Genomic DNA, 56,201 nt, shown 5'->3' with positions numbered 1-56,201 from the left:
CGTGATACCGCGGCATAATAGGTTTGCGTCGAGGTCGGGTGCCATTTCACCGACACGCGCGGGGTGAAGGCCGACCAGGATGCATCCCGCCCGACGGTGAAACCCGCGCCGGTCGGAGTATTATAGACTCGGGTGGTCGGAATGCCGCCCTTGGTGATCTTGAAGTCCTTGTCGTCGTGGCTCCAGCGCAGACCGGCGGTGATGTCGATCGTGCTGACCGGATGGTAGGTCGCCTCGGCGAAGGCCGAGAAGGTCTTCACCGTCTGGTCCATGTCGCCGGTCTCGCCGCCGACGAAGTTGTTCAGATCGGGGAAGATGAAGCGGGTGCTATCGAACAGCTTGGCCTTCTCGAGCAGGCCGTAGACGCCTATCGTATATTCCAGCTTGTCGTCGAACGCCTTGTTGGCCAGGCGGAATTCCTGCGACCAGGCCCGCGACTTCTCATTCACGTCGTTGAAGAAGAGCAGGTCGGGGTTGGGCTTGGCGAGATCGGGCCGGGGCGGATTGGTCAGGCTGACATAGAAGCCCGACACGTTCTCCAGGTAGGAATAAGCGTTATAGCGATAGGCCGAGATCGAGGTCAGGTCGCCGATGCTCGATTCATAGTCCAGCCGCAGCGAGATGCCCGCATTGTCGGCGGTCTGCCGGCCATCGTCATTGCTCGCGCCGCGGCGCGGGTCGGGGCTGACGAAGGGGAGGTTGCGCGGAGTGACGGGCTGTTGGTGACGCCAGCCGCCGGTGGCGCGTCGACGGCCGAAGTCGCCGGTCAGCAGAACGCGGAGCGAACCTCCGTCGTCGGCCAGAATCGAGCCGCGGACGTTGAGGTTATTGTCGTTCTCCACGTCATGGCCGGTGAAGGTGTTGAACGCGTAGCCATTGCGGCCCTGTGCGGAGAAGGCGAGGCGGCCTGCAATGGTGTCGGTGAGCGGGGCGTTGATGAAGCCTGCCGCGCTCAGGAAGCGGTAATTGCCGACGTCGATCCGCAGCTGGGCATCTTCCTTCTGCGAAGGCTTGTTGGTGATGAAGTTGATCGCGCCGCCGATCGTGTTCTTGCCGTATAGCGCGCCGGCCGGCCCGCGGATGATCTCGACGCGCTCGAGGTCGAAGATGTTGGCGGCGACGCCGCTGCCGCGGGTGACATAGACATCGTCGATGAACGAGCCGACCGAATTGTCGGATCCGATGCTGCCGAAGTCGGAGCCGATGCCTCGGATGAAGATGTCGACGCGACCGACGCTGAACTGGTTGAAGCGGAAATTGGGCGTGACGGCGGAGAGTTCGCCGACATTGTCGACGCGTCCCTTCGTCAGGAAGTCCGAGCCGAAGGCGCTAACGGAAAGTGGAACGTCTTGCAGCCGCTCCGATTTCTTCTGGGCTGTGACGACGATGTCGTCGAGCCCTCCGGAGGAAGCGGGTGCTTCCTGGGCCTGGGCGGCCGAGGCGACCCAGGCAAGCGTTCCGGCCGACAGAAGCAACAGCGATTTCAATCCCCCGAAAGTCGACACGTCATTTCCCCTTTTTGTTGGTTTAGCGAATCACAGATGATCGACGCAGCTTGATATTCATCAAATCAGACAGTTTTGCAATCGATTGTTTAAAGTGCGCGGAAGAGATTGCGCTTGTCAGGATGAAGCGAAAAATAGGACGGCGATTTTTAGTTTCGGAAAATTGATATGATTTATCAGAAGTTTATATAAATCTCGCCGTTGCAGGCAGGCATGATGACACGTTTCGGTCAGGTCGTGATTGATATGCCGAATCTCAGGGAAGTCATTGAAATTATGCAATGGATTGTTTGAGGCGGAGAGCGATGGCGAGTCGCGAACGGCCGGAGGCGACTTCCGTCGCCAATCCCGAAGGGGAAGTCCGACTTAGCTTGGCAATGAGAAAAGGAGCAGCTTCGCGGTATCGCCTTTGCCAGTCGGCCAGAGCATGGCGCGCGATCCGGCTGCCACCGCGACATATTGGCGCTGTCCGACGGTGTAGGTGACGATGCCGCCGCCGACGGGATCGTCGCCGGCATGGTGCCACAGCTCAGCGCCGGATGCGGCGTCCCAGGCCTGGATCGTTCCGTTGAGATCGCCCGTCAGGACGATGCCGCCGGCGGTGACGAGCGTGGCGCCGACCATCGGCGTCGGCATGCGATGCTGCCAGCGGATCGCTCCGGTATCGGCGTCGATCGCGGTAAGGAAGCCACCCCACTCCCTGTCCTGCACGCCATATATCGGTCCGCCGGCGGGCTCGCCGGTCCAGGGGCGGCCGATCTTCGCGCTTTTCATGACTTCGTCCGCGGCGGCGACGCTGACGGTGGTGCACCAATCGACCGATCCGACGAAGATGCTGTTGAGCTTCGGTGAGAAGGCCGGACCATTCCATTCGACGCCGCCGCGCACGCCCGGGCAAAAGCGGGTGCCTGCCGCGACGATCGGCTGATCGGCATTTTCCACGTGCGTTACCGCCGTCCGGTAACGGATCGCGTTGCTGGCGCGATCGATGGCGTAGACATGGCCATCCTTGATCCCGGCGACGGTGAGCTCGGCACCCCTGGCCGTGGTGATCAGCGCGGGCGTCGCCGAGACGTCCCAATCATGCGTGTCGTTGGGGATGAGCTGCTTGTGATCGATATAGCGGCCGGTCATCGCATCGAGCACGACGATCGAATTGGCATAGAGATTGTCGCCCGGACGCAAGGGGGCGGTGAAGATGGGCGATGGATTGCCGGTCGGTATGTAGAGCCGGCCGCTACGCGGATCGAGGGTGAAGGAGGTCCAGCTCCCTGCGCCGCCGCGGGGCACGCCGGGCGCCTGCCAGCTCTTCTCGACTTCGGGCGGCCCTTCGCCGATGCCGGGAACCAGGCGGAACGTCCACACCGGCTTGCCGGTGCGCGCATCGAGCGCCGTCGCCGTGCCGCTGACGCCATACATGCCGCCGCCGGCGGTGCCTGTGAAGACCAGGCCGTTCCAGGTGATCGGGGCCGCCGGCGCGGTTTCGCCGCGCCGGGGATCCCCGATGGCGGTGTCCCACAGCATCTCCCCGGTGGCGGCGTCGAGGGCATAGACGTGGCCGTTGCCATTGCCACGAAATATCCGCCCGTCCGCATAGGCTGCGCCGCGTTGGCCGCGCATCGCCGAGGGGGCGGGGTAGTCGACGGTGCGGCGCCATTTCAACCGGCAGGTCGTCGCGTCGATCGCGAAGGTGGTGCTGTCGGTGGTGATGTAGGCGACACCGCCAATCACGATCGGGCCGGTCTCGAAGCTTGTCGTCTCGCCGGTATCATAGGCGCAGAGGCGTTTGAGGTTGCCGACGTTGTTGACGTCGATCTGATCGAGGGGCGAAAACCGTTCGGACGTCAGCGAGCCATTGTAGCTTGGCCAATCGGCCGTCGTCGTCGCCTTCTGTGGAGCGCCGCCATAGGATGGCGCATGGCCGGCCAGCAGGATGGCGGCGGCTAGGGCCGCGGTTGGGCGGATGTTCACGGCACGGCCTCCTATGCTCGGTCGGTCGCGCCGGTCGGCCGACGATCCGTTTCTGCTCCGCCACATCGGGGATGTCTTGGATAGCAATCGATTGCAGTTATTGAAAGAGGATGTCAATCAACTATTGCTCTATACGGGTTGCAAACGCTTGGTACGAATAAGGCACTTTACGATTGGGCGAGGAATGAACGGCAGAAGCAAGGCTGGCCCCGGATCCAACCTCACCCTCAAGCATGTGGCGCGCGAAGCAGGGGTCCATCCTTCGACCGTATCGCGCGCGCTGAACCCGGCGACCCGATCGCTGGTGGCTGACGATGTCGTCGCGCGCGTGCTGCAGGTGGCCCAGGATCTGGGTTATCGGCCGAATCTTCTGGCAGCGGCGCTGCGAACCGGGCGTTCGCGCCTGATCGGGGCGTTGATCCCGAACATCTCCAACACGCTGTTCTCCATGATCCTGAGCGGTGCGGCCGAGCGGCTGGCAAGCGCCGGCTATTCGCTGGTGATCGCCGACGTCGGCGACGAGCCGGCGCGCCAGCTCGAACTGACCCGGCAATTCGTCGCGCGGCGAATCGACGGGCTGATCCTTGCGACCGTCCGGCGCGATGACCCGCTGGTCGCCTTCTGCGTCGAGCAGGAACTGCCGGCCGTGCTCGTCAACCGTGCCGAGGAGAAGCGGCGTTTGTCGGCGGTGGTCTCCGATGACGGTCTCGCAATGCAGTTGGCCGTCGAGCATCTCGTCGAACTCGGCCACAAGCATATCGCCCATGTCGCGGGTCCGGAGACGACATCGACCGGCCATCTGCGCCGGCTGGGCTTCACCCAGGCGATCAACTCGCACAAGCTGGGCATCGAGCCGTCGATCGAACCCACGAAGTCATATTCCCGGGAAGAGGGGGCTCGGGCGGCTGAGAAACTGCTGGCGGGCAACGATCGGGTAACCGCGATCGTCGCCGCCAATGATCTGCTCGCGCTGGGGGTTTACGACATCCTTCGCGAGAAGGGTGTCAACTGCCCCCGCGATATCTCCGTGATCGGGCATAACGACATGCCGCTGGTCGACATGATCTCGCCCCCCCTCACCACCGTGCGGATCAGCCATCAGGAGATCGGCCGGCAGGCGGCCAGCCTGTTGCTGTCGCGCATCCAGGGCGATGAGACGGTCCAGCGCAACGTGGTGTTGACGCCGTCGCTGATCGTGCGGGAATCCACCGCGCCGCCGCGCAAGATCCGATAGTTTACCGCATCCCCGGGCCTGAGACGGCATGGCCGCCGTCGGCCAGGCTTCAGGTGGACGGCGGCGTCGCCATCACCAGCATGAGAACCGCGCGGTCCTCGGCATGGTTGTGCACGGCGCGGGTCTCGTGCGGGGCGATCCGGCAACTGTCCCAGAGTGACAGGATCATCGGGCCTTCGGCACCGCTGATCGTCACCTCCCCTTCCAGAACGACATAGGCCTTTTCGAGCGGCGACGCGCCCGGCAGGATCCGGCCGCCCGGTTCGATCACCGAGGCGGCCATCCAGAAATTGTCCATGGGCCCTGCGTCCATGCCCTGGAGGCGCAGGCAGCGCATCCCTTCATGTCCGACCGCCTGATAGGGGAGGGCGTCCGCGAAGCGCCTCAGATGCATGTCAGCGCGGCACCAGCACGACCCGATCGCGATCCGATCGCAGCACCTTGGCATAGGCTTCGGCAGCGTCCTCGAGCCCGAAGATCGCCCGATCGACCACCGGGAAGGGTTTGAGTAGCCCGGCCTCGAAATGCGGGGTCAGCGTGGCGAGCACCCCGATCGTCGTCCTGGTGTCGAGGGCCAGCGTGTCGATGCCGAAATAGCGGTGCTGGCCGCGGTAGAATTGCAGGATGTCGAAGGGTACCACCCGGTCGATCGTGCCGATCATCATCAGCCGGCCATGCTTCGCCAAGCATAGCGCGGCATCGGCGAAATAGGGACTGCCGACGGTATTGAAAACGATAGGAGCGCCGATGCCGCCGGTGAGTTCCTTCACCCGCTCTGGCACGTCCTCATTATCGGAATGGATCATCTCGATCGGGCTGTTGGCATGGCCAATATAGCCTTCATCGCCGCGCGCCACGCCGATGACACGGGCTCCCAGCATCGTTGCCATCTGGATGGCGGCCTGGCCGACCTTGCCGTTGGCACCGAACACCAGCACGGTCTCTCCCCTGGTCGGCAGGGTCATGCGCGACAGCGCTTCCCAGGCGGTGACGAAGGGCACACCCGCCGCTCCCGCCTCGATCAGCGAGACGGTGCTGGGTTTGAAGGCAACGCAGTCGCGGCGGAGACCGATATGCGTGGCATGGGTACCGTCGCAACGGATGCCGAGGTCGCCGCTCGATCCCCACACTTCGCGGCCAAGCAGGTCGCTTGGGCCATCGACGACGCGGCCCGCAAAATCGCGGCCCGGCGTGCGCGGCCAAACAGCATAGGGCATCATCCCGATAGCGGCCTTGGCGTCGCTGGGATTGACCCCCGCGCAGGCGACCTCGACGATCAGCTCGGGATCGCTCAGCCCCCCGATCCCACCTTCTTCCACCGTCAGGCGGACATCCTCGACCGTCGTTGCTCGCTCATGAATACGCAGCCTGCGTTGCGGCCCGTTGGAAGCCCCCATTAAATTTGTCCTTTTGAAGTCAGATCCAGTCTCTCCGGCCGCGTCACGAGACGTGCTCGGGAATCTTTTCGGATGAGCGGAAAGATATCGATCTCCACTCTTTGCAATCGTTTGTAATCTACGCTCGCGATTGTCAACTGCTTTCCGTCCGTCAATGGACCTGCACGGGCAGGATCAGCGCCGATGGATGGCTCTCGTCGTGAAAGACGACCTGTTGGGCCGGCATCATCCGTATGGAGCGGCCGATGGGATCGCCGCTGTTCGGATTGCGATCATAGGTCGGAAAGTTGCTGCTCGAAATCTCGACCCGAATGCGATGTCCCGCCTTGAAGAGGTGGGCAGTGGGGTTGAGCGTGATGCGATAGCGGTGCGCTGTGCCGGGTTGGACCGGCTCGGGATGCTCGAAGCCGTTGCGATAACGCGCACGGATGATCCCGTCGGACAGGTTGATCGCGCGTCCATCGGGTTCCACTGCGACCAGCTTGGCGGTGAAATCGGTGTCCGGCGCGCTGGTCGCCGCCCAGAGTTCGACCGTCACCGGGCCGGCGATCGCGAGCTCGGCGGGAAGCGCGTCGCTCGTATAGACGAGCACGTCCGAGCGGGATTCGACCGGGCGCTGGTCATAGGGGCCCATCGGCGATTCCGGGCCGTAGCAACAGCTATGGCCCCCGATGCTGGGCACCGGGGTGGCGGGATCATAGACGAATCTGTCGGGCTTGGATCGAGGTGCAGGTGGGGCGGTATCGAGCCGTCCGTCCCCGGCCAGGGAATTGGCCCGGCCGCCGCTTGCGAGATGATAGGGGACCGGCCGTGGCGGGCCGGGCGGCCAATTGGATGCGGTGCGCCAGCGATTCTCGCCCATCATGAAATAATGGATCGGTGCCTCGTCGGCCGGGCCGGCGTTGCCATGGTTCCGCAACCAGCGATCGAACCAGGCGGCGGTCATGTCGACGAAGGGGCTGACGGCCGCAGCGCCGAAATCGACGTCGCCGAGCCTTGTTCCCCAGTTGAGGTGCGCCCAGGGGCCGATGACGAGTGAGCTGTTGCGGCGCGCAACCCGACTGCCGCCGTGATCGCGCATCGCTTGGTAATTCTCGATCGTGCCGGCCAGGAAGACGTCGTACCATCCGGCGAAGTTTAGCACCGGCACGGAAATGCGGCCGTGACGACCGCGGAGGCTGAGCGCCTGCCAATAGTCGTCTCGTGTCGGGTGGTGCTTCAGCCAGTCGAAATAATAGCCGGTCAGCTCCGGGCGGTCCGGCAGCAGCGGCGGAAAATCGTCGAGCGGCAGGTGATCGTACCAATGATCACGCAGCGCCGCATAGTCGCGCGCCATGCCTGCCTGAATCGCCTTTCCGTCGGGCAGACGCGCCGCGGCGGAGGCCGCGACGTTATGGAGCAACCAGGTCTCGTTGAACGACAGGGCGAACGCGCCGCCCGGATAGACCCATTGCTCATAGAGATCGGCTGGGGCGACCTGTACCGCCATGGCGGCGAGATGCGGTGGCCGGCGGAGTGCCGCCTGCCATTGGCAGAAACCTGAATAGGAGGCGCCGAAGGTGCCGACCCGACCGTTGGACTGCGGCAGACGCGCCGCCCATTCGATGCTGTCATAGCCGTCGTCGCCTTCATGGACCCAGGGCAGGAAGCGGCCCTCGGAAGCGAACTGGCCGCGCATGTCCTGGATCACCGTCAGGAAGCCGCGCGCCGCGAAGATGCGACCCAATCCCGCGAACATGTCCTTGTTGTAGGGTGTGCGCTGGATCAGCGTGGGGAAGGGGCCCGGGCCTGCCGGCCGATAGAGGTCGGCGCGCAGCAGCGTGCCGTCGCGCATCGCGACCGACAGGTTGGTGGCGACGTCGATCTCCTCGGTCGCACCGACGCGGCTCGCGCCGAGCAGTGCCGCGCCGGCCGCGATACCGCCCAGCACGGACCGCCGGTCGAGCAGCGGCTGCATCGCTCGGTTCATCCGTGTTTGGCGCCGAGACCCAGCAGCTTCGCGGCGTTGCCGCTCAGGATTGCGCGAACCTTATCCGGCGACAGGCCCGATTTCTGCACGTAGCTCACCGCACGGGTGTATTTTTCATCTTGGAAATAGGGAAAATCGCTGCCCAGCAGCAGGCGGTCCGAACTGAAGGTCTGATCCATGCACAGCAGCGCCGGCACGTGGAAGTTGGCGGTGTCGAACCAGAATTTCCGCAACTCCGCCCAGGGGCTGCGCGGGAACGCCTTCCAGTCGGTGAAATTATCCTCGATCCGCTGCATCATGAAGGCAAGCGCCCCACCCAGATGGGCGACATGGAAGCGGATGTTCGGGAATTTGTGGGGGATATCGGCCTTCAACAGGTGGAGCGCGGCGAGGCTGTCCTCGATCGGAGCGCCGACCACCCATTCCAGGCGAAAGTCCTTCATCATCGAGCTGTTGGCGGCGCAGCCGGTGGGGTGGATGTAGACGATTGCCCCCAGCCGGTTCATCTCCTCGTAAAATGGGAGGAAAGCGGGGTCGGCGACGGAGATCCTCGTTGCCGTCAGCGTGTTGATCGCGACGCCCTTGAAGCCCAATTCGGTGATCGAGCGGCGCGCTTCCCTGATCGCCTCGTCGACATGTGGCAGCGGCACCGCGCCATAGGCCAGGAACCGGCCCGGATATTTGCGGATCAGGCCGGCATAGACGTCGTTGATCATTCGAGCGACCTTGGCCGCGTCGGCGGGGTCGCCCATCTGCGGCACTTGCGGCGTCGGTGACAGCAACTGGGTGCGCACACCGGCGGCATCCATATTGGCCAGCCGGTGCGCCAGATCGGCCTCGCTGTCGGTGGCGCGCATGTTGCGGGCGATGGCGGTGCTCTTGTCACCCAACCGTTCGAGCTCGTCGAGATATTCGGTCGGCCAGAGATGGGCATGGGTGTCGATCGCGGCGGCCCTGCCGGCCGGCGATGCCAGGGCGTGGCCGGCATGCTCTTCGGGTTTGGCGGCGGCCGCAGCGGAGCTGCCCGCGGCGATGGCGACGCCGGCGGCCGCGGCGACGGTCTGGAGGAAATCGCGACGCGGCGGGCAGGCACAGCTCATATTCGGTCTCCTGTCGGAAAAAGGGGGCGGCGCCGCGCGGTCAGGCGGCGGTCAGATCGATCTCGACCAGCATCCTGGGATTGGCGAGCCGCTTGATCTCGACCAGCGTGGAGGTCGGACGGGTGTCGCCGAAATAGCCGAACACGATGCCGATCGCCTCCTTCAGAAAGGCGTCCATATCCAGCGTGTAGATGCGCATCCGTATGACATTGGCCGGGGTCAATCCCACCGCCTTCAGCGAGATGTCGATATTCTCCATGACATTGCGGCACTGATCCGCAAGCCCGTCCGGAAGATTGCCGTCGGCATCATAGGCGAGCGTGCCGGCGATTTCGTAGCGTTTGGTGGCCTCGGTGACGATGATCTGGGAATAGAGGCCCTTCACCGGTTCGAACACGCCTTCTGGTTGGATGCGCTCATGCACGGCCATATATCTCCTACAATCGATTGCTATCCAGCTTAGTGTGGGCGCGGCCCATCGTACAGATGCAAAGGTAATTAATAGTGAAAAACGATATCATATTTATAATCATTCATTTGTTAAATAAATTGAGCAGGCTTAGCCTCCTGTCGCAATGGCCGCGGATCGGCACGCGGCGGCATGACGGGAGCATTACATGGGCGAGGTCTTGGAGCAGTTGATCGCGAAGGCGGCGGTCAGGGATCTCATCTATAGCTATCCGCGGGGGCTCGATCGGCTTGATCCCGATCTGTTGCGCTCGATCGCCCATCCCGGCGCGACGATGAAATTCCTCGGCATGTTCGACGGTAGCTGGGACGATTTCGTCGCCTGGCTGATGAAGGCGCACACCGACATGCTCTACAACCGCCACACGATCGGCAACGTCCTGATCGAGGTGAAGGGCGACAGGGCGGTGAGCGAGACGACTGCCACCGCGCATCTGATCGTGGGCCGGGCGGATGGCCAGGTCGAGGATCGCGACACCCATTCGCGCTATCTCGACAATTGGGAGCGTCGCGATGGCCGCTGGGGCCTGGTCAACCGTCTCACGTTGAAGGACCATCGCCGGATCAGGGTGATGGGCCGCGAGGAATTCGATGCCCAGGTCGAATATGTCCATGCCGCCGATGTGTTGCGCGACGATCCCTCCTACGCCCATTTCGCGAGCCTTGCATGAGCCGGACCCTCATCAGTGGCGGTGTCATCGTCAGCGTCGATTCCGCGATCGGCGTGTTGCCGAAGGGCGACGTCCTGATCGAGGGCGAGCGGATCGTGGCGGTTGGCCCCCATGTCGAGGCGGGGGATGCCGAGGTGGTCGATGCTCGGGGCATGATCGTGATGCCCGGTCTGATCAACGCGCATCTCCATAGCTGGCAGAGCGGGTTGCGGTCGATCGGGGGAGGTTGGACCGGCCCCGACTATCACCGGGTCATGCACGGCAACCTTGCCACCCGTTTCCAGCCGGAAGACAATTATATCGGTACGTTGTTCGGTGCGCTCGAACAGCTCAACGGCGGCGTGACGACTATCTTCGACTGGTGCCACGACATCACCAGTCTGGAGCATGCCGAACGTTCGGTCGATGCACTGGAGGAGGTCGGAATCCGCGCGGTATTCGGCCATGGTTCGGCCAAGCCGATGACGGGCGAGGATGGCATCCCCTTCACCCACAAGCCCCATCCGCGCGAGCGGCTGGAGGCGTTGCGCCGCGGGCGGTTCACCTCCGACGATCGGCTGGTGACGCTGGCCGCCGCGATCCTGGGGCCGCAATTCTCGGTGCCCGAGGTGGTCGAGCATGATTTCCGAATGGTCAAGGAGCTGGGGCTGATGTCCAGCTCGCATGCGGCGCGGCGGCTGAAGGATCGGCTATCGCCCGAGGGCTTCCGTATCCCGGCGCGGCTTGGTCTGCTCGATGCGACCCACAACGTCGTCCACGGCAATTATCTGGACGAGGAAGAGCTGAAGATCGTCGTCGATTCGGGGGCGTCGGTCACCGTCACGTCGATGATCGAACTGCATGTCCATGCCGCGGATCCGTTGACCGGCCGGCTGCGCACCTTGGGGGCGATGCCGTCGCTGGGCGTGGACAGCATCCCGATCGCCAATGGCGACATGTTCAGCGAAATGCGGCTGTCGATGCTGTTCCAGCGTGCAATGGAGCATCGGATCAACGAGGCGCAAGGCTTGCCACCGTTGACGAAGCTGCCGGTGCCGTCCGAGGATATCCTGCGCTATGCCACGATCGGCGGCGCGCGCGCGTTGTGCATGGAGCATCGGATCGGCAGTTTGACGCCCGGCAAGCAGGCTGACGTCATCCTGATCGACGCCAACGCGATGAACATGTTCCCGGTGCATGAGCCGGTGCAGTCAGTGGTGTGGCAATCCGCACCATCGAACGTCGATACGGTGTTCGTCGGCGGACAACTGCGCAAGCGCGGCGGCAGGCTGCTCTATTCGGAAACCACCCTCGCCCGGCGTCGGGAGCAACTGCTCCAGTCGATCGAGCGCATCCTTGCCGAGGCGGAATATACCCCGGCGATCGAAGCGAGGATCGCATGCTGCTGAGCGGTGAACATCCGCGTTTAACGCTGGCGTCAAAGGGCGCTAGGATTGGCTGCGATGAACGTGACGCTCAAGCAGATCCGGGCCTTCGTGGCGATCGTCGACACCGGCAGCTTCACCGCGGCCGCGACGGCGGTCAATTCGACCCAATCGTCGTTGTCGGTGCTGATGCGCGAGTTGGAGACCGCGGTGGGCGTCCGCCTGCTGGAGCGGACGACGCGGACCGTTCAGCTCACCGAGGCGGGCGAGGAGTTCATGGCGCACGCCCGTCGGATTCTCATCGAGGTGGAGAATGCGCTGACGAGCGCGGACGAACTGGTCGCGCGCAAGCGGGGACGTGTGACGGTCGCGGCGCCGCCGGTGGTGGCGGCACTGATGCTCCCGTCGGTGATCGCCCGCTTCCGCGCTACCTATCCGAACATCGTGGTGATGGTGGAGGACATCACGCCGCAGGAGATCGTCGCGCGGGTGGCATCGGGCCAGGCGGACTGCGGGCTCGGCACCTTCGCCGGCGAGCTGAAAGATGTCCACAGCAGGCGGCTGATCGACGAGGAACTGGTGCTGATCTGTCCGTCGACCCACCCGTTGGCGCAGCGCAGGGAGATACGGTCGCAGGACTTGCGCGACGTTTCGATCGTCGGACTGGCGGGATCGCCAGACGTGCGGCGGTCCCTGGACGTGCGGCTGCGGCTGGCCGGCGTCCATGTGCCGCCGGCTATCGAGGTGCGGCAGATGTTCACCTCGCTCGGCATGGTTGGCGCGGGGTTGGGGGTGGCTATCTGGCCATCCTGGGCGACGCGGATATTGCCGGCCTTCAACGTCGTGGCGCGCCCGTTGGTCGATCCACCCGCGCGCTTCACCATCTCGGTGATCACGCCGGCGCGGCGGACGCTGTCGCCCGCCACCCAGAGCTTCGTCGAGATGCTTTCCGAAACCGGCCGGGATTTCACCCTGGCCTGAAGCCGCGCCGGGCGGCGCAAGGATGATGATCATGGGGGATATCGTGGCGCGCGCCATCGTGGTGGGCGTGGTTGCCGTGCTGCTGTTCGACCTGTGGGGTTGGGCGCTGGAGCGGTTCTTCGGCGTCCGCGCACCCAACTGGGCGATCCTGGGCCGCTGGCTGACGCCGTTTGTCGAACGACCGGTGCCCGCTCAGCCGGGGCCGCCGACGTTCGGCACGGGTGAGCGGCTGCTGGGTACCACCGCGCATTATATCACCGGCATCGTCTTCGCGGGCGCGTTGCTGTTGATCATGGGGCGCGACTGGGCGGAGCGGCCGACTCCGCTGCCGGCGCTGACGATGGGGTTGAGCACCGTCGTCTTCGCCTGGTTCGTGATCATGCCTGCGCTGGGCCATGGCATAGCGGCGGCGAAAACGCCGTTTCCCGGTCGTATTCGAATCATGACGCTGATGGCGCATTTCGTCTTCGGATGCGGTTTCTTCCTGGGCGCGATCGTTGCCGCATGGCTGGTCCCACTTGCGTGAACGATCGTTTTTCGGAGAATCTGCAATCGATTGTTGGTTGTCGGCACTTTGAGGCGAGTAGGACGATGATCTTGGAAACCGATATAACGAAGGCCGTGCTCGCGACATTCGGTGGCGATGATGGGCGGCTGCGCGAGGTCATGACTTCGCTGGTGCGGCACCTGCATGATTTCGCACGCGACGTCCGGTTGACGCCCGAGGAAATGCATGTCGGAATCGAATTCCTGAACGCGGTCGTCGCGACCAACAGCGCGACGCATAACGAAACTGTCCTCCTCTCCGACGTGCTCGGCCTGTCGTCGCTGGTCTGCAGCGAAAGCCAATATGACGACGAGGCGCTGCTCGGTCCCTTCTGGCGGATGGGCGCGCCATTGTTGGCGAACGGCGCCACCATCGATCAGACGGGCACGGGTGGCGTACCGCTCTACGTCGAGGGCGAGGCCGTCGATCCCGACGGCGGGCCCATAGAAGGCGTCGAGGTGCATGTCTGGCAGGCCTCGCCCGTCGGACTCTACGAAAACCAGGACCCCGATCAGGCAGAGATGAACCTGCGCGGCCGCTTCATGACGGATGTCCAGGGCCGTTTCGCTTTTCACTCCATCATGCCGGCAGGCTATCCGGTGCCGACCCATGGGCCGGTAGGCGGACTGCTTCGGGCGCTCGGCCGCCACCCGATGCGGCCGGCGCATCTCCACATCATGCTGTACAAGCCCGGCAGGACGACGCTTATCACCCAGATGTTCGTCGATGACGACGAGTATCTGGCCAGTGACGCCGTGTTCGGCGTGAAACCTGCGCTGGTCGGCGGCTATCGCCCGATCGATCCGGATCATCCCGACGCCGGCTTCCGCCTCCATCGCCGTTTCGTCCTCGTTCCCGGCGAAGCGATCCTGCCGACCCCCCCCATCGAATGAAGGACCGGACATGACTCTCGAAGGCAAGGTCGCGATCGTCTTCGGCGCCACCGGCGCCATCGGCAGCGAAACCGCCAAGCAACTCGCCGCGCTCGGTGCCGATATCCATCTGGTCGATCGCGAACAGGCCCGCGAGCGGGGCGAGGCCCTGATCCGTAGCCTGCCCGGGCGGCATGGCTTCAGCGGGCTGGAGATCACCGACAGTGCCGCGCTCGAAGCGCTGCGCGACCGGCTGGCGGACGATCCGCGTGGGATCGCCGTCCTGATCAACGCCGCGGGTTTCACCCATTCCATCCCGCATGCCGATCTCGATGCCCTGACCGATGAGATCATCGACTCGATGATGCAGACCAACTGGCGTGCGCAGTTCTCGACGATCCGGACGATGGCGCCGTTGCTGCGCAAATCCGGCGACGCCGTGGTGGTATCGCTGTCCTCGATAGCCGCCTTCACGGGGATAGGGTCGAACATCGCCTATTGCGCCGCGAAAGCCGGCATAGATGTGATGACCAAGGCGCTTGCGCGCGTCCTGGCGCCCGAGGTGCGGGTGCTGGCGGTCTCGCCCGGCGTGGTGGATACCAGCTTCGTGCCCGGTCGCGGCGCGGATTTCTCGGCCAAGGTGGCAGCGAACACTCCACTGGGGCGGGTCGCGTCCGCCGAGGAGGTGGCGCGTGCGATCATTGCCTGCTGTACGCACCTGACCTATTCGACCGGGCACATCGTCCAGGTCGACGGCGGGCGGGCGCTATGAGCGGTCGATCCTTCGATATCCAGACGCCGGCGATCGTCACCTGTGCCGTCACCGGCAACCTGACCACGCCCGACCAGACGCCATATCTGCCGATCACGCCGAAGCAGATCGCCGAGTCCGCGCTGGAAGCGGCAAGCGCCGGCGCCGCCATCGTCCATCTCCATGTTCGCCATCCCGACACCGGCGCGCCATCGATGGAACTGGCTCATTATAGCGAGGCGGTCGACCGCATTCGCCAAGCCAATCCAGACCTGATCCTGAACGTCACCACCGGGCCCGGCGGGCGCTATGTCCCTTCGGAGGATGACCCGGCGCGTGCCGGGCCGGGGACGACATTGCTGCGGCCGGAACTACGGGTCGAGCATATCGGTGAACTCCGGCCCGAGATCTGCACGCTGGATCTCAATACGATGAACTCCGGCAGGGCAGTGGTGATCAACACCCCCGCCAACATCAGGCGGATGGCTAGGGTAATCCGGGAAGCCGGCGTCAAACCCGAGATCGAGCTGTTCGATTCCGGCGATATCGCGCTGCTGGCGGATCTGGTGGCCGACGGAACGCTGGAGCCGGCGCCGCTCTGTTCCTTCGTGATGGGGGTGAAGTACGGCTTCCAGCCGAGCCCGGAAACCATTCTCTACGCGCGGGGGCTGCTACCGGCCGGGAGTGCGTTCACGGCGTTCGGCATCGGCCGCGCGGCCTATCCGGCCGTGGCGCAGTCCTTGCTGGCGGGCGGGCATGTGCGTGTCGGTCTTGAGGACTCGGTCTATCTGGATCGTGGCGTGCTGGCCCCCTCCAACGCCGCCCTGGTCGAAAGGGCACGAATCATCGTCGAAGCGCTGGGCAGCCGTGTCGCGAAGCCCGCTGAAGCGCGTGCGATCCTGGGGCTCGCGTAGCGGGCGGGTGGCGGGAGGAAGCGAAAAGGGACGACCATGGGCATGACGGCAGCGACGAGCAGGCGCGGTTTCCTCAAGTCGGCGGGAGCCTTCGTCCTTGCGACCTATCTTCCGTTCGATCCGGCGCCGGCGCAGGTCGAGCATGGGCCGCCGCCCGCTGCGCCTCAGCCCAACACCTTCATCTCGATTGCCGATGACGGTACGGTCACCGTCCAGATCAAGCATCTGGAAATGGGGCAGGGGGTCGCCACTGGCCTGTGCACGATCGTGGCCGAAGAACTCGACGCCGATTGGGCGCAGATGCGCTTCGCCTTCGCACCGGCCAACGGCAAGCTCTATAACAATCTCTTCTTCGGGCCGCTGCAGGGCACCGGCGAGTCCAACTCGACGTCGAATAGCTGGATGCAACTGCGTCGCGCGGCGGCGGCGATGCGTGCCATGCTCGTCGCTGCTGCGTCTGCCGCCTGGGGTACCGCCCCGGAGGCGATAGAGGTGCGTGGTGGACGGATCGTCGACCGTGCCGGAGGGCGCAGCGTCGGTTTCGGCGAGGTCGCGGTGGCGGCGGCCCGCCTTCCGGTGCCGGAGCAGCCTGTCCTGAAGGATGTCCGCGCCTTTACCCTGATCGGCCGGCAGGACCTGCGGCGGTTGGATGTTGCCGACAAGACGAACGGCAAGGCGGTCTACACGCTGGATATGCGCCAGCCGGGCCAACTTTTCGCGACGGTACAACGTTCGCCACGCTTCGGTGGCAAGCTGGCCTCCTTCGATGCCGAGGCGGCTCGCAAGGTCAGGGGCGTGATCGACGTGCTGGCGGTCCCGATGGGGATAGCCGTCATCGCCAGCAACAGTTGGGCAGCGATCAAGGGTCAAAAGGCTATCTCCGCGCAATGGGACTTCAGCGCCGCCGAAAATCGTTCGACCGACCAGATCATGACCGATTTCAAGGCGGCCGCCGCTACCGCCACGTTGAAGGCGGCGGAGCGGGGCGACGTGGCGGCGGGCTTCGCGGATGCAACGAAGACCATCGAGTTCGAATTCGAATTCCCCTATCTCGCCCATGCTCCCCTGGAGCCGCTGGCAACGGTGATCCAACGTCGGGCGGGCGGCGAGATCGAGCTATGGACGGCCAGTCAGTCGCAATCGCTCGATCAATATGCGGTCGCGGGGATCATGGGTGTTCCCCCGGCCAGGGTGATCATCAACACGCTGCTGGCCGGCGGTTCCTTCGGTCGGCGGTCGGATCCCCTTTCCGACTATGTGGTGGAGGCGGCGGAGGTGCTGAAGGCCTATGGCGGCGACAAGCCGATCCTGGTCTTCCGTACCCGGGAGAATGATTTCGAGGCCGGTCTCTTTCGCCCGATGAGCTATCACAAGGCCCGCGTCGGCATAGGGGCTGCCGGCGAGATCACGGCGTGGGACCATGTGGTGGTCAGCAAGTCGATCACCAAGGGAACGGCCTATGCGCCCCACACCATCCACGACGGGCTCGACGTGACGACGGTCAGCGGGCTGATCGATCATCCCTATACGGCGCCCAATTTCAGAACCCTTGCGTATCAGAGCGACGAGCAGGTGACGGTGACCTGGTGGCGTTCGGTCGCCCATTCGCACACGGCGCATGTCGTCGAAGTGATGATCGACGCGCTTGCCCATCTCGCCAAGGTCGACCCCGTCGCTTATCGGACCCGGCTGATCGAGAAGGACCCGCGACTCGTCGCGACAATGAAGTTGGCCGCGGAAAAGAGCGATTGGGGACGACCGCTGGGCAAGGGGCGCGGACGGGGGATCGCCGTCCATGCATCGCATCGTTCGATGTTCGCGGTGGTTGCGGAGGTGAAAGTCGAGCGCGGCCTGGTGAAGGTCGAGCGCATCGTCGTCGCGGTCGATTGCGGTATCCCTATCAACCCCGACAATATCCGCGCCCAGTTCGAAGGCGGCACGGGCTTCATGCTGTCGGCGGTGCTGCGCAATCGGATCACGCTGAAGGACGGCGAGATCGAGCAGCGCAATTTCGACGCCTATGAACCGACGCGTATCCACGAGATGCCCGAGGTCGAGGTGCATGTGATGCAATCCACCGCTGCGCCGGGGGGGGTCGGTGAGCCAGGGGTGATCTGTGTGGGCCCGGCGATCGTCAACGCGATCCATGACGCCACCGGTGAGTGGCGAACCCGTCTGCCGTTGAAAGCCGAGCTTGAGCAGCGCGACGGCGATATCGTCCCCGGCGTCGTCTTGACCCACCAAGGGCGGCAATAAGCTGAAGTGAGTGGGGGCGTGCCCCCTAGGGCGAGGGCCGAAACAGGCGAGGCGCGCTCGCGGCGCGCCTCGGGTCGTTGGCGGAGATCGCGAAGCGTTTCAGCCTCGCGGGCTTTACCATTTGAAGCGGCTGACGATTCCGCGCCGGCGGCCGGCCAGTTGCTCGGCGCGCTCCTCCCGCGAGATGCGCCTGACCCCTTCGGGCAGATGATCGAACAGCTCGGCGCGCTTGACCTGTCGGCATTGCGGCACCGGATAATGGTCGGCCAGCATCCAGCGATAGGTGACATAGCCCTCGCTATGCCCCGAAGGGTCCAGCCAGTTGGGGAGGCCGGGGTCGTCATGGCTGACCACGACGATCAGCTCGCCATCCTCCTCCAAGGCCGCATAGTGGCAGTTGGTATTGGCGAGCCGGTAGCGGTAATCCATCGTCTCCCACCAGTAATTGCCGAACTCGACCGCCCAATATTGTGCCTGTGGGGGGCGGACCCTTATGATCAGCGCCTCGTCGGGCGGCAGGATCCAATAGGCGATCAGCGGCTCTCCGCCCGGCGTGGCGTCGATCTTGTTGTCGTCGAGCTGGCGATAGGAAAGGAATTGGTTGGGTCGGACCTTCCATTTGTCGATCATGTCCGCCCAATAGGTCACCGACCAGCCGATCCAATGGGCCGCGGCGGCAAGTCCGCCGGTCACCGTTTCCGGCGTCAGCTGCGGGGGCGCCCCGTCGCCGGTCAGGCGGTCGATGCGCGCTTCCATCGGCTTTTCGTTTTCCCAGTCGGCGAAGAACTGGCGGAAAGTGAGCCGGAAGGTCTCCGGTGTCGTCTTGATCCAGTTGCCCGGTTGGGGATCGGGGCTTAGCCAGAGCTCGAAGCTTCCATCGGGAGCGACCTCGATCTGGTCGCCGAACAGGGTGGCGGCGACGGCGCCGCCCCAGGGCGTGTCGCCGCGCTCGACCACCGTTACGCTGAAATAGCGGGCACTGCCGCGATGGCCGGTGACGCGGTAGGTGTCCGTGCCATTGATCGGCGCGCCGACATAGAGGGCGTCGGTGTTGTCGCCGCCCTGTTTCCGCATCGGATCGAAATAATGCATGACCTCGGGGTGCTGGGGGTCCGCATTCTCCATCTCGAAGGCGAGCGCGAGTGCTATGTTGCGGGAGAGCAGGCGGATTCCCGCCGCCCGGTCGACCGGGTTGCTCGCGGCCGTCTCGCGGAAGATGATGTCGCCCTTGGCCTTCAACTCGTCGCAGAAGCGGCCCCACGCGTCACGCAGCGCGATGTCATGTGCTTGCATTCCGTCAGTCCTCCTGCGGCACGTTGAAGTAGCGCTGATAGGCCGCGAACAGCCCGCGCGTGCGATCGTCGCGGTCGACGGCGTAGCGATGCGCGCCGAACTTTCCCTGGGGCTTGCCGGCCAGGTACTGGGCCACCGCCGCCCGCGCGCTGTCGTCGAAGCGAAGTCCCATCCGCGCGTAGAGCTGCTCCAGCGCGTCGAGAGGCGCCTCGACCAGATCGGCGTAGAGCGAATGGATCACCTGTTCGCGCGGGACCACGCCGGTCTCGATCCATTCGATGACCTGGTCCAGGCGAGCGGCGGTGCCTTCGGGCGTCAGCAGTTGCTCGAAGGCCGCCGCGTCGAAGGGCTTGTCGCTGCGCATCCAGTAGATCGTGCCGAGCAGGTTCGTCACCGAACCCTGCGCCTTCACCGGATCGCGGTGCGTCATGATAACGCGGGCATCGGGAAATATGTCGAACAGGGTCGGCAGGAAGGATTGGTGCTCGGGCGTCTTCAACAGCCAGTGCGCCCGCGGGTTCTTCCATTGCAGGAGTTTGAGCAGCCGCTTGTAATAGGCATAGGCCGGTTTCTGGTCGGCCGCGAACAGCCATTGCGAGTAGCTCGGCACCTGAAATCCGGCGGCGAGATGCTGCGAACGGAAGCTCATCCGGAAGGCGACGCCGCATTCGTTGGGAATCCAGGCACCCATCTCGTGCATCGCCTGATAGGTCGGCGCGACTCGTCCCATCTGCGTGATCAGGTCGTGCGCACGCGGTACGCGCGGATCGTCCCGGTAGGTCGCCGCTTCGGGCGGCGGGCAGGGGAGCACCAGCTCCCAATTGGCGGGAGCCAGGAATTGCCCGTCCTGGGCCAGCAGCTCGAACAGGATCGAGGTTCCCGAACGCGGCAGGCCGGTGACGAAGACGGGCTGCGAGATGACCTCGTCCTCTATTTCGGGATGCTGCCGGTAGGTCTCTTCGATCCTCAGTCGGGTCTCGAGGAAGAGCAGCAGGTCCTGCCGGCTCCACAGCCGACCGAACAGGTGGAGCTCCGCCTCCTCTTCGATCGCGCGCACCAGGATATCGAAGGGTTCGCGCCAATCGTCGGGGCCGAAATCCGAAAGCCCGGTGTTGCGCGTCGCGGTGGTGATGAGTTCGTCGGCATCGAGCGGTGCGACGGTCGCCGCGTCCCAGGCGCGCGTTTCCTCCAGAAAGCGCGCCAGCCATTCGGGCCGTGGCGGCGGGCTCCATGCAACCGGTCGGTGGGTGGTGTCGGTCATGTCGTCATTGCTCGGTTTCGATATTTGCGATCGGCCCGGAGACGGGATTCGCGCGAGCGAACGGGCAATTCGCCCATGCCGTAATCCGCTTTCTTCGCCATCATCCTCTCCCAATTCGTGGACCGGGCATTTGGTTTTCCCGGCCTCGCGCATCGGATGTCCGTGGCGCCGTGCCAGCCCCTGAACGGTGCTGGGATGCACCCGGACTAAACTTACTTGCAAGTCGTTTTTTCTCCCATTCAACGGAAAGCAATAATATGAATGCTGATGAGAAATCCCAAAAATTCTAGATAAATATCAGAATATAAAAGATTATTTATATAATTTATCTCGCATCTCTCACCCGCTCAATTTACTTATTGGTAAGTAAATTGACATGTTCCAGCCCGGCTGGCAGACGAGGCGCTGCGTAATCGCGGAACGGGTGCCGGATCGGAATGAAGCTCAACAAGGGCGAGGTCACGCGTCAGAACATCCTTGAGACGGCCCAGAAGGATTTTGCCGAACTGGGCTATGAGGCGGCGCGGCTCGAAGCCATCGGCGAGGCGATCGGCATCAAGCGGGCTGCCATCTTCTATTATTTCAGGAGCAAGAAGGAGCTTTACGGCGACGTCTTCGCCCATATCCACGAAAGCCTGATCCGGCATAGCAAGGAGCGGCTCGCCGGAGCCGACGACCCCTGGGAGAAGCTCATGCTGCTCGTCGACGGCTGGGTCGACTATATGGTGGCCCATCCGACCGCGGCGCGGCTGATCCTTCGCAATTGCGCCAATGCCGCGCACCCCGAGGACTATTCCCCGACCTTTTCGGGCAGCGCGCTGCAGATGATGCGCGACATCATCAGCGAGGGCGTCGCCAGTGGCCGCTTTGCGGAAAACAGCTCGATGCACCTCGTCAACCTGCTCAGCGGGAGCATCCTTCATTATGTCTGCAACCCGGAGCAGTTGGGCGACGAGCGCCCCTATCGGCCCGAAGACCCGGCCGAAGTCGCGAACTTCAAGCTGGTGCTGAGGCGAACGGCCCGCGCGATCGTCGATCTGCAATAGCGGTCAGGCTCGCCGAGCCGCCCGGCAGGAGCGCGCTTGCGAGCAACCTCCGCGACAGCCGCCGGCGGCGAGCTGGTGTCGAGCCGCGTTTCGCTATGCCTTAGCTCTGAACCTCAGTAGGTCGTCATCCGATCCGTACGATGCAGCGGAAGCCGATATGACTGGTGCTCGTGTCGATCGCCTCGGGGTGGCGCGCGGCGGGGCGGTAGCGCTGGCAGTAATTGGAGGCGCAGAGGTGCGATCCCCCTTTCAGCACCCGGCGCGGAATCCGCGCGGGCGACTGGGGATCGAAGCTGTCATGCTTGCGCGCGCCGCGCGGGTTGGCAGGAATGCAACAACTGCCCCGGGCCTTGCGCTCGATCTTCGGCGGGGCGTACCAGTCGCTGGTCCATTCCCAGACATTGCCAATCATGTCGTAGAGGCCGAAGCCGTTGGACGGGAAGCTGCGTATCGGCGACGTTCGCTCCCAGCCATCGTCGAGGGTGTTGGCATAGGGGAACAGGCCCTGCCAGTAATTCGCCATCATCCGTCCACCCGGCGCCAGTTCGTCACCCCAGGCATAGTCGGCATTCTCCAGCCCGCCGCGCGCCGCGAATTCCCATTCGGCCTCGGTCGGCAGCGCCTTGCCCGCCCAGCGCGCATAGGCTTCCGCATCGGCCCAGGCGACATGAACGACAGGATGATCGTCAAGCCCGTCGATCGAGCTGTCGGGGCCGCAGGGGTGGCGCCAGTCCGCGCCCAGGACGAACCGCCACCATTGCGACGGATCGCGGGTGTCGACGGGATGGGCGGTCCGGGTGAACACCGCCGATCCGGCATGGGCCAGTTCGGGCAGCATGCCGGGATAGTCCTTCGGGTCGGGCGGAATCTCGGCGCAGGTGACATGCCCGGTCGCGGCGACGAAGCGGGCGAAGTCTGCGTTGGTGACGGGCGTCTCGTCGATGAAGAAGGGATCGACGCGCACTTTCCGCGCCGGCGCTTCCTCCGGATAGAAGCGGTCCGATCCCATGGTGAAGACGCCGCCCGGCACGAACACCATGCCGGCTGGGGCCTGATCGGCGGCGAGGAGGCGAGAAGGTTCTGACACAGTCACCCTTTGCCAGCGAACAGGATAACTCACAACCTCGCGCCCGTCCGCTTCCTGTCTTGCGCATTGCGGCAAAAGCCGCAAACTGGACGGGCCTCCGCGATCGGGAGGACGGGCGGGGCCAGCAGGACATGACGGGCGATCAGGCGACCGATCGACGCGACATCGCGCAACTCGCCGCCATGCTGATGATCGTCGTTGTCGCGCTGTTCGACGCGTCCAGCCTGCGGGGCCTCTACGGCGACGGTTCGAATTTCCTCTATCATCTGCTCAGGACGAAGGATTTCGTCCACGCCAATCCGTCGCGACTGTGCACCGAATGGCTGACGCAGTTCCCGGTGGTGCTCGCGCTGCGCGCCGGCGTCGTCGACCTGCCGGCGTTGATCCTGCTGCACTCGGCGACGCTGGTGCTGATGCCGGTGGCCTTGTGGGTGCTGGCGCTCGCGCGGCTCCATCGCGATCCCGCCTTCTGGCTCGCCTTCCTGCTGTTCTGCATCGTCTATTTCAACGTCGGCTTCTTCGCGATCGGGGAATATAATCTCGCTTATGCGCTGGTCGCGCTGGCGCTGGCGATCCTGACGGGCAAGGCGCGGATCGGGCTCGGTTGGGCGGTCGTAGCGCTGCTTGCCGGCCTTGGCCTGCTCGCCGCCTATGAGGCGATGCTCTATCTCGGCCCGCTGCTCGTCCTCACCGGCGTCCTGCGCCTGTGGAAACGGAGCGAGCTGCCCGCCGTTCGCGCCCTGTTGCTGTTCGGGATCCTCGCCTATGCGGCGGGGACGGGCGTGGCGGTCTGTTTCGTGGTCAACCCGGGCCATCCCGAACAGCTCGCCGCGGCGATGGCGTTCTTCGCCGCGATGCATAACCGGCTGCTCGCCTTGTCGGTCGCCTTCGCGATCGGCTGGATCGCTCTGTCGACGCCGGTCGCCTGGCTGCGGCGCGGCGGCTTCTTCCTCGCCATCGCCTGCCTGGTCGGGCTCGTGCTGCCCGCCAACTGGTCACTGCCGCACCAGCATTATGAGGCGCGGACGCTGGTCGGCCTCGCCCTGTTCGGGCTGGGCGGTCTGCTCGCGCTCCGTTTCGTCGCGATCGCACGCTGGCCGGCGCTGGTCCGCGTCGATCGCCGGGCGCCGATCGTCGCGCTGCTGTTCTTCGTTGCGCTCGCGGTGTCGAACATGGCCTATTCGCTCGACTATCGCGCCTATCTCGCGCTGTTCCGGAACGAGGTCCGCTCGCGCTCGGGGTTGGTTGCGGTGGAGGATACCCGGCTGCTCGACGGCCGGCTCGCCCGCTATGGTTGGATCTGGGCTTATCCGCTGATGAGCCTGCTGCTGCGCGAGAAGGCCGATCAGGCGATCATCCTCAATCCACGGGACTATCGCGGCTATGAGCCCTTCGAGGTGAAGGACGGCGTTCCCGATCTCGGCGAATATTACCGGCCGGGGCGATAGCGAGCCGACGGGTTGACCCTTCGCCGCCTTGTTGCGTTAGAAGGCGGCATGATGGCGAAGTCCTTTCCTTCCCGCCTGTTGCGGGCTGTCGCGGTCATGGCGCTGGCGGGTGCCTCGTTCGCGCCCCTGCCGCTGCACGCCGCCGATCCGGCACCCTTCGACCTGCCGGGTCCGGGCCTCCGCATCAGCGTCAGTCGCGGCGAGGTCACCCTGCCGATCGACCGGGTGCCGAGTCTCGCCGAGGGCGACCGGCTGGTGATCCGTGCCGATTTCCCGGAGGACCAGCGCGCCCGCTTCCTGCTGGTGTCGACCTTCCTCCAGGGTGCGACCAATCCGCCGCCCAAGGACTGGATTCGGACCGCCGAACCCTGGAAGAAGAAGGAGAAGGACCGCCAGCTCGACCTCGTCGTGCCCAAGGGCGCACGCCAGCTCGTGCTGTTCCTGGTCCCCGCCACAGGCGGCGCAGCCGGGGCGATCGCCGATGCGGTGCGCGGTAGACCGGGCGAATTCGTCCGCGCCAGCCAGGACCTCAACCAGGCCTCGCTCGACCGCGCTCGCCTCGACGGCTTCCTGGCGGCGATCCGTGCGCAGGAGAACAGCCACCCCGAATATCTGCGCAGCGTCGCGCCGACGCTTGCGCGCAGCCTGTCGATGAAGCTCAACGAGGAATGCCTCGGCAAGGTGATCGAGCTCCAGGCGGCCTGCCTGCTCGAGCATCGCGACACGCTCGTGCTCGCCGACGTCCACACCTCGTCGCTGACCGAGACGCTGTCGGGTGCGCCGGTCGATCTGGCGATGCAGCTCAGTTCGACCCGCGAGGCGGGGATGGGCTATTACAGCCCCTATATCGGCGTCATCCGCGACATCGCCCGCGTGTTCGGGGCGTTCAGCAATCCGCAGCTCGACTATCTGCCGAGCCTCAGCCTGCGGCACGGAGAGGGCGTGTCGCTGCTGCTCAACGCCGCGCCGTCCTTCGACAAGCCGCGTTCGGTGCTGGTCACCGCGATGCCGGCGATCGAAGCGAACAGCCCGCCGCGCCTGCGGGCTGCGGTCGACGGGCCGCTATGCGGCGCGCGGCCGGGCCTCGTCCTGCCGGTCGACGGCGCGCCGCTGATCTACGCCACCGACTATCTGCACGACGCCCGGCTTCGGTTGACCGCCGGGTCGAGGACGATCGAGCTTCCGCTCGTGCCGCGCGCCGATCGCGGAGGCTATGTCGTCGCCGGCGCCATGCCGGCCGACCTGAAGGGCAAGGTCGAGGCGCAGATCCTCGGCCAATGGGGCTTCGACCGTTTCGAGGGGCCGCGCTTCGTGCTGCAATTCCCGGCCGAGGGCGATTGGGCGGCGGCGGGCGGCGTGTCGAGCCTGGTGACGCGACGTGACAATCCGATCGCGCTGACCGGGCCGGCACCGGCCTGCGTTACCAGCGTCGCAATGCGTACCGGGTCGGGCCCACAGCCGCTCGCCGCGAAGCTGAACGACGATGGCGACGTCGCCGTCACCGTTCCGCTCAAGGACAGCCGCCCCGGCGAGGTGGTGTTGGAGATACGCCAGCAGGGCGTCGCCGAGCCCGCCACCGTTTCCTTGCGCGCCCGCGCCCAGGCAAGTCGACTCGACGGGCTTGCGATCCATGCCGGCGACCGATCGGCGCTGCTGTCGGGCCAGCGGCTCGACCAGGTCGCTCGCGTCGAGCTGGCCGGCCTTACGCTATTGCCCGCCGGGTTGACGCGCGAGGGCGACGTCGATCGTCTCCAGCTCGACGCCGAAGGCACGGGCGAGGGGATCGCTCCCGGATCGCCGACCGCGCGCATCACCCTTCAGGACGGGCGGGTGCTGAGCCTGCCGGTGACGGTGGCGGCGCCGCGACCGGGCGTCACCCTGATCGAACGCAGCCTCGCTCCCAAGCAGGCGCGGCGCGGCCTGGCGCTCGAAACCAAGGGACAGGCGTTGCTGCCCGACAGCGCGCGGCTGGTTTTTTCGTTGCGTGCCGCGCCGGGCACCCGCCTGTCTCCCGCCGACAGCATCGAGGTCGCGACCGTGGATGGCGAGTCGCACGCGACGCTGTCGAACGGGCCCGAACTGCGCTTCCAGGGGCGCGACGTGCTGGTGGCGACTCTCGACCCGGCGGTGCTCGGGTCCTCGGCCTTCGGTCCGCTCCGCTTTCGTCTCCACCAAGGCGACGTGACGAGCGGCTGGCAACCACTGGCGGTGCTTGCCCGGCTCCCCACAATCACCCACGTTCAGTGCGACAAGGGTGCCGCCCGCTGCCGGATGGAGGGCGAAGGCCTGTTCCTGATCGACAGCATCGCGCCGGTCTCGGGCAACGCTCAGCCGGTGCGCGTGCCCGAAGGCTTCACCGGCGCATCGCTGAGGGTGCCGGCCCCGCAAGGCGGTCGCCTCCAGCTCCGCTTGCGCGACGCGCCCGACGAGCCGGTGGTGCTGGTTACGGGATAGGGAGCCTCTTCGGCCGGCTCATGACGCCGGCGGGCCCTTGCGCGCGGCGAAGGCGGCGAAGGCCGCCGCCGCCTCGGGGGTCTGGATCTGCGCGGCGAATGCCTTCTGGTCGGCGTCGAGCGCGGCCGCGATCGCTTCGGCATTGCGCATCAATGCCTTGGTGGCCACCAGCGCCGACAAGGGCTTGCCCGCCAGCGTGCGTGCCGCCAGCTCGGCTGCTCGTTCCACCTCGTCGGCGGGAAGCGCGCGGTTGGCTATGCCGATTGTCGCGGCCTCGGCGCCGCTCAGCGGCTCGCCCAGCGCGAACAGCGCAAAGGAACGGACATGGCCGATCCGCTCGGGCAGCATCAGCGCCGACGCCGCCTCGGGGACGAGTCCGAGGTCGATGAACGGTGTCCGCAGCTCGGCATCCCCCGCGATATAAACGAGGTCGCAATGGAGCAGCATCGTAACGCCGATGCCGATCGCCTGGCCGGTGACGGCGGCCACCAGCGGCTTGGGAAAGGTGCTGATCGCCTCAAGGAAGGGGCCGATGTTCGAGGCAAGGATGTTCTGCTCGCCCGCGGCGGCGGCGGCGAACATCGATATGTCGTTGCCCGCGCAGAAATCGGGCCCTTCACCGCGGATCAGGACCGCGCCGGTCTCGGGATCGTCGGCCGCGCGGGCCAGCGCGGTGGCTATGTCGCCGTACATCGCGTCGGTGATCGCGTTCTTCTTCGCCGGCCGGTCCAATATGATGGACAGCACCCGGTTGGCGCTTTCGGTCCTGATGTCGCTCATGATCCTCATCCCCGTGCCGGCTCGAGCCCCGGCCAGCGACGACCCGCCGTCGCGGTCCAGGAGTCTTGCTTGATGCCATAGGCTTGCAGCAACGCATTATGGAAGCCGTCCGCGCTTTCCGCCGGACCCGTTATGTGGGACAATGACGGCCGAAGCGCGGATCCGGGAACGATCCGGGCCGGCTTCGGTTGAATCCTAGCATCGCCCCGTGGGCGGACAGGAGAGACGCCATGAACCAAGCCGTTTCAGGCACGCCGGTGGAGACCAGCCATCGGCTGATTTTGGGCAGCCGGGTGAACGGCACGCCCGTGTTCAGCAAGGAAGGCGAGCGCATCGGCCATGTCGACGATCTGTCGATCGAGCGCGGTACCGGCCGCGTCGTCTATGCGATCATGTCGTTCGGTGGCTTCCTGGGGATCGGGGAGAAATTCCACCCGCTCCCCTGGTCGCTGCTCGACTATGATGTCGAGCATGACGGCTATGTCGTACCGCTCGATCGATCCGCGCTCGAAAATGCACCCCATTATGGGCGCGACGAGTTGGTCGAACTGGGCGGCGCCAGCATCCGCCATTACGACCAGCGCATCTTCGAATATTACGGACCCTATGGTCCGCTGCCCTATTGGTGATCGGCGGAACCGGTTGATTTCCCCGCGCCGCCGTGGAAGGCGGTGGGGATGAGCGAGATCGAAACCCGGCGGTTCGCCGCCCATGGCCTGACCCTGGTCGGTGATGTCGGCGGCCCCGAAGGTGCGCCCGCGGTCGTGTTGCTGCACGGCGGGGGGCAGACCCGGCACAGCTGGGCGGGCACGATGCAGCGGCTCATCGCCCAAGGCTATCGGGTGATCAACCTTGACGCCCGCGGCCATGGCGAGAGCGACTGGGCGCCCGACGGCAGCTATCGTCTGTCGGACATGGCGCAGGACCTGCGGATGGTGCTCGCTACGCTCGGGCAGCCGGTCGCGCTGGTCGGGGCGTCGATGGGCGGCATGACCGCCTTCCACGCGATCGGCAGCAGCGATCGCCCGATCGCCGACGCGCTGGTGATGGTCGACATCGTCCTCAAGCCCGCCGAGGCAGGGGCCAAGCGGATTCAGGCGTTCATGCGGGCCTATCCCGACGGCTTCGCGTCGGTCGAGGAGGCCGCCGACGCCGTGTCCGCTTATTATCCGGAGCGGCCGCGCCCGAAGGACGTGAGCGGGTTGCGCAAGAATCTGCGGCTGCGCGAGGACGGCCGCTTCCGCTGGCATTGGGACCCCCGCATCCTCGACATGGGTCAGCGCGCAGAGCCGCCCGGACCGTTCGAGACCCTTGCGATGCTGGCGCCGAAGGTCACGCTGCCGACCTTGCTCGTGCGCGGAGGCAAGAGCGACATCGTCGACGACGCGGGCGTGGCGGAGATGGTGCGACTGGTGCCGCAGACCGAGGTGTTCGACGTGCCCGGCGCCGGCCATATGGTGGCCGGCGACATGAACGATCCCTTCAGCGCGGGGATGATCGCCTTTCTCGAACGCCACCTGCCTAGCGGCGGCTGAGGCTTTCGGGGGCGGGGCCGCCGCTGGCCCAGTCGACCAGTTCGACGACATGGGCGAGCGGGGTGGCGCTGCGCATCCCGATCTGCATCGCGCAGCCGATATTGCCGGTGGCGATCACGTCGGCGCCGAGCCGGTCGATCGCGGCGGCCTTGCGGTCGCCGAGCTTGCCCGCGAGCTCGGGCTGGAGGATGTTGTAGGTCCCTGCCGAACCGCAGCAGAGATGCGCCTCGGCCGGGGTCTTCACCCGATAGCCCATCCGGGCGAGCAGCCGCTTCGGCGCCTCGGTGATCTTCTGGCCGTGCTGGAGCGAGCAGGCCGGGTGATAGGCGACGGTCAGCCCGCGCCCGTCGCCGGCCGGCAGGTCGAGCGTGTCGAGGAACTCGCTGACGTCCTTCGCGAGCGCCGAGACCCGGGCGGCGCGATCGGCATAGACCGGGTCGTCGCGTAGCAGGAAGCCATAGTCCTTGATCGTGGTGCCGCAGCCCGACGCGGTGATCAGGATCGCGTCGAGCCCGCCGGCCTCGTCGATCTGGCGGCTCCAGGCGTCGACGTTGCGCCGGGCGGCGTCGCGGGCGGCCTCCTCGCGGCCCATATGGTGGACCAGCGCACCGCAGCAGCCCTCGCCGGGCGCGAGCACCGCCTGATAGCCGAGCCGGCCGAGCAGGCGGATCGTCGCGGCGCGGACCTCGGGCTTGAGCACCGGTTCGGCGCAACCCTGGAGCAGCGCGACGCGGCCGACCGGGGCGGTCGGGCGCGGCGTGTCGTGTGTCGCCGTGCCAGCGCCGTTGCGAGGCGCGAGGCTGAGCATCGCGGCGAGCGGCCGGGCCCATCCGATCCGGGCGAGCAGCGGCGCGGTCGGGCGGGCGAGCCGGGCGAGCGCGAGGGCGAGGCGGAAGCGGCCGGGATGAGGCAATACCGCCGCGAGCAGGCTGCGGATCAGCCGCTCGGCCAGCGGGCGGCGATAGTGCCGCTCGATATAGGCGCGGGCATGATCGACCAGGTGCATGTAGTTCACGCCCGATGGACAGGTCGTCATGCACGACAGGCAGGACAGGCAGCGGTCGACATGGCGGACGACCTGGGGCGTCGGCTCCGCCTCCTTCTCCAGCATGTTCTGGATCAGGTAGATGCGCCCGCGCGGGGAATCGAGCTCGTCGCCGAGCAGCACATAGGTCGGGCAGGTCGCGGTGCAGAAGCCGCAATGGACGCATTTGCGGATCACCGCCTCGGCGACCGCCGTCGCGGGATCGGCGAGTTGTTCGGGCGAGAAATCAGTGCGCATGCGCGTGGTCCAGGAAGCGGCCGGTCTCGAAGATGCCGGCGGGGTCGAAGGCGCGGCGGACGCGCTCCTCGAGCGCCATCACGCCGGCCGCGCGCGGATGCTGCATCGGCACGCGGTCGCGCAGCTCGGCGGGACCGCGCAGCAGCATGGCGTGGCCGCCCGCCGCCTCGGCCGTGCTACGGACCAGGGCGGGATCGCCGTCGAAGCCGAGCCAGACCAGTCCGCCGGCCCAGTCAAGCAGCCAGCGGCCGCCGAGCGGATCGAACGCCGCGACGAAGCCCGGCGCGGCGGAGGGGGGCAGGGCGACGCGCCACAGGGTTTCGGCATCGGCGAGTGCCCCGGCCCGGCCGATCGACGTCCAGAGCGGCGCGGCCTCGTCGGCGGGCAGCTCGACCGTCCGGCCGTGGCGTTCGAGCAGGTGGGGCAGGGCGGCGCAGCGCGCCTCGACCGAGGGCGCGAAGCCCTGCACCCGGAACAGGGTGACGGCGGCGCGGCCGTCGAGCGCCGGGCGGTGCGCGGCGGCGGCGATCTCGGCCGGGCCGCCCATCGCGTCGGCCATCGCCGCCTGCGCGGCCTCCGCGCCGAGCCCCTCGATCGCCATGGTGCGGACGACCCTGGGGCGCGGCAGCACCTTGAGGGTCAGCTCGGTGATTGCGGCGAGCCGGCCCCAGCTTCCGGCGATCAGCTTGGGCAGGTCGTAGCCAGTGACGTTCTTGACCACCTTGCCGCCCGCGACGAAGCGCTCGCCGCGCCCCGAGACGGCGGTGAAGCCGAGCAGATGATCGCGCGCGCCGCCGGCCGTCAGCCGCCCGCTGCCCGCGGTGCCGGCCGCGACCACGCCGCCGATCGTCGCCGTGCCGGGGGCCTGACCGAACAACGGGCCATGGTCGAAGGGCTCGAAGGCGAGCATCTGGCCCTGTTCGGCGACGAGCCGCTCGACGTCGGCCAGCGGGGTGCCGGGGCGGACGGTCAGCACCAGTTCGGGCGGATCATAGTCGGCCACGCCGGCGAAGCCGCGCAGGTCGACGATCTCGGCGTCGCGCGCGGCGCCGATCGCCGTCTTGCTGCCGCCGCCGCGCAGTTCCAGCTTGCCACCGTGGCCGACGGCGTCGGCGAACAGCCTTTCCAGATCCTCGGGCGTGGTCGGATGATGGACGGTCATCAGAAGCGCGGCAGGTCGGGGAAGGGCAGCGCGCCGCCATGGACGTGCATCCGCCCCAGCTCGGCGCAGCGGTGCAGCGTCGGGAAGACCTTGCCCGGGTTGAGCAGCGAGGCCGGGTCGAAGGCGCATTTGACCCGCTGCTGCTGTTTGAGGTCGATGTCGCTGAACATCGCCGGCATCAGGTCGCGCTTCTCGACGCCGACGCCATGCTCGCCGGTCAGCACCCCGCCCACCTCGACGCACAGGCGCAGGATGTCGTTGCCGAATTCTTCGGCACGCTCCAGGTCGCCGGGCTTGTGTGCGTCGTAGAGGATCAGCGGGTGGAGATTGCCGTCGCCGGCATGGAAGACGTTGGCGACGCCCAGCCCGTGATGCGCGGCCAGCTCGGACATGCGGCGCAGCACCTCGGGCAGGCGGCGGCGCGGGATGGTGCCGTCCATGCAATAATAATCGGGCGCGATCCGGCCGACGGCGGGGAAGGCGGCCTTGCGGCCCGCCCAGAAGGCCAGCCGCTCGGCATCGTCGTTGGAGACGCGCAGGGATACCGCGCCGTTGGCGTCGGCGATCCGCGCCACCTCGTCGACCAGATGGTCGCATTCGGCGGCGGGGCCGTCCATCTCGACGATCAGCAGCGCCTCGACGTCGAGCGGATAGCCGACCTGGACGAACGCCTCGGCGGCGTGGATGGCGGGGCGGTCCATCATCTCCATCCCGGCCGGGATGATGCCGGCGGCGATCACGTCGGCCACGCACTGGCCGGCGCTCTCGACGGTCGGGAAGCCGATCAGCGCGGCGCGCGCGGTCTCGGGCCGGGGCAGGATGCGGACCGTCACCTCGGTGACGACGCCGAGCAGCCCTTCCGACCCGACGACGACGCCGAGCAGGTCGAGCCCGGCCGGATCGAGATGACGGCCGCCGAGGCGCAGCACCTCACCCTCGATCGTCACCAACTCGACGCCGAGGACGTTGTTGGTGGTCAGGCCATATTTCAGGCAATGCACCCCGCCCGAATTCTCGGCGACGTTGCCGCCGATCGTGCAGGCGATCTGGCTCGACGGGTCGGGGGCGTAGTAGAAGCCCTCCTCCTCGACCGCGCGGGTGATGGCGAGGTTGGTGACGCCGGGCTGCACCACCGCGATCCGGTCGGCATAGTCGATGGCGAGGATGCGGTTGAAGCGCGCCATGCCGAGCAGCACCGCGTCGGCCAGCGGCAGCGCCCCGCCCGACAGCGACGTGCCCGCGCCGCGCGGCACGACCCGCACGCCGTTGGCGTGGCACCAGCGCAGCACCGCCGCGACCTGGTCGACCGTCTCCGGCAGGACGACGGCCATCGGCGGCTGGCGATAGGCGGTCAGCCCGTCGCTCTCATAGGGGCGAAGCTCGTCGGCATCGTCGATCACGCCCTCGCCGGACACGATCGCCCGCAGCGCCGCGACGATCTCCGCGCGGCGGGCGAGCACGGCCTCGTCCGGTGTCGGCATCTTCAACGTCATGCTCGATCATCCACCCCCGCCGCCGACTCCGCAACGGTCTTATCGGGCGGGCTATTTTTGCGGTAGAGGATATGATCGAAAAAGAGTTGTTCCCGTGTGGAACGAATGGTGCGGCCGATCCGCTTGGGACCGGCCGGGACCCGTTCAGAAGTTGAAGCCCAGCGTAGCGCCCCATTCGCGGGGGCGGTTGTAGTTGGCCTCGTGGAAGCCGATGCCGTAGTTGCTGTCGCCCGAGACGATGTAACGCTCGTCCGTGACGTTGTCGACGAACAGGCGGAGCGACCAGCGGCGGTCAGGCGCGGTGTAGCCTGCCGACAGGCCAAGCGTCTGATAGGCCTTCTGGTTCAGGAAGCGCGAATTGACGGCGTCGTTGGCATAGCGCGACGAGAAGTGGACATCGGCCCGCGCGTCGAGCTTCGCGTCGTTGCCCAGCGCGTAGGTGTAGGCGGCGCTGATCGTCCCCTGCCATTCGGGGGCCTTGGGCAGGCGGGTCGAGCGGCTGATGATCTGCTCGGGCGTGCTGACCAGCGCCGGGTTGGCGCGGATCGCGGTGTAATGGCTGTCGAGATAGCCGAGATTGGCGGTGAGTTCGAGGCCGGGGAGGGGAATGGCGGTCAGTTCCGCCTCGAACCCCTTGATCCGCGCGTCGCCGGCGTTGAGCGTCACCGGCGCGCCGAGATTCTCGAACACGGTGACCTGGATGCCCTTATAGTCGGTGGTGAAGGCGGCGAGGTTGAGGCGGACCTTGCGGTCGAACGCGTCGATCTTGGTGCCGATCTCGAAGGTGGTGGCGTTTTCCGGGCCGAACGACAGCACCGACGGGCGCGGCGCGACGTAGCGCAGGTTGAAGCCGCCGCTCTTGAAGCCCTTGCTGTAGGAACCGTAGACCAGCATGTCCCCGATCCGCCAGTCGACGCTCGCGCGCGGCGAGAATTTCTCGAACGACTGGGTGGTGACCGAGTTGCGGGGCACGAGCGGGATCAGCGTGCCGGCCGGCGCACCGCCGAACAGGAACGGCGAGGCCGAGCCGGTGACGATATACTGGTCGGAGACGAAGCGCTTCTTGTCCTTGGTGTAGCGGCCGCCCGCGGTCAGCGAGAGGCCGTCGACGATCGTCCAGGTCGCCTGGGCATAGGCGGCGTAGCTCTTGTTCCGGACGTCGGCGACATCCTGGTAGATGGTGCCGACCACCTCCGGCAGGCGGACGACCAGCGGATCCGATCCCTTCTCGTCGAAATAGAACAGGCCGGCGGCATATTTGACCGCGCCGTCGGCGACGTCGCCGACCGCCTGTAATTCCTGGGTGAACTGCTTGTGGCGATAGCCGTAGTTGGAGGTCTCGGTGATCACCAGCGGCGATCCGTCGGCGTCGCGGTTGAATGATCCGGTGGTCTTGCGATAGGCGGTGATCGACTTGATCGACAGGCTCTCGCTCGCCTCGAAATCGAGCGTCAGCGCGGTGCCCCATGCGTCGATGCTGCTGCCGTTCGGGCCGGTCGAATAGGTCCGGTCGCGGCCGGTGATGTAATTGGCCGGGGTGTAGCGGTCGTTGCCGATCACCGGGATGATCGAAGGCGTCGACCCGAAGCTGTTGTAGGCGAACACCAGCGGACCATCGGCCAGCGTGCCGGTGATCCCGGCGAGCCGGTCGGCGGCGTTGTTCTCGCGCAGGCGGCTATAGTCGCCCGACAGGGTCGCCTTGAACCGATCCGAGAAATCATGGACCAGCACCATCCGCGCGGCCTGCCGGTTCTCGTTGCCGAGGTCCGTCAGCGGCGTTCCGCGGAGCAGCGACTTCTGCTGCGGTGTATAAGCAGACTTGACGAAACCATTCTTATCCTTGGAGGAAATGGATATACGGACCGCCGTGTCGGGGCCGAGCGGCAGGCTGATCGAGCCGCGCAGATAGCGGCGGCCATAATTGCCGAGCGAGGCTTCGAGCGAGCCGCCGAATTCCTTCTCCGGCATCTTCGAGATGATCGAGATGGCGCCGCCGATCGTGTTGCGGCCGAACAGCGTGCCCTGCGGCCCGCGCAGGATCTCCATCCGCTCGATGTCGAGCACGTCGAGCACGCCGCCCACCGAGCGCGAGACATAGACGCCGTCCACATAGGTGCCGACGCCGGGATCGGTGGTCAGCGCGAAATCCTGCTGGCCGATGCCGCGGATGAACACCGACGCCGCGTTCGATGCGCCGCTGATCGGGGAGGTGAAGTCGAACGAGACGTTCGGCGCGAGGCGCGACACCTGCTGGATATCCGACAGGCCCTTGCGGCTGATCGCGTCGGCGGTGAAGGCCGAGATCGCGATCGGCGTCGACTGCATATTCTCGTTTCTTTTCTGGGCAGTGACGACGATTTCTTCGATCGTGTCAGAGCTTCCGGTGGCCTCCTGCCCGACCGCGGGACCGGCGGTCGCGAACAGCGCCGCGCCGGCCAGCGCGAGGCCGATCGCTCGATCGCTCGAACCCGATGTGAGGAATGGCTTCATGATGATCTCCCTGTGCTTTTGGTTTCGAAGCCGAGTGTATGCCGATGGGCGCGGGGTTCTTGCTTGCACCGGAGCGATGCTTTGTTCGGTGCGGCGTCCATCGAGCCGTCATCCTGACGAAAGTCAGAAGCTCGCTGTTCTTCGTCCCCGCCCGAAGCGCGCAAAGGCAGGGGGATCCTGGCTTTCGCCAGGATGACGATGGAGAGAGGAAGCCGGCCTCAGCGCGGCATCTGTTTCAGGAAACCGGTATCCGGGTGGCAGTTGCGATAGTCGTAGAGCTGCTGGTCGGAAGTGACGACATAGACCTCGTGCCACAGGCGCAGCTTCAGGTCGAAATTGAGCTGCTGCACGATCCGCATGAAGGTGCCGAAGATGGCGAGATGGGAGGGATGCGCCTCCGACCATGTCTCCATGTCGCCGAGGGAGCGCCAGTAGCTCCAGCCGAAGCTCTTCTCCTGTGGCGTGCCGTCCAGGTCGACGATGCGCATATAGCGGTTGAGGTAGCAGCCGCATTCTCCACCCCGGTCGCGCAGGAAATCCATGCCCGCGCGCAGCACCGGCTCGATCTCGGCAAGGTAGAGGCGGCGTTCCTCGCCGCCGGTGGGGCCCCAGTCCTGGCCCGAGCGGATGATCGCGATATTGTCGTGCCCGCGCACCGTGACGCGGCCGGCGCCGTCGGCCGCGAAGCCGAGCTGGCCGGTGGGCTCCAGCGCGTCGGTCTGCGCGATCGGGAAACGGTCGCGCGCCGATCCCCAATAGGCATGTTCCTGCACCGGCGGGCTGCGCCGTTCGAGCGCGCGGCCCAGCCCCTCCATCTCGTCCTCCGTGCTGTAGAGCGTCTCCAGCCGTTCGGCGGTTGGGGTCAGTATCTCGCGGAAATGGCCGAGGCCGGTATCGGCGGCTAGGAGAGCGGCGACGTCGGTGCGGCCTTCCCAGCGGCGGAAAACGGCGGGATCGGTCCAATAGGGCTGGAGGACCAGCGTGTCGTAGCCGGCCTCGTCGACATAGCGGGCGAGGTCGACATGGCGGGCGCCGCTGGCGGCGTCGAGCGTCGCACGCAGGGCGCCGACATGCGCCAGCGCCGCATCAGCGTCGCCGGGCCCGCGCCATTGCACGCCGTAGCTCGCCATCACCACCTGCCCGATCGCGGGATCGATCCGCGCCGACCAGGCGGGATAGGGCGGAGCATAATCGTCGGCGATCCGCCGCGGACGCGACCGCGGACAGGCGAGGTGCGGAGTGATCGACGAGTCCATGATGCCTCCCTGCGATGATCCTGCCCGCGATCTTCCGGTTTAGGAAGCGGCCGTCTCGCCGATATCCTCGAACGTGACTTGCGAGACGGGCGCATCCTGCGGCGTTCCGAAATCCCGGCCGAAATCCTGGCCGAAATGCTGGACCGGTCGGCTGCGGTGCGGGTTGAATAGCAGCCGGGCGACGTCGGGCCGCGAATAATGGCCGGTCGGGTCGGCCGCCGTCTTGGCATAGGCGATCATCGACAAGTCGATCTCGGCATAGAGCAGCCCGTCCTGGTCCTCGGGGATCGGATCGCACAGCGGCCGTCCATCGGGACCGAAGATCATCGCATGGCCGCCGCCCGGAGCGAGCAGCTCGCGCTTCGCGTCGCTGTCGCACATCAGCTCGATCATCTCGGGCGAGATGATCCCACAGGAGGCGATGACGAAGCATTGTCCCTCGACCGCGTACATCCGGCTCGCCGCCAGGTTGACCTCGGGGCCCAGCGCATAGGCCTTGCCCGGATAGAGCGAGAAGCTGGGCCAGGACGCGACATGGACCTGCTCGTCCTGCGCGTACATGGCGTAGCGGTTGAGCGGGTTGAGATGCTCCCAGCAGCACAGCGCACCGAGATTGCCGATCTCGGTCGGATGGACGGCGAGGTCGCTGCCGTCGCCTTCGCCGAAGATGGTCCGCTCGACATGGGTCGACTTGAGCTTGCGGCGCGGGGTGATCGTGCCGTCCGGGGCGATGATGAGCTGGGCGATGTAGAGGCTGCCGGCGGCGCGCTCGGAATAGCCCATGACGACGCGGATGCCGTTCTCCCGCGCGCAGGCGGCGAGCCGTTGCGCCTCGGGTCCGTCGGCGGTCATGCAGTTGGCGAAGTGACGGGTGACGAACTGCATCCCCCAGGCTGGCGAATCCAGCCATGCCCACCAAGGATAGCCGGGCAGCCAGCATTCGGGGAAGGCGATCAGCCGGGCGCCCTGCGCCGCCGCCTCGCGGATCAGGCCGATCGCCTTCTCCACCCCGGCCTCGAGATCGAGGAAGGCCGGGGCGGCCTGGACCGCGGCGACCTTGAACGGACCATCCGACATGCAATCTTCTCCCTGGAACACCCATTCCGCCGATCGGCGATGCCCGGAACATCCACGGTTGGATCGCGGCCGTCTTTGCTCCACGGGTCCCGGCCTTTGTCGCGAGCGGCATGGCCCCCAAATCGGCAATGCAATCGAGTTTGGAGTGATCTATGCTCCGGGTTCAGGGGGACGTTGCCATGTCCGAACATCTGCTGAGCACCGATACGGTCCGCGCGAAGGAACGATTACCCTATTGGTGCGACCTGGTGTGCGACACCTTCGTGGAGCTCGACTGCGAGAGCCGGGAATCCGACAGCTTTTCCGGCGAGCTACGCAACATCGCGTTCGGCGCGATCCAGATATCGATGGTGGAGTCGGTCGCGCAACGGGTCCGCCGCACGCGCAGCCGCATCGCCGGATCGACCCGTGACCATTTCCTGCTGAGCCTGCAACTGCGCGGCACCGGCGCGGTCTGCCAGGACAGCCGGGTCGCCAAGCTCTCGCCCGGCGACTTCGCGCTCTACGATTCAACCCGGCCCTATGAGCTGCGCTTCGACGACAGCTTCTCGCAGGTCGTCCTGCGGCTGCCGCGCGAGACGGTGACCGGGCGGCTGATCGACAGCCATATGCTGACCGCGCGGCGGATCGACGGGCAGCGCGGCGTCGGCCTGCTGGCGTCGAGCTTCATCCGCCAGCTCCACGAGCAGCGCGCGGACATCGACGATCTCAGCCTCGGCCGGCTCCAGGCCAATGCGGTCGACCTGATGGCGACCGCGCTCGCGGAGCAGACCGGCGGCCAGGCGCGGACCAACGAAGGGCAGGCGATCATCCGCCAGCGGGTCTGCGCCTTCATCGACCGCAACCTGGGTGACCATCGCCTGACCTGCGAGGGGATCGCCGCGGCGCACGGCATATCGCAGCGCTATCTGCGCAAGATCTTTGAATCCTCGTCGACGACGGTGTCCGACTGGATCTGGTCGCGTCGGCTCGAACAGGCCAAGGCGGATCTTGCCGATCCGCTGCTCGCCCATGTCTCGGTCACGGCGATCGGCTTCGATGTCGGCTTCAAGGATGCCGCTCATTTCAGCCGGGCCTTCCGCTCGCGCTTCGGCATGTCGCCGCGCGAATGGCGCAACAGCGCGGGACTGCGGCACAACTGACGAAAAATTCCGATCTTATGCGCGGATGAGGGAAATTCTTGCGCATAAGTCGCCTCCGAGAATATGGTTTTGCCATAATCGGAGGTGAGGCATGGCGGCGGAACTCGATGCGTTCGATCGCAAGATATTGGCGCTGCTCCAGGAGAATGCCGACCAGTCGACCGCAGAGATATCCGAGGCGGTCGGCCTGTCGCCGTCGCCTTGCTGGCGGCGCATCCAGCGGCTCCGCGAGGAAGGCTATATCAAGGCGCAGGTGGCGCTGGTCGACCGGCGCAAGATCGGGCTGAACACGCAGGTGTTCGCGCAGGTAAAGCTCAACGCGCACGGTCGGTCGCACCTGGAGGAGTTCAGCGATGCGATACGCGGCTTTCCCGAGGTGCTCGATTGCTATGTCACCATGGGGCCGACCGACTTCCTGCTGCGGATCGTCGCCGCCGACATCGACGCCTATGAGCGCTTCTTCTTCGACAAGCTGTCGCGCGTGCCGGGGGTGCAGGAGATCAACTCGATCGTCGCGCTGTCGGAGATCAAGTCGACCACCGAGCTGCCGTTGACCGCGGTCTGAGCACGACGGCCGACGGAGGTGATTGCGGTCCGGCCGCGTGCCCTCTAGAGCGTCGTACGCCTAATTTGACGCATCCGCGTCCGCTCACCCTGAGGAGGGACTGAGCCTTGGCGAAGGCCGTCTCGAAGGATTCTTCGAGACGGCATTTCGCCTTCGCTCAATGGCTCCTCAGGATGAGCGGTCCATATAAGCCGCACGATGCTCCAATCGGGGCGCGATCTTGCCGAGGGGACCCCATGCTGCGCCGCCTGTACGACTGGACGATGGCCAAGGCGGCGCACCGCCACGCCGAATGGTGGCTGGCCGCTTTCGCCTTCATGGAGGCGAGCTTCTTCCCGGTGCCGCCGCACCCGCTGCTGGGGCTGATGTGCCTGGCCGAGCCGAAGAAGGCGATCCGCTTCGCCGCCGTGGCGACACTCGCCTCCGTGGCGGGCGGGCTGCTCGGCTATGCGATCGGCCATTTCGCCTATGAGGCGTTTGGCGAGGCGCTGCTGCGCGCGCTGGGCCTCGCGGAGAGCTTCCCCAAGGCGGCCTGCTACCTGCGCGACTATGGCGCGGAGATCATCGTCGTGAAGGGCGCGACGCCGATCCCTTTCAAGCTGCTGACGATCACGGCGGGCTTCATCGGCATGAACCTGCTGGTATTCATCGGCGCCTCGATCATCTCGCGGTCGATCAGCTTCATGATCGTCGGCGTCCTGTTCCGTCTGTTCGGCCGGCCGATCAAGGCGGTGATCGACGCGCATCTCGGCAAGGTGACTGCCGCCTTCGCGGTGCTGGTGGTCGCGGGCTTCCTCGCCATCGCCCTGCTGGGCGGCGGGGCGAAGGAAACCAACGAGAAATGCGCGGGGGCGGTCGCCGTCAAGGCCGGCTGAGGCAAAGGCGCGCCCGCCGGGCTCTTGAACCTTGCGCCCGGTCGGCAAAGGATGCTTCCATCCGACCGGCTGCAGCCGGGCCGTTTCCCCTTCAAGGGGGCTGCGGCACTCCCATACAAGGAGACGAAGATGAGCATGCGCACGAGCGAGGTCGACGGCGTCGACATGGTGATCCTCCCCCCGGTTCGTGACCTGGGCGACGGCTTCCAGGTCCGCCGCGCGCTGCCGTCGGTGCATCGCCGGATGGTCGGCCCGTTCATCTTCTTCGACCAGATGGGCCCGGCAGCCTTCAGAGGCGGCGAGGGGCTCGACGTCCGCCCGCATCCGCATATCGGCCTGGCGACGATCACCTATCTGCTCGACGGCGAGATCATGCACCGCGACTCGGTCGGGTCGGTCCAGCCGATCCGTCCCGGCGAGGTGAACTGGATGACGGCCGGATCAGGCATCGTCCATTCGGAGCGGACCCCCGATGCGCTCCGCGCGACCGGTGGCAGCCTGTTCGGCCTGCAAACCTGGGTCGCGCTGCCGACCGACAAGGAAGAGATCGATCCTTCCTTTATCCACCACAAGGCCGGCGAGATTCCGACCACCGAGGCGGAGGGCACGACGCTGACCCTGATCGTCGGCACCTCGGACGGCCTCCGATCGCCGGTGAAGGCCCACTCGGACATCGTCTATGCCGACATCGTCCTGGCCGACGGCGCGCGCTACCAGCTCAAGGCCGAGCATGTCGAACGCGCGGTCTATGTCGTCGGCGGCGAGATCGAGGTGATCGGCCAGGCGGGCGGTTTCGCGACCGGCGAGCTGGTCGTGTTCAAACCGGGGGCGGAGATCGTCCTCAAGGCGAAAGGCGCGGCGCGGCTGATGCTGGTCGGCGGCGAACCCTTTCCGGAGGGACGCAACATCTACTGGAACTTCGTCTCCTCCTCGCGCGACCGCATCGAGCAGGCGAAGGAGGATTGGCGCGGGCAGCGCTTCGCCCCGGTGCCCGGCGAGCATGAGTTCATCCCGCTCCCCGAGGAACCCAAGCCCGTCCGCTATCCCTGAAAGAGAGGCCGCCGCATGACCCACGCCACCGCCACCATTGGCCGCGATCGCTATGCCACCCGGATCGACGCGAGCGGCCACGCCATCACCGCCGACGAGCCCGAGAAGCTGGGCGGCGCCAATGCGGGCCCCGCGCCCTACGACCTGCTGCTCGCCAGCCTGGGCGCCTGCACCGCGATCACGCTGCGCATGTATGCCGATCGCAAACAATGGCCGCTCGAATCGGTCGAGGTTTCGCTGCGCCTCACCGGCGGGCCCGACGAGCGTCGCATCATCCGGACGATCGCACCCAGGGGGCTCGACGCCGAACAGGCCGCCCGCCTCGCCGACATTGCCGAGCGGACCCCCGTCACGCTGACGCTCAAATCGGGCATCGCCATCGACACCAGCCTGGCCTGACCGGGCGCGGGAAGCGGCGGGTCCGTCGCAATTCGGCAGGAACGACACAGTCCATGCAGCATCTGAATATCAGCGGTCGCTGAGCCGTGGCGTGATGCGCCTCCGACGGGCCGGACGGGTAGAGCCCGCCGGCCGTTCAGGACGGAGGGGACCGCATGACGAATTCGACCGGAACCGCGCGCCGCATGGCGATCATCGCCACCTTGTGCGCCTCGATCGCCTTGCCGGTGACGGCGCAGGCACAGACGCAGACCGCCCAGCCCGGCGACGGGGCGTCCGAGGGGAACGCGGGCGCCGATCCGCTGATGAACGACATCGTCGTGACCGCGCGGCGGCGGACCGAGACGGCGCAGAGCGTTCCGCTCGCCATCTCCGCCTTCTCGGCGGAATCGATCGAGGCCCGCGGCATCCAGAAGATCGACGGCCTCGCCGGCTTCACCCCCAACATGACCTTCCAGAACAATCCCAGCTTCGGCGGGGCAGGGTCGTCGGCGGCCATCTATATCCGCGGCATCGGACAGAAGGAGTTCCTGCCGACCACCGAACCCGGCGTCGGCGTCTATGTCGACGGCGTCTATGTCGCCCGGTCGGTGGGGGCGCTGCTCGATCTGGTCGACATCGACCGGGTCGAGATATTGCGCGGGCCGCAGGGGACGCTGTTCGGCCGTAACACGATCGGCGGCGCGATCAGCATCACCACCCGCAAGCCGGGCGACCGGCCCTATGCCAATGTCCAGCTCACCACCGGCCGCTACAGCCGGATCGACGTGAAGGCGGTGGGCAATCTTCCGCTGACGGAGACGCTCTTCACCAAGCTCTCGGTGGCCTCGTTCAACCGCGACGGCTATGTCCGTCACCTGTCCGACGGCCGCAAGCTTGGCAATGTCGACACGCTGACCGGACGGCTCGACCTGCGCTGGCTGGCGGGCGACGGGCTGGAGATCAACCTGGCGGTGGAGGGGACGCGCGACCGGTCGAACGGGCCGGCGCTCGTCCTTGCCGGGGTCAATTACGGATCGGCGATCTTCAACCCCGGCCAGTTGCCGATGCTCCCGCCGGGCAGCCCGGCGACGCCCGGCGCCTATGTGCTGAACCCGCCGTTCGATGCCCCGACCGATAATTTCACCTTGCTCCACAATTATTTCGCCACGCTGCTGGGTGGCCAGCCCTGCCTGGGCTTCGCGCCTTACAGCCCACAGGGCAGCGCCGCCGCCTGCTTCGGCGACCGCTTCATCGTCGGACGGAAGGCCGATGCGGGAACCGGCGCGCAATATTCCAGGAACGACCTGTGGGGCACCCAGGCGATCGTCGACTGGGACGTGGGGCCGGTCCAGCTCAAGTCGATCACCGCCTATCGCGAGGTCAACGGAACATATGCCCGCGACGGCGATCATTCGCCCTTCACCATCCTGCATTTCGCCGACGTGCTGGAGCAGAAGCAGTTCAGCCAGGAGGTGCAACTGCTGGGCGCGACGGCGGACCGGTCGCTCAAATATGTCCTCGGCGCCTATTATTTCCGGGAAAAGGGCAACAACATCAACACGCTGGACTTCACCCCGGTGATGTTCCGCTCGGGCGGCCGCTTCGACACCGAAAGCTATGCCGCCTTCGGCCAGACGACCTGGTCACCGCTGTCGGTCGTCGATCTGACGGTCGGCCTGCGCTACACCCGGGATCGCAAATCCTTCCTGCCCGATCAGGAGATACTGGTCGACAAGACCGGCGGGGCGCTGATCGCGGCCAGCCCTAACACGCCGCAAACGCGGGTGCTGCCCTTCGCCACGGTGAAGCGCGTCGAGGAGGCGGTCACGCCCAGCGTCAACCTCGCCTGGAAGGCGGCCGACGACGTCCTCGCCTATGCGTCCTTCTCCAAGGGGTTCAAGAGCGGCGGCTTCGTGCAGCGCGTCTTCCCGGCGCAGGCGACGGTGCCCGAATTCGGCGCCGAGAAGGCGGAAGCCTATGAACTCGGCTTCAAGTCGCGCCTGTTCGACCGGCGACTGACGCTCAACGGCGCGATCTTCCTGACCCGCTATGACGACCTGCAGGTACAGGTCTTCACCGGGATCGCGCCGGTGACGAAGAACGCCGCGTCGGCCGAGATCCGGGGCGCGGAACTGGAAGGGCGCTTCTCGGCGGGTGACGGCTGGTTCCTCGAAGCCAGCCTCGGCTATCTCGATCCGAAGTTCACCAAGGTCGATCCAGCCGCGACCGAGATCACCCGCGCGTCGAAGTTCGAGCGGGTGTCGAAATGGACGCTCAGCGGATCGCTGTCCAAGCGCATCGGCCTGGCCAATGGCGGCAACATCGTCGGCCGGATCGACTGGTCCTATCGGTCGGGCGCCTTCATGGACGCGCTCAACTCGCCCCAGCTCTATCAGTCGGGCTACAGCCTGTTCAACGCGAACCTGACCTACAACCTGCCCGGCGATGCGATCTCGCTGTTCGCGGCGGTCAACAACCTGACCAGCAAGACCTATCTGCAGACCGGCGTCTACGGATCGTCCTTCGGGCTGTTCGAGCATATGTACGCCCGGCCGCGCGAATGGTCGGCTGGCGTCCGCTGGGCGCTGTGACGATGGCAGGACAGTGCGGGCGATGTCCCTTCCGCGCAGCATAGCGCGGCGGCGGCGCGGCTGCGACCGGCGGACGATTGACTCCCCGGGTGGCCGGACGGATCATCCCGGTCCGAAGGATCAGGAGGAACGGTGGCCGGCGATCCCACTCTCGGCATGCCCGCCGGTGCGGCACAGCGGCCTCGCGAGATGAGGGCCGGCTTTGCGGCGTTCGCGTCCGAGGACATCTTCGAGGTGCGCGAGCATATCGCGCAGACCTATTGCCCGCACGACCTGGCCGTGGCCCGGCGGGGCGATGCGCTCGACGCCTGGCTCAATCACCGGCGGCTCGCCAAGCTCGGCATCGGGGCGATGGCCTATGGGGCCGAGGTGGCGATCGAGCGGATCGAGGACCAGGACATGCTGCTCCTCATGCACCCGACCGCCGGCGCGGCCGAGATCGGCACGGCGGTGGAGACGATCGACAGCCATGCGCGGCGCGCCTCGGTGGTCGACACGGGCGAGCTGCGCCGGATGCGCTGGTCGGAGGATTGCGTGCAGCGGGTCGTGCAGATCAGCAACGCGGTGCTCGACCGTCATGCGACGATGATGATCGGCCGTCCGCTCAGCCGGAAGCTGCGCTTCGCCGCCGATATGCCGGTCGGCGCGGGGGACGCCGACTGGTGGCATTACGCATCGCTCCTCTGCCTGGAGGTTTCGGCCGAGGCCCAGGGGCAGGCGGTGATCGACAGCCTCGAAACGCTGTTGATCCTCAAGCTGCTCGAAAGCCACCCCAGCAACTATTCCGACCAGCTCCGGCCGCAGCGGTGCAAGATCGCGCCTCAGCATGTCCGCAAGGTCGAGCAATATATCATCGCCCATGCCGATCGTCCGATCACCCTGGAGCAGCTCGTCGAGGTGAGCGGCGTCAGCGCGCGGGCGCTGTTCGACGGTTTCCGACGCTTCCGGGGCACGTCACCGATGGTATTCCTCAAGTCGGTCCGCCTCGAACGCGCGCGCGACGACCTGCGCAACGCGCTGCCGGGGGAAACGGTGACGGAGATCGCCTGCCGCTGGGGCTTCTACCAGTTCGGGCGCTTCGCCGCCCAATATCGCCGGCTGTTTGGGGAACTCCCATCGGAGACGCTGCGCAAGCTCAACTGAGGGCCGCCCCGGTTACGCCGGCGGACGAATCGGCTATCCAGGGGCATCCCCCCTGTTTCGATGGAGACCCGCCGTGCCAACCGAGACCTTCGACTTCGCCGGTGGCGGCGAGCATCGCCTAGCCGGCCGGCTCGAACGGCCCGAGGGGACCGCGCGGGGCTGGGCGATCTTCGCTCATTGCTTCACCTGCGGGAAGGACCAGCGGGTGGCGGTGCGGATCGCGCGGGCGCTCGCGGCGCAGGGGATCGGCACGCTGCGCTTCGACTTCGCCGGGATCGGCGGCAGCGAAGGATCGCTGGCTAAGAGCAGCTTCGCCGCCGACCGCCGCGACCTGATCGCCGCCGCCGAGGCGATGGCGGCGGCGGGCCATGCGCCGTCGTTGCTCGTCGGCCACAGCTTCGGCGGTGCCGCCGCGCTCGCCGCCGCCGGGGACATGCCGTCGATCAAGGCGGTGGCGACGATCGCCGCGCCGTTCGACGTCGCGCACGTCCTGCGCCATTTCGATCCGGCCGCGGTCGAGACGATCGAGCGCGAGGGCGAGGCCGAGGTCGTGCTGGCCGGCCGGACCTTCCGCATCGGCAAGGCCTTCGTCGACGACCTGCGCCGGCACGACCAGGGCGCCCGGATCGAGGCGCTGCACCGGCCGCTGATGATCCTCCACGCGCCGTTTGACGAAGTGGTCGACATCGAGAATGCGACCCGCATCTTCCTCGCCGCGCGCCACCCCAAGAGCTTCGTCTCGCTCGACAGGGCCGATCACCTGCTGACCGGTGCGGGGCAGGCCGAGCAGGTCGCGGCGCTGGTCGCCGCCTGGGCCGCACCCTATCTGCCGCGCCCCGAGCCGACCCGCGACGAAGGGGAGGCCGACGTCGTTGCCGAAGAGACCGGCGCCGGCCGTTTCCAGGTCGCGATCCAGGCGGGCGGCATCCGCTTCCTGGCCGACGAGCCGGCGGCGGTCGGCGGGTTGGGATCGGGGCCTACGCCCTACGATCTGCTGTCGGCGGGGCTCGCCGCCTGCACGACGATGACGCTGCGGATGTATGCCGACCAGAAGGGTTGGGAGATCGGCCGCATCCGCACCGCGGTCGGCCACGCCAAGCGCAAGGGCGAGGTGCCGGCCGACCTGTTCACACGGCGGATCGACTTCGGCGGCGAGGTCGACGCGGAGCGGCGGGCGCGGCTGCTGGAGATCGCCGATCGCTGCCCGGTGCATCGCACCCTCGAGGCGAGCGCGCGGGTCGAGACAAGCCTCGGCGGGCCGCCCGCCGCGGCCGAGCCGATCGGGGCGCATATGACCGCGGTCGAGGGGCTGGTGGAAAGCGCCGGCTGACGATCAGCCGCCCCCAGCAATGGGTCAGGCCAGGAAGTCCAGCAGGGCCGCCGCGAATTTCTCCGGCTGTTCGATATTGGACAGGTGGGCGGCGTCGAAGGTCACGCTCTTGGCGCCCGGGATCGCGGCGACGATCTCCTCGCCCTGGGCGGGCGGGGTGGCGGGGTCGCGGCCGCCGATGATCACCAGCACCGGCGTGCGGATCAGGCCGATGACGGGGCGCAGGTCCATGTCGCGGATCGCGGCGCAGCAGCCGGCATAGCCGCCGGGGCTGGTGGCGAGCAGCCAGGCCTCGACCGTCGTCTGGACCTCGGGCGATGCCGGCAGGAATTCGGGGGTGAACCAGCGTTCGAGCACCGCCGAGGCGATCGCCCCCATGCCCTTGTCGAGCACCACGCCGATCCGCGCCTGCCAGCCCGAGGGCGGGCCCATATAGGCAGCGGTGTTGGCGAGGACGATGCGCCGGAAGCGATCCGGCGCGTGGACACCCAGCCACTGGCCAGTCATGCCGCCGAGCGACAGGCCGCAATAATCGACCGTCTCCAAACCCAGCGCGTCGAGCAGTTCGACCGCGTCCCGGCCGAGCCGGTCGAGGCTGTAGCCGCCGGCCGGCGCATCCGAAGCGCCGTGACCGCGCTGATCGTAGCGCAGCACGCGGAACCGTTCGGTCAGCGCGGGAAGCTGCGGCAGCCACATGTCCATTGTGGTGCCGAGCGAGTTGGAGAGCATCAGCACGGGGGCGTCCGCAGGCCCGTCGAGCCGCCAGGCGATGCGGCAGCCATCGCCAACACTGGCGAATCCCTGGTCGGTCATGGTCGTTTCACTCTTCGCGAAAATGCCGCGGGCGGGTCGATGAGGACCCGCCCGCAAAGGTGATGAGAGGTCGGTCCCGGTCGTCAGGCGCCGGCGGGCGCCGGAGCCCGGTTGCGGGCCATGACTTCGGTGTCGGCCGCGTCGGCCGCCTTCTGCAGAGTGAAGTCGAAATCGATCTGGCTGAACGGCCCGTTGAGCTGCTCGGCGCGGATCTGCTCCGGGTCCTCCTGGCGGACGACTTCGGGGATGAGGTCGTTGTGGGTCGCGAAGGCGAAGTCGTCGTGCAGATAGGGGTCGCCGTCGATGTTGATCTGCGTCGTCAGATGGCGATAGCCCGGCGCCGACACGAAGAAGTGGATGTGCGCCGGGCGGTTGCCGTGGCGGCCGACCGACTGGAGCAGGCGATCGGTGCTGCCCTGCGGCGGAACCGAATAGCCCGAGGGGACGACGCTGCGGAACACATAGCTGCCGTCGGCTGCGGTCTCGATGCGGCGGCGGTTGTTATAGGGCTTCTGCGACGGGTCGAAGCCCGAATAGCCGCCCTTGGTGTTGGCGTGCCAGACGTCGACGATCGCGCCGGCAATCGGCTTGCCGTCGAGGTCCTTCACGGTGCCGCGCATGATCAGCACCTCGCCGGTGTCCTCGCCGTCGTCGAGGCGGGCGCGGCCCTTCTCGATCGGCGCGCCGGGGATGTAGAGCGGGCCCTCGATGGTGCGCGGGGTGCCGCCGGTGGTGCCGGCCTTCTTGTCGGCGATGTCCATGCGGACGTCGAGGAAATGGTCGAAGCCGAGGCCCGGCGCGATCAGCCCGAACTCGGGCGCGCCCTGCTGCATGAAGTGCAGCGCTGCCCAGAATTCCTCGGCGCTCACGTCGAAATCGTCGATGGTGGTGAACAGGTCCGACACGATGCGGCGGAGAATCTGCTTCATGCGCTGATCGCCGCCGGGCTGGTCGAGACCGGAAATGCGATCGAGATAGGCTTGGATTTCAGGGCTTTGCACCAGTTCGGATGCCATCACGTCTCTCCTTGGGAAATGAATGTCGTTCAGCGGTCGTCGTCATGGATGGACGAGGGATGCCGACAGAGCGGAATGACCTCGATGTCCATGAACGGGTACAGGGGAAGCCCCATGAGCAGGTCGTGGAGCGCCGCGTTGCTCTCCACGTCGAAGATGCTGGTGTTCGAATATTGGCCGACATGGCGCCAGATGTGGCGCCATTTGCCCGCCTTCTGGAGTTCCTGGAAATAGGCCTTCTCGCGCGCCTTGATCTCGTCGAACTCGGCGGCGGGGATATGGGTCGGCACGTTGACGTGCATATGGACCTGAAAGAGCATCAGGCGGACTCCTTGAGCGGCTGGCCGACGACGGTGCGGCTGGGCCCGTCGCGGCGGAAATGGTGGACCTTGTCCATGTCGAGCGCAACGCCGAGGCCCGGTCCGGTGGGAAGATCGAGGCCGAATTCGCGGAAAGCGAGGGGCTCGGTCAGGATCTCCTCGGTCTGGAGCAGCGGACCGAACAGCTCGGTGCCCCATTCGAGCTTGGCGAAGGTTGCGTAGAGATGGGCGCAGGCGATGGTGCCGACGCTGCCTTCGAGCATCGTGCCGCCATAGACGCCGATATGCCCGGCCTCGGCGATCGCCGCGAGCTGCCCGCCAGCGAACAGGCCACCGGCCTGGGGCGGCTTGATCGAGAAGGCGTCGGCGCCCCGATTGCGCGCGAAATCGAGCGCGTCGGACGGGCCGCGCAGCGCCTCGTCGGCCATGATCGCGATCGGCGAATAGGCGGTCAGCCGGCGCATCCCCTCGCGGTCGGCGCGGGGCAGCGGCTGCTCGATCAGGTCGACCCCGGCGTCGGCGAGCATATGGGCGCCGCGGCGCGCGGTCGGCTCGTCCCAGGCCTGGTTGACGTCGACCCGGACCGAGGCGCGGTCGCCCATCGCCCGCTTGATAGCGGCGACATGAGCGACATCGTCGGCCAGGGCGCGCTTGCCGATCTTGAGCTTGAAGACGTCGTGGCGGCGCTGCGCCAGCATCTCCTCGGCTTCCTCGATGTCGCGGCCGGTGTCGCCGCTGGCGAGCGTCCACAGCACCGGCAGGCGATCGCGCAGCCGGCCACCGAGCAATTCGCTGAGCGGCACGCCGGCGCGTTGCGCCTCGGCGTCGAGCAGCGCGGTCTCCACCGCGTTCTTCGCGAAATGATTGCCGACGACATATTGGCGGACCAGCGTCATCAGCGATGCGGTGTTCGTCGCCTCGCGACCGATCAGCAGGGGCGCCATATAGTCGTCGATCGTCAGCTTCATGCCCTCGGGACTCTCGTCCCCATAGCTGAGCCCGCCGATCGTCGTGCCTTCGCCCGTCCCGACGATTCCGTCGGAGCAATGGACGCGCACGATCACCATGACCTGCTTGTTGATCGCGATCATGGACAGGACATGCGGCCGAATCGTCGGTATATCGACGATCCAGGTATCAATCTTCTCGACCTTGAAGGGCATGCTCTCTCTTATGGTTCGCTTCAAATGCAGTGAGTTCCTAGGTCGGTCCTATGCGATAGCACAGGACTGTTTCGGTCCGGTTTGATACTCGTCAAGTATCATATGGAACTGCGCCACCTTCGCTACTTTGTCGCCGTCGCCAACGAGCGCAATTTCACGCGCGCGGCGGAGGTGCTCAACATCGCCCAGCCGCCGCTGAGCCGCCAGATCCGCCAGCTCGAGGAGGAGGTGGCGGCCGAGCTGTTCGACCGCGACGCCCGCCCGCTGCGGCTGACCGAGGCGGGGCGGCTGCTCTACGAGCATGCCGTCCACGTCCTCGCCGGGGTCGATCAACTTCGCGGCATGATGCGCGACCATGCCGGCAAGGGACGGCGGCGCTTCGTCATCGGCTTCGTCGGGTCGACCCTGTTCGGGCTGCTGCCCGAGGTGATCCGCCGCTTTCGCGCCACCGCCGACCATGTCGAGGTGTCGGTGATCGAATGCTCGACGGTCGAGCAGATCGCCGCGCTCAAGGAAGGGCGGATCGACGTCGGCTTCGGCCGCCTGCGCTTCGAGGACGCGGCGATCCGCCGGATCGTGCTGATGGAGGAGCCGCTCGTCGCGGTGGTGCCGGTCGATCATCCGCTGACCCAGGTGGGCCGCCCGCTCCACCTCGCCGAGCTGATGGAGGAGCCGCTGATCATCTATCCGCGGCCGGCGCGGCCGAGCTACGCCGACCAGATATTGAGCATCTTCCATGACCTCGGCCTCCAGCCCGAAATGGTGCAGGAGGTGCGCGAGCTGCAGACCGCGATCGGCCTGGTCGCGGCCCATACCGGGCTTTCGATCGTCCCCGAATCGGTGCAGCGGCTGAAGCGGGACGACGTCGCCTATCTGCCGATCGCCGAGAAGGCGGCCCATTCCCCGATCATGATGATCCACCGCGCCGGCGACATCTCGGCCGAGCTCGTCCGGCTCATCGAGATAAGCTGCGAGCTGCACGCGAGCCACAGGGAGGGGTAGGCCGGCGCGGCCGCCGGTCAGGCGAGGCCGCGCACGCAGCGATCGACGCCGTTGCTCAGGTGACGGGCGAGCATCTCCTCGTCCTGGAAGAAGATGTGCTGCTTGGCGCCCGACTTGAGCTGCGCGCAGATCAGCTCGTGGGTGAAGCAGTCCTCCATCATCGGGTCGCGCAGGCCGACCTTCGAATATTCGCGGGCGAACAGCTCGCCGGCGGTCTTCACCGGCGGATAATAGCCCTTGATCTCCCACACGCTGCGATCGACCGCCTGCGGCCAGATGTTGAAGGTGAAGAACAGCCCGTTGAGCAGCCCCACGAAGAAGTTCGGGAAGATGTGCCAGAAATCGAACGAGCCGCGGAAGCGATAGCCCTCGCCATTGCCGTCGAGCTTGGCGCCGAACGCCTGGACCGTGCCCGTCCCGAAGCGGCTGGCGAGCATCGCGGTCGGCGGAGGGGTGAAGCTGTCGGGCGGCGGCGAGCCGAGCACGCCGTGCAGCCCGTGCAACTCGATCGCAGCATGGCGATACTGGTTGCCGTCGACCTTCACCGCGCGGGCCAGCGTCTTTTCGTGGAGATAGGGCAGGTGCCAGCCTTCGAGCTGGGCCTCCTGCAGCGTCTTCCAGTTCACATTCTCGTCGATGCGGTAGGAGAAGGCCGGGGTAAAGCCCTCGAAGTCGAACCGGCCGACCTCCTCGGCGACGGGGCCGAGATAGTCGAGCAGCGTCTCCTCGGGCTCGGCTGCCATGTTGACGAAGACGAAACCCTTCCACACCGCGCAATGGACCGGAGTCAGGCCGTTCTCTTCGGCCTTCACGCCGGGGAAGTTGGCGGCGTCGCTGATCTGCACCAGCTTGCCGGTGGTGTCGTAGACCCAGCCGTGGAAGCGACAGGCGAGATAGCCCTTGCACGAGCCCTGCGCATCCCACGCAACCGGCGCACCGCGGTGCGAGCACATGTTGTGGAAGGCGCGATACTGGCCGTCCTTGCCGTGGATCACCAGCAGCGAGGTGTCGAGGATCTTGAGGTCCGCGACGAAATAGTCGCCCGGCTTCGGCGCCTGAAGGATATGGCCGACATTCAGCCACTTGCGGCGGAATATCCGCTCGCGTTCGAGGTTGAAATAGTCGGGCGAGGTGTAGCGCTCGACCGGGATCGGATCGCGACCTTCCTCGGGATAGCGCTCCATGAAGCGGCAGGGCCGGGTGCTCATGCGCGGCCTCCCATGCCGGCGAGCGGCCAGGCGTCGTGGGTCGGCACGAAGCGGGCGATCGGGAAGACATATTTGGGGCGCGGATCGCCGTACATCTCGATTGTCGCCGAGCATTCGGCGAGGGCGAGGCACATGTCGAGCAGCCGCCGGTCGGCGCCGCCGATCGCCGAAAGCTCGAATGGTGCGAGATATTCGAGCGCGGCGGGCCCGCGCTCGATCATCCGGTCGTAGAAGGCCTGGCTCTCCTCCAGCGAGGCCGACCAGCGCTTGTCGTTGCGTTCGAGTTCGGTCGGCTTGGCCCAGTCGATGAAGGGCAGCAGATCCTCGAATCCCGGGGGCAGCATTTCGGCCATCGCAACCTCTCTTCTCCCTGTTCGCACGAAGCCTGCGTTGCCGGGGGAGGCTGCGGCTATCCTCCCTGCGCAGGCACTGGCCGCTCACTGCGGAATATGGCGGCGGTCCCGCAGACGCGGCTTGTCGTGGCGATGGCCGCTGATAAGCCCGATTCTGACAAAGATATTTTCAGGGTTGGGCGTCGTGACGAGATGATGGGCATCGCGACCGGCGAGGCCCGGCCCCGAGGAGGGATGGGCCGAATGAACAAGCGGATCAGGATGATCGTGCCCGTGCCGGTGCCCGAGGCGGCGCTGGCGAGCTTCGCGAGGCAAATACCCGCGCATCTGGTGCGGCCCGACATATCGGTCGAGTTCACCTGTGCGGCGCGCGGCGGGGCGACGCTCGATTCCCCTTATGAAGGCGTGATCGCCGACGCCTTCTGCCTGGAGGCAGGGGCGCGGGCGGAGGCCGAGGGCTTCGACGCGGTATGCATCAATTCGATGAGCGATTCCGGCGTCACCGCGCTGCGGTCGCGGCTGTCGATCCCGGTGGTGGGCACGGCGCAGGCGACCTACCTGCTCGCCTGCCAGCTCGGCCGCCGCTTCTCGATCATCAGCATGTGGGACCGTTGGCGCTGGCTGTACGAGAAGGTGCTGGCCGAGCAGGGGCTGGAGGATCGGCTCGCCTCGATCCGCTCGATCGGCGTGCGCCCCGACACGGCGGAGCTGCTGGCCGGCAAGGAGGACAGCGTCTTTCCGCTGCTGCTCGATGCGGCGCGAGCGGCGATCGAGCAGGACGGCGCCGACCTGCTGATTCTCGGATCGACCACCATGCACCAGTCGCACGCCTTCCTGGCGGAGCGCCTTTCCGTACCGGTTCTCAATCCGGGCTTGGTGGCGTTCAAGAGTTGTGAAATGCTGCTCGACTTGGGTCTCGCGCACAGCAAGCGTCGGTATCCGGATCCGGAACGGACGGCCGACGGGATCTTCGACGGCCGATAAGAGGATCTAACCGGAACGTGGAGGTTAGGTTATGATGATCACCAACCTGGATGCGCCCCGCGACTGGGACGGGACCGGCATGCCGCTATCGCGGCTCGCTCGGCTCGTGACCACGGACATCGACGAGGTCCATGACCATATGAGCCGGATGTTCTGCCCGCACGATCTGCGGATCGAGGGCGGAAATCCGCCGATCGCGTTCCGTCACCACCAGGCGTCGCTCAAGTCGGTGACGTTCAACGCCACCGACTACGGCAACCCCTATGGCCGGGTCGTCGTCAACATCCCGCCCGCCAACGCGCTCTACCTCGTGCAGTTCTCCCTGTCGGGCGTTGCCCAGATCGCGCAGGAGCAGGGCACGATCGAGCTGTCACCGGGACAGATGTGCGTGCTCGATCCCGACGTGCAGGTGAAGCAGACCTTCGGCGAGGGCTACAAGCATTTCACCGTCAAGATGTCCAAATGCGGGCTCGAGTCGGTGCTGGCGCAGGAACTCGGCTTCCGCCCGCGCGCATTGCACTTTTCTGCCCAGCCGGTTCGTCTCCAGGGGCCGGCGGCGGCCTTCGCCCATCTCGTCCGCACCATCTGCGACGACCTCGACTCGGGGATCGCCGGCTTCACCCATGCGCGCGCCTGCGGCACGGTGGAGGAGGCGTTGCAGCGGCTGCTGCTGGCGGCGGTGCCGCACAATTATTCGGAGCTGTTCGATGCGCCGCCGTCGAGCCCGGCGCCCTATTATGTCCGCCGGGTCGAGGATTACATCCGCGAGCATTCGCGCGATCCGATCTCGCTCGAAGAGATGATCGCGGTGTCGGGCGTCAGCGCCCGGTCGCTCCATGCCGGCTTCCGTCGCTTCCGCGACACGACGCCGATGGTCTATCTGAAGAACCACCGGCTCGATCTGGCGCATCGCCAGCTCAAGGTGGCGGCCGACGAAGGTCTGTCGGTGACCGAGGTCGCGCTCGCCTGCGGCTTCACCCATCTCTCGAAATTCGCGCGGGACTATCTCGACCGCTTCGGCGAGCGCCCTTCGGCGACGCTCAAGCGGATGAATGCGCACTAAGCCTCCCGGCCCGTCATCCCGGCGGAGGCCGGGATGACGGGAGAGAGGAGACGAGGTCGAGGCAGGAGCCGCCTGAGATCCCGGCCTCCGCCGGGATGACGGCGAAGGGGAACTCAGTCGAGCAGCAGCACGTCGTCCCCGTCGACTGCCAGCTTATAGGTCCTGATCGCGATCGAGCAGGGGGCGGCACAGGCTTCGCCGGTGCGGATATCGAAGCTGCCCATATGATAGGGGCAAAGAATCTTGCCGTCCTCGATCTCGCCCTCGGACAACGAGGCGTCGCCATGGGTGCAGAGGTCGTCGGTGGCGAAATAGTCGCCGTCGAGACGGTAGACGGCGAGCGTTCGCCCATCGTCGACCGCGAACTGACGGACCTCGCCCTCGGGAATGTCATCGGTTGCGCAAAGCCTGATCGTCACATCTGCACCGGTTTCTTGAGTTGCCATGGCGGATTCGCCTCTCCCTGGATGCGGACGTCGAGGGTGACGCGCGTGAAGCGCCAGCCCTCGCCGGTCCGCCTGAGTTCGCTGTCGTACCAGCCGCCGAACCAGCTATCGGTCGGTCCCGCCGCCTCGGACAGGGTGCACAGCTCCCACAGATACCAGTGGCAGCGGGCGGTCGCGCCGTCATCCGACAGCTCGACGAGCGGCGCGGTCATATAGTGGATCGACCAGAGCACCCGCTCGGCGGCGAGCGCGGCGAGGCCGGTGGCGATCGCCGCGCGGCCGGTCAGGTCGCCGAAACCCTCCGCCGTCCACACCGCGTCCTCGGCGAACAATGGGCCCAGTATCGCGGGATCGTTCTTGCGGTCGGCGCCACGGGCATAGCGCGCGACGAGATCGCTGATCTCGGCGCGCGCCTCGATCCGGGCCAGGCGCTGCTCGATCGACGGGCCGGCGCTCATGGCGCCGGCGTCATCATCGGTTGCGGCGTGCTCCAGGTCGGCTGGTCGCCATGGACGGCGATGAAGCGGCCCTCCTCGAACGCGTAGGGCACGCCGACCGCGCCGTCGTACAGCTCGATATGCGGCGCTACCTCGGCCAGTGAGAGGGCGATGTCGTAGAGCGGACGGAGCGTCGGCGGCAACTGGCCGAGCGGATGCTTGTCGACCTCGGCGAGGATCGCCTCCAGCCGGGGCAGCACCGCGTCGTAGAAGCGGCGGAGCGTCTCGGAGGTCGAGGCGAGCCGCTTGGCCTGGCGGCCATCGGCGGTGGGCAGCGCCCAGTCGAGCCACGGCGCCAGATCGGCGAACGCCGTGGGCAGCGTCAATTCGGTCATTCTTCCATCCCCCGGAGGTCAGGCGTTCACATAACGGTCGACGACGACCGTGGCGTGGCGGATCAGGATCTCATCGTCCTGGAGGTGCTGGTGCATCTTGGCGCGCGACTGCATCGCCCGCTGCGTGTCCTCCATCGTCGCGGTATCCTCCAGCCAGGCGTTGCGTTGCAGCGTCATCGCATGCTCGATCGCCCAGCGGCCGGCGTTGCTGGTCGGCGCCTTCACATAATAGCGGCCCTCCCACAGCGTCCGGTTGTGCG

General features: G+C 66.5%; 52 protein-coding genes (2 of these 52 only partly in view). 25 read left to right on the top strand and 27 right to left on the bottom strand.

Annotated elements, in window-relative coordinates; genetic code table 11:
• Both B5X82_RS07145 and B5X82_RS07140 read right to left on the bottom strand, forming a co-directional pair.
• Positions 1-1,505: the 5' portion of a TonB-dependent receptor gene (locus tag B5X82_RS07145; protein WP_079647441.1), read on the bottom strand. It extends 727 nt beyond the left edge of the window; the window shows 1,505 of its 2,232 coding nt (coding positions 1-1,505); it begins with the start codon at positions 1,503-1,505; the stop codon falls past the left edge of the window.
• A gap of 366 nt (positions 1,506-1,871) precedes the next feature.
• Complete coding sequence (locus tag B5X82_RS07140; RefSeq protein ID WP_176152491.1) at positions 1,872-3,476, bottom strand: pyrroloquinoline quinone-dependent dehydrogenase; 1,605 nt, start codon at positions 3,474-3,476, stop codon at positions 1,872-1,874.
• Between the two features lie 13 nt (positions 3,477-3,489).
• On the opposite strand from B5X82_RS07140, the gene B5X82_RS07135 reads away from it, so the two are divergent.
• Positions 3,490-4,710, top strand: coding sequence for a LacI family DNA-binding transcriptional regulator (locus tag B5X82_RS07135; RefSeq protein ID WP_209045935.1), 1,221 nt, complete (start codon positions 3,490-3,492; stop codon positions 4,708-4,710).
• A gap of 49 nt (positions 4,711-4,759) precedes the next feature.
• Here B5X82_RS07135 and B5X82_RS07130 read toward each other — a convergent pair whose 3' ends face one another.
• From B5X82_RS07130 to B5X82_RS07110, 5 genes are all read right to left on the bottom strand, one after another.
• The gene (locus tag B5X82_RS07130; protein WP_209045933.1) at positions 4,760-5,008 is read right to left on the bottom strand and encodes a cupin domain-containing protein; all 249 of its coding nucleotides are present in this window, start codon (positions 5,006-5,008) and stop codon (positions 4,760-4,762) included.
• A 97-nt stretch (positions 5,009-5,105) separates the two neighbouring features.
• Entirely contained in the window at positions 5,106-6,107 is a 1,002-nt protein-coding gene (locus B5X82_RS07125; RefSeq protein ID WP_079647437.1) for a quinone oxidoreductase family protein, read from the bottom strand.
• A 151-nt stretch (positions 6,108-6,258) separates the two neighbouring features.
• Entirely contained in the window at positions 6,259-8,076 is a 1,818-nt protein-coding gene (locus B5X82_RS07120) for a CocE/NonD family hydrolase (RefSeq protein WP_079647436.1), read from the bottom strand.
• Positions 8,073-9,176 (bottom strand): amidohydrolase family protein, encoded by a 1,104-nt coding sequence (locus tag B5X82_RS07115; protein WP_079647435.1) that lies wholly within the window; start codon positions 9,174-9,176, stop codon positions 8,073-8,075. Before B5X82_RS07115 ends, B5X82_RS07120 begins: the two co-directional genes overlap by 4 nt.
• A 40-nt stretch (positions 9,177-9,216) precedes the next feature.
• Entirely contained in the window at positions 9,217-9,606 is a 390-nt protein-coding gene (locus tag B5X82_RS07110) for a RidA family protein (RefSeq protein WP_235862623.1), read from the bottom strand.
• Between the two features lie 187 nt (positions 9,607-9,793).
• Here B5X82_RS07110 and B5X82_RS07105 point away from each other — a divergent pair, with 187 nt between their 5' ends.
• The 8 genes from B5X82_RS07105 to B5X82_RS07070 are packed head-to-tail and all read left to right on the top strand — an operon-like array spanning position 9,794 to position 18,000.
• A complete protein-coding gene (locus tag B5X82_RS07105; RefSeq protein ID WP_079647434.1) occupies positions 9,794-10,315 on the top strand; it encodes a nuclear transport factor 2 family protein in 522 nt (173 codons plus the stop codon).
• Positions 10,312-11,703 carry an amidohydrolase family protein gene (locus B5X82_RS07100; protein ID WP_079647433.1) on the top strand — a complete coding sequence of 464 codons (1,392 nt, stop codon included), beginning with the start codon at positions 10,312-10,314 and terminating at the stop codon, positions 11,701-11,703. The genes B5X82_RS07105 and B5X82_RS07100 overlap by 4 nt, the downstream gene beginning before the upstream one ends.
• Before the next feature lie 54 nt (positions 11,704-11,757).
• The gene (locus B5X82_RS07095; RefSeq protein ID WP_235862622.1) at positions 11,758-12,660 is read left to right on the top strand and encodes a LysR family transcriptional regulator; all 903 of its coding nucleotides are present in this window, start codon (positions 11,758-11,760) and stop codon (positions 12,658-12,660) included.
• A gap of 31 nt (positions 12,661-12,691) precedes the next feature.
• Positions 12,692-13,186: a DUF2938 family protein gene (locus B5X82_RS07090; RefSeq protein ID WP_079647895.1), complete on the top strand. Its 495-nt coding sequence runs from the start codon at positions 12,692-12,694 to the stop codon at positions 13,184-13,186.
• Entirely contained in the window at positions 13,183-14,100 is a 918-nt protein-coding gene (locus B5X82_RS07085; RefSeq protein ID WP_235862621.1) for a dioxygenase family protein, read from the top strand. The genes B5X82_RS07090 and B5X82_RS07085 overlap by 4 nt, the downstream gene beginning before the upstream one ends.
• A gap of 10 nt (positions 14,101-14,110) precedes the next feature.
• Positions 14,111-14,851, top strand: coding sequence for an SDR family NAD(P)-dependent oxidoreductase (locus B5X82_RS07080; RefSeq protein ID WP_079647430.1), 741 nt, complete (start codon positions 14,111-14,113; stop codon positions 14,849-14,851).
• Complete coding sequence (locus B5X82_RS07075; protein ID WP_079647429.1) at positions 14,848-15,744, top strand: BKACE family enzyme; 897 nt, start codon at positions 14,848-14,850, stop codon at positions 15,742-15,744. Before B5X82_RS07080 ends, B5X82_RS07075 begins: the two co-directional genes overlap by 4 nt.
• A gap of 42 nt (positions 15,745-15,786) precedes the next feature.
• Positions 15,787-18,000 carry a xanthine dehydrogenase family protein molybdopterin-binding subunit gene (locus B5X82_RS07070; RefSeq protein ID WP_209045931.1) on the top strand — a complete coding sequence of 738 codons (2,214 nt, stop codon included), beginning with the start codon at positions 15,787-15,789 and terminating at the stop codon, positions 17,998-18,000.
• A 114-nt stretch (positions 18,001-18,114) separates the two neighbouring features.
• Here the strand turns inward: B5X82_RS07070 and B5X82_RS07065 are convergent, their stop codons facing one another.
• A complete protein-coding gene (locus B5X82_RS07065) occupies positions 18,115-19,293 on the bottom strand; it encodes a DUF1214 domain-containing protein (protein ID WP_079647427.1) in 1,179 nt (392 codons plus the stop codon).
• 4 nt (positions 19,294-19,297) lie between these two features.
• A complete protein-coding gene (locus tag B5X82_RS07060; protein WP_079647426.1) occupies positions 19,298-20,554 on the bottom strand; it encodes a sulfotransferase family protein in 1,257 nt (418 codons plus the stop codon).
• A gap of 437 nt (positions 20,555-20,991) precedes the next feature.
• Here B5X82_RS07060 and B5X82_RS07055 point away from each other — a divergent pair, with 437 nt between their 5' ends.
• A complete protein-coding gene (locus B5X82_RS07055; RefSeq protein ID WP_079647425.1) occupies positions 20,992-21,600 on the top strand; it encodes a TetR/AcrR family transcriptional regulator in 609 nt (202 codons plus the stop codon).
• Positions 21,601-21,724: 124 nt separating this feature from the next.
• Here the strand turns inward: B5X82_RS07055 and B5X82_RS07050 are convergent, their stop codons facing one another.
• Positions 21,725-22,639, bottom strand: a complete 915-nt coding sequence (locus tag B5X82_RS07050; protein WP_079647424.1) for a formylglycine-generating enzyme family protein — start codon at positions 22,637-22,639, stop codon at positions 21,725-21,727.
• A gap of 179 nt (positions 22,640-22,818) precedes the next feature.
• Here B5X82_RS07050 and B5X82_RS07045 point away from each other — a divergent pair, with 179 nt between their 5' ends.
• Both B5X82_RS07045 and B5X82_RS07040 read left to right on the top strand, forming a co-directional pair.
• On the top strand, positions 22,819-24,135 hold the full coding sequence (locus B5X82_RS07045) for a hypothetical protein (RefSeq protein WP_079647423.1): 1,317 nt from the start codon (positions 22,819-22,821) through the stop codon (positions 24,133-24,135).
• Positions 24,136-24,183: 48 nt separating this feature from the next.
• Positions 24,184-26,589: a hypothetical protein gene (locus tag B5X82_RS07040; protein ID WP_079647422.1), complete on the top strand. Its 2,406-nt coding sequence runs from the start codon at positions 24,184-24,186 to the stop codon at positions 26,587-26,589.
• 18 nt (positions 26,590-26,607) lie between these two features.
• On the opposite strand, the gene B5X82_RS07035 is transcribed toward B5X82_RS07040, so the two are convergent.
• Positions 26,608-27,369 carry an enoyl-CoA hydratase-related protein gene (locus B5X82_RS07035; RefSeq protein ID WP_079647421.1) on the bottom strand — a complete coding sequence of 254 codons (762 nt, stop codon included), beginning with the start codon at positions 27,367-27,369 and terminating at the stop codon, positions 26,608-26,610.
• Positions 27,370-27,599: 230 nt separating this feature from the next.
• On the opposite strand from B5X82_RS07035, the gene B5X82_RS07030 reads away from it, so the two are divergent.
• A complete protein-coding gene (locus B5X82_RS07030) occupies positions 27,600-27,998 on the top strand; it encodes a PRC-barrel domain-containing protein (RefSeq protein ID WP_079647420.1) in 399 nt (132 codons plus the stop codon).
• Between the two features lie 48 nt (positions 27,999-28,046).
• The gene (locus B5X82_RS07025) at positions 28,047-28,904 is read left to right on the top strand and encodes an alpha/beta fold hydrolase (protein ID WP_079647419.1); all 858 of its coding nucleotides are present in this window, start codon (positions 28,047-28,049) and stop codon (positions 28,902-28,904) included.
• Here the strand turns inward: B5X82_RS07025 and glcF are convergent.
• The 6 genes from glcF to B5X82_RS06995 all read right to left on the bottom strand — a co-directional run bounded on the left by glcF (position 28,891) and on the right by B5X82_RS06995 (position 37,664).
• Complete coding sequence (gene glcF, locus B5X82_RS07020) at positions 28,891-30,186, bottom strand: glycolate oxidase subunit GlcF (RefSeq protein WP_079647418.1); 1,296 nt, start codon at positions 30,184-30,186, stop codon at positions 28,891-28,893. The two genes, B5X82_RS07025 and glcF, sit on opposite strands and share 14 nt — an antisense overlap.
• Entirely contained in the window at positions 30,176-31,348 is a 1,173-nt protein-coding gene (locus B5X82_RS07015) for an FAD-binding protein (protein ID WP_079647417.1), read from the bottom strand. Before B5X82_RS07015 ends, glcF begins: the two co-directional genes overlap by 11 nt.
• Entirely contained in the window at positions 31,348-32,841 is a 1,494-nt protein-coding gene (locus B5X82_RS07010) for an FAD-linked oxidase C-terminal domain-containing protein (protein WP_079647416.1), read from the bottom strand. Before B5X82_RS07010 ends, B5X82_RS07015 begins: the two co-directional genes overlap by 1 nt.
• 144 nt (positions 32,842-32,985) lie before the next feature.
• On the bottom strand, positions 32,986-35,331 hold the full coding sequence (locus B5X82_RS07005) for a TonB-dependent receptor (RefSeq protein WP_079647415.1): 2,346 nt from the start codon (positions 35,329-35,331) through the stop codon (positions 32,986-32,988).
• Between the two features lie 218 nt (positions 35,332-35,549).
• Positions 35,550-36,587, bottom strand: a complete 1,038-nt coding sequence (locus tag B5X82_RS07000; RefSeq protein WP_079647414.1) for a phenylacetaldoxime dehydratase family protein — start codon at positions 36,585-36,587, stop codon at positions 35,550-35,552.
• Positions 36,588-36,626: 39 nt separating this feature from the next.
• Positions 36,627-37,664, bottom strand: coding sequence for a carbon-nitrogen hydrolase family protein (locus tag B5X82_RS06995; RefSeq protein ID WP_079647413.1), 1,038 nt, complete (start codon positions 37,662-37,664; stop codon positions 36,627-36,629).
• A gap of 179 nt (positions 37,665-37,843) precedes the next feature.
• Between B5X82_RS06995 and B5X82_RS06990 the strand changes: the two genes are divergently transcribed.
• The 8 genes from B5X82_RS06990 (at position 37,844) to B5X82_RS06955 (ending at position 46,741) form a co-directional block, all read left to right on the top strand.
• Positions 37,844-38,806 carry an AraC-like ligand-binding domain-containing protein gene (locus B5X82_RS06990; RefSeq protein ID WP_223811270.1) on the top strand — a complete coding sequence of 321 codons (963 nt, stop codon included), beginning with the start codon at positions 37,844-37,846 and terminating at the stop codon, positions 38,804-38,806.
• 91 nt (positions 38,807-38,897) lie between these two features.
• Positions 38,898-39,371: an Lrp/AsnC family transcriptional regulator gene (locus tag B5X82_RS06985; RefSeq protein ID WP_079647411.1), complete on the top strand. Its 474-nt coding sequence runs from the start codon at positions 38,898-38,900 to the stop codon at positions 39,369-39,371.
• Between the two features lie 236 nt (positions 39,372-39,607).
• Positions 39,608-40,246, top strand: coding sequence for a YqaA family protein (locus tag B5X82_RS06980; protein ID WP_079647410.1), 639 nt, complete (start codon positions 39,608-39,610; stop codon positions 40,244-40,246).
• Positions 40,247-40,375: 129 nt separating this feature from the next.
• Entirely contained in the window at positions 40,376-41,296 is a 921-nt protein-coding gene (locus tag B5X82_RS06975) for a pirin family protein (protein WP_079647409.1), read from the top strand.
• A 15-nt stretch (positions 41,297-41,311) separates the two neighbouring features.
• Positions 41,312-41,695 carry an OsmC family protein gene (locus B5X82_RS06970; RefSeq protein ID WP_079647408.1) on the top strand — a complete coding sequence of 128 codons (384 nt, stop codon included), beginning with the start codon at positions 41,312-41,314 and terminating at the stop codon, positions 41,693-41,695.
• Between the two features lie 155 nt (positions 41,696-41,850).
• Positions 41,851-44,268 (top strand): TonB-dependent receptor, encoded by a 2,418-nt coding sequence (locus B5X82_RS06965; RefSeq protein ID WP_139385039.1) that lies wholly within the window; start codon positions 41,851-41,853, stop codon positions 44,266-44,268.
• A 132-nt stretch (positions 44,269-44,400) separates the two neighbouring features.
• A complete protein-coding gene (locus B5X82_RS06960; protein ID WP_235862620.1) occupies positions 44,401-45,411 on the top strand; it encodes an AraC family transcriptional regulator in 1,011 nt (336 codons plus the stop codon).
• Between the two features lie 73 nt (positions 45,412-45,484).
• Positions 45,485-46,741 (top strand): bifunctional alpha/beta hydrolase/OsmC family protein, encoded by a 1,257-nt coding sequence (locus tag B5X82_RS06955; RefSeq protein WP_079647407.1) that lies wholly within the window; start codon positions 45,485-45,487, stop codon positions 46,739-46,741.
• Between the two features lie 24 nt (positions 46,742-46,765).
• Here the strand turns inward: B5X82_RS06955 and pcaD are convergent, their stop codons facing one another.
• From pcaD to B5X82_RS06935, 4 genes are all read right to left on the bottom strand, one after another.
• Positions 46,766-47,554, bottom strand: a complete 789-nt coding sequence (pcaD, locus tag B5X82_RS06950; RefSeq protein WP_079647406.1) for a 3-oxoadipate enol-lactonase — start codon at positions 47,552-47,554, stop codon at positions 46,766-46,768.
• An 83-nt stretch (positions 47,555-47,637) separates the two neighbouring features.
• The gene (gene catA / locus B5X82_RS06945) at positions 47,638-48,570 is read right to left on the bottom strand and encodes a catechol 1,2-dioxygenase (RefSeq protein WP_079647405.1); all 933 of its coding nucleotides are present in this window, start codon (positions 48,568-48,570) and stop codon (positions 47,638-47,640) included.
• Positions 48,571-48,599: 29 nt separating this feature from the next.
• The gene (gene catC, locus B5X82_RS06940) at positions 48,600-48,890 is read right to left on the bottom strand and encodes a muconolactone Delta-isomerase (RefSeq protein ID WP_047168498.1); all 291 of its coding nucleotides are present in this window, start codon (positions 48,888-48,890) and stop codon (positions 48,600-48,602) included.
• The gene (locus tag B5X82_RS06935) at positions 48,890-50,053 is read right to left on the bottom strand and encodes a muconate/chloromuconate family cycloisomerase (RefSeq protein ID WP_190282731.1); all 1,164 of its coding nucleotides are present in this window, start codon (positions 50,051-50,053) and stop codon (positions 48,890-48,892) included. Before B5X82_RS06935 ends, catC begins: the two co-directional genes overlap by 1 nt.
• Before the next feature lie 102 nt (positions 50,054-50,155).
• Between B5X82_RS06935 and B5X82_RS06930 the strand changes: the two genes are divergently transcribed.
• On the top strand, positions 50,156-51,055 hold the full coding sequence (locus tag B5X82_RS06930) for a LysR family transcriptional regulator (RefSeq protein WP_079647403.1): 900 nt from the start codon (positions 50,156-50,158) through the stop codon (positions 51,053-51,055).
• A gap of 17 nt (positions 51,056-51,072) precedes the next feature.
• Here B5X82_RS06930 and B5X82_RS06925 read toward each other — a convergent pair whose 3' ends face one another.
• Both B5X82_RS06925 and B5X82_RS06920 read right to left on the bottom strand, forming a co-directional pair.
• The gene (locus B5X82_RS06925) at positions 51,073-52,263 is read right to left on the bottom strand and encodes an aromatic ring-hydroxylating oxygenase subunit alpha (RefSeq protein WP_079647402.1); all 1,191 of its coding nucleotides are present in this window, start codon (positions 52,261-52,263) and stop codon (positions 51,073-51,075) included.
• Positions 52,260-52,616, bottom strand: a complete 357-nt coding sequence (locus B5X82_RS06920; RefSeq protein WP_079647401.1) for a hypothetical protein — start codon at positions 52,614-52,616, stop codon at positions 52,260-52,262. Before B5X82_RS06920 ends, B5X82_RS06925 begins: the two co-directional genes overlap by 4 nt.
• Positions 52,617-52,859: 243 nt before the next feature.
• On the opposite strand from B5X82_RS06920, the gene B5X82_RS06915 reads away from it, so the two are divergent.
• Both B5X82_RS06915 and B5X82_RS06910 read left to right on the top strand, forming a co-directional pair.
• Positions 52,860-53,600 carry an aspartate/glutamate racemase family protein gene (locus tag B5X82_RS06915; RefSeq protein WP_079647400.1) on the top strand — a complete coding sequence of 247 codons (741 nt, stop codon included), beginning with the start codon at positions 52,860-52,862 and terminating at the stop codon, positions 53,598-53,600.
• 31 nt (positions 53,601-53,631) lie between these two features.
• Positions 53,632-54,663 (top strand): AraC family transcriptional regulator, encoded by a 1,032-nt coding sequence (locus tag B5X82_RS06910; protein ID WP_079647399.1) that lies wholly within the window; start codon positions 53,632-53,634, stop codon positions 54,661-54,663.
• A 113-nt stretch (positions 54,664-54,776) separates the two neighbouring features.
• Here the strand turns inward: B5X82_RS06910 and B5X82_RS06905 are convergent, their stop codons facing one another.
• The 4 genes in view from B5X82_RS06905 to B5X82_RS06890 are tightly spaced (at most 18 nt apart) and all read right to left on the bottom strand, a layout consistent with a single transcriptional unit that may run on beyond the window.
• Positions 54,777-55,082 carry a non-heme iron oxygenase ferredoxin subunit gene (locus tag B5X82_RS06905; protein ID WP_079647398.1) on the bottom strand — a complete coding sequence of 102 codons (306 nt, stop codon included), beginning with the start codon at positions 55,080-55,082 and terminating at the stop codon, positions 54,777-54,779.
• Positions 55,079-55,567 (bottom strand): nuclear transport factor 2 family protein, encoded by a 489-nt coding sequence (locus tag B5X82_RS06900; RefSeq protein ID WP_079647397.1) that lies wholly within the window; start codon positions 55,565-55,567, stop codon positions 55,079-55,081. The genes B5X82_RS06905 and B5X82_RS06900 overlap by 4 nt, the downstream gene beginning before the upstream one ends.
• Entirely contained in the window at positions 55,564-55,941 is a 378-nt protein-coding gene (locus tag B5X82_RS06895; protein ID WP_079647396.1) for a hypothetical protein, read from the bottom strand. Before B5X82_RS06895 ends, B5X82_RS06900 begins: the two co-directional genes overlap by 4 nt.
• Before the next feature lie 18 nt (positions 55,942-55,959).
• Positions 55,960-56,201: the end of an aromatic ring-hydroxylating oxygenase subunit alpha gene (locus B5X82_RS06890; RefSeq protein ID WP_079647395.1), read on the bottom strand. Its footprint extends 952 nt past the window's final position; 242 of the gene's 1,194 nt are visible here — the last part of the coding sequence; the start codon falls outside the window, past its right edge — the gene reads right to left on this strand; the stop codon is at positions 55,960-55,962.

This window comes from Rhizorhabdus histidinilytica (genome assembly GCF_900167915.1).
Taxonomy (GTDB): domain Bacteria; phylum Pseudomonadota; class Alphaproteobacteria; order Sphingomonadales; family Sphingomonadaceae; genus Rhizorhabdus; species Rhizorhabdus histidinilytica.
The sequence above is the reverse complement of the archived record's forward strand: the minus strand, read 5'-3'. Positions and strand labels throughout refer to the sequence as shown.

Excerpts from the sequence above, each read along its gene's own strand:
- B5X82_RS07090 (WP_079647895.1), top strand. The coding sequence starts at position 12,692 with ATGGGGGATATCGTGGCGCGCGCCATCGTGGTGGGCGTGGTTGCCGTG.
- B5X82_RS07030 (WP_079647420.1), top strand. The coding sequence starts at position 27,600 with ATGAACCAAGCCGTTTCAGGCACGCCGGTGGAGACCAGCCATCGGCTG.
- B5X82_RS06915 (WP_079647400.1), top strand. The coding sequence starts at position 52,860 with ATGAACAAGCGGATCAGGATGATCGTGCCCGTGCCGGTGCCCGAGGCG.
- B5X82_RS07065 (WP_079647427.1), bottom strand. The coding sequence starts at position 19,293 with ATGCAAGCACATGACATCGCGCTGCGTGACGCGTGGGGCCGCTTCTGC.
- B5X82_RS07080 (WP_079647430.1), top strand. The coding sequence starts at position 14,111 with ATGACTCTCGAAGGCAAGGTCGCGATCGTCTTCGGCGCCACCGGCGCC.
- B5X82_RS06995 (WP_079647413.1), bottom strand. The coding sequence starts at position 37,664 with ATGTCGGATGGTCCGTTCAAGGTCGCCGCGGTCCAGGCCGCCCCGGCC.
- pcaD (WP_079647406.1), bottom strand. The coding sequence starts at position 47,554 with ATGACCGACCAGGGATTCGCCAGTGTTGGCGATGGCTGCCGCATCGCC.
- B5X82_RS07110 (WP_235862623.1), bottom strand. The coding sequence starts at position 9,606 with ATGGCCGTGCATGAGCGCATCCAACCAGAAGGCGTGTTCGAACCGGTG.
- B5X82_RS07115 (WP_079647435.1), bottom strand. The coding sequence starts at position 9,176 with ATGAGCTGTGCCTGCCCGCCGCGTCGCGATTTCCTCCAGACCGTCGCC.
- B5X82_RS07000 (WP_079647414.1), bottom strand. The coding sequence starts at position 36,587 with ATGGACTCGTCGATCACTCCGCACCTCGCCTGTCCGCGGTCGCGTCCG.
- B5X82_RS07095 (WP_235862622.1), top strand. The coding sequence starts at position 11,758 with ATGAACGTGACGCTCAAGCAGATCCGGGCCTTCGTGGCGATCGTCGAC.
- B5X82_RS07045 (WP_079647423.1), top strand. The coding sequence starts at position 22,819 with ATGACGGGCGATCAGGCGACCGATCGACGCGACATCGCGCAACTCGCC.
- B5X82_RS07125 (WP_079647437.1), bottom strand. The coding sequence starts at position 6,107 with ATGGGGGCTTCCAACGGGCCGCAACGCAGGCTGCGTATTCATGAGCGA.
- B5X82_RS06900 (WP_079647397.1), bottom strand. The coding sequence starts at position 55,567 with ATGAGCGCCGGCCCGTCGATCGAGCAGCGCCTGGCCCGGATCGAGGCG.
- B5X82_RS06920 (WP_079647401.1), bottom strand. The coding sequence starts at position 52,616 with ATGGCCGAAATGCTGCCCCCGGGATTCGAGGATCTGCTGCCCTTCATC.
- B5X82_RS07130 (WP_209045933.1), bottom strand. The coding sequence starts at position 5,008 with ATGGACAATTTCTGGATGGCCGCCTCGGTGATCGAACCGGGCGGCCGG.
- B5X82_RS06980 (WP_079647410.1), top strand. The coding sequence starts at position 39,608 with ATGCTGCGCCGCCTGTACGACTGGACGATGGCCAAGGCGGCGCACCGC.
- B5X82_RS07015 (WP_079647417.1), bottom strand. The coding sequence starts at position 31,348 with ATGACCGTCCATCATCCGACCACGCCCGAGGATCTGGAAAGGCTGTTC.
- B5X82_RS06930 (WP_079647403.1), top strand. The coding sequence starts at position 50,156 with ATGGAACTGCGCCACCTTCGCTACTTTGTCGCCGTCGCCAACGAGCGC.
- B5X82_RS06910 (WP_079647399.1), top strand. The coding sequence starts at position 53,632 with ATGATGATCACCAACCTGGATGCGCCCCGCGACTGGGACGGGACCGGC.
- B5X82_RS07010 (WP_079647416.1), bottom strand. The coding sequence starts at position 32,841 with ATGACGTTGAAGATGCCGACACCGGACGAGGCCGTGCTCGCCCGCCGC.
- glcF (WP_079647418.1), bottom strand. The coding sequence starts at position 30,186 with ATGCGCACTGATTTCTCGCCCGAACAACTCGCCGATCCCGCGACGGCG.
- B5X82_RS07070 (WP_209045931.1), top strand. The coding sequence starts at position 15,787 with ATGACGGCAGCGACGAGCAGGCGCGGTTTCCTCAAGTCGGCGGGAGCC.
- catA (WP_079647405.1), bottom strand. The coding sequence starts at position 48,570 with ATGGCATCCGAACTGGTGCAAAGCCCTGAAATCCAAGCCTATCTCGAT.
- B5X82_RS07040 (WP_079647422.1), top strand. The coding sequence starts at position 24,184 with ATGATGGCGAAGTCCTTTCCTTCCCGCCTGTTGCGGGCTGTCGCGGTC.
- B5X82_RS06985 (WP_079647411.1), top strand. The coding sequence starts at position 38,898 with ATGGCGGCGGAACTCGATGCGTTCGATCGCAAGATATTGGCGCTGCTC.
- B5X82_RS06990 (WP_223811270.1), top strand. The coding sequence starts at position 37,844 with ATGTCCGAACATCTGCTGAGCACCGATACGGTCCGCGCGAAGGAACGA.
- B5X82_RS07120 (WP_079647436.1), bottom strand. The coding sequence starts at position 8,076 with ATGAACCGAGCGATGCAGCCGCTGCTCGACCGGCGGTCCGTGCTGGGC.
- B5X82_RS06965 (WP_139385039.1), top strand. The coding sequence starts at position 41,851 with ATGACGAATTCGACCGGAACCGCGCGCCGCATGGCGATCATCGCCACC.
- catC (WP_047168498.1), bottom strand. The coding sequence starts at position 48,890 with ATGCTCTTTCAGGTCCATATGCACGTCAACGTGCCGACCCATATCCCC.
- B5X82_RS06925 (WP_079647402.1), bottom strand. The coding sequence starts at position 52,263 with ATGAGCACCCGGCCCTGCCGCTTCATGGAGCGCTATCCCGAGGAAGGT.
- B5X82_RS07035 (WP_079647421.1), bottom strand. The coding sequence starts at position 27,369 with ATGAGCGACATCAGGACCGAAAGCGCCAACCGGGTGCTGTCCATCATA.
- B5X82_RS07025 (WP_079647419.1), top strand. The coding sequence starts at position 28,047 with ATGAGCGAGATCGAAACCCGGCGGTTCGCCGCCCATGGCCTGACCCTG.
- B5X82_RS07135 (WP_209045935.1), top strand. The coding sequence starts at position 3,490 with ATGCTCGGTCGGTCGCGCCGGTCGGCCGACGATCCGTTTCTGCTCCGC.
- B5X82_RS07075 (WP_079647429.1), top strand. The coding sequence starts at position 14,848 with ATGAGCGGTCGATCCTTCGATATCCAGACGCCGGCGATCGTCACCTGT.
- B5X82_RS07060 (WP_079647426.1), bottom strand. The coding sequence starts at position 20,554 with ATGACCGACACCACCCACCGACCGGTTGCATGGAGCCCGCCGCCACGG.
- B5X82_RS07005 (WP_079647415.1), bottom strand. The coding sequence starts at position 35,331 with ATGAAGCCATTCCTCACATCGGGTTCGAGCGATCGAGCGATCGGCCTC.
- B5X82_RS06895 (WP_079647396.1), bottom strand. The coding sequence starts at position 55,941 with ATGACCGAATTGACGCTGCCCACGGCGTTCGCCGATCTGGCGCCGTGG.
- B5X82_RS07105 (WP_079647434.1), top strand. The coding sequence starts at position 9,794 with ATGGGCGAGGTCTTGGAGCAGTTGATCGCGAAGGCGGCGGTCAGGGAT.
- B5X82_RS06975 (WP_079647409.1), top strand. The coding sequence starts at position 40,376 with ATGAGCATGCGCACGAGCGAGGTCGACGGCGTCGACATGGTGATCCTC.
- B5X82_RS07055 (WP_079647425.1), top strand. The coding sequence starts at position 20,992 with ATGAAGCTCAACAAGGGCGAGGTCACGCGTCAGAACATCCTTGAGACG.
- B5X82_RS07100 (WP_079647433.1), top strand. The coding sequence starts at position 10,312 with ATGAGCCGGACCCTCATCAGTGGCGGTGTCATCGTCAGCGTCGATTCC.
- B5X82_RS07050 (WP_079647424.1), bottom strand. The coding sequence starts at position 22,639 with ATGGTGTTCGTGCCGGGCGGCGTCTTCACCATGGGATCGGACCGCTTC.
- B5X82_RS06935 (WP_190282731.1), bottom strand. The coding sequence starts at position 50,053 with ATGCCCTTCAAGGTCGAGAAGATTGATACCTGGATCGTCGATATACCG.
- B5X82_RS06970 (WP_079647408.1), top strand. The coding sequence starts at position 41,312 with ATGACCCACGCCACCGCCACCATTGGCCGCGATCGCTATGCCACCCGG.